The sequence below is a fragment of the Peribacillus sp. NPDC058002 genome (assembly GCF_042886655.1).
Taxonomy (GTDB): Bacteria; Bacillota; Bacilli; order Bacillales; family DSM-1321; genus Peribacillus; species Peribacillus aracenensis.
The window spans coordinates 1-57,671 of the sequence record NZ_JBHVQU010000005.1 but is presented as its reverse complement, the minus strand read 5'-3'; the positions used below and the strand labels follow the sequence as shown (position 1 = coordinate 57,671).

Annotated in this window: 48 protein-coding genes and 4 pseudogenes (1 of these 52 running past the window's edge); 13 read left to right on the top strand and 39 right to left on the bottom strand. The window is 36.5% G+C overall.

Annotation, left to right across the window (positions count from 1 at the left end; all coding sequences use genetic code 11):
• The 15 genes and pseudogenes from ACFVSH_RS02370 to ACFVSH_RS02300 form a co-directional block, all read right to left on the bottom strand.
• A protein-coding gene (locus tag ACFVSH_RS02370) for an N-acyl-D-amino-acid deacylase family protein (RefSeq protein ID WP_387704650.1) crosses the window boundary here: on the bottom strand, nt 1-704 show its start. Its footprint begins 919 nt before the window's first position; the window shows 704 of its 1,623 coding nt (coding positions 1-704); the start codon lies at nt 702-704; the stop codon falls past the left edge of the window.
• 14 nt (nt 705-718) lie between these two features.
• Nucleotides 719-1,807 carry an alanine racemase gene (locus tag ACFVSH_RS02365; RefSeq protein WP_387704648.1) on the bottom strand — a complete coding sequence of 363 codons (1,089 nt, stop codon included), beginning with the start codon at nt 1,805-1,807 and terminating at the stop codon, nt 719-721.
• Nucleotides 1,808-1,836: 29 nt separating this feature from the next.
• Nucleotides 1,837-3,180: a GntT/GntP/DsdX family permease gene (locus tag ACFVSH_RS02360; RefSeq protein WP_387704646.1), complete on the bottom strand. Its 1,344-nt coding sequence runs from the start codon at nt 3,178-3,180 to the stop codon at nt 1,837-1,839.
• A gap of 223 nt (nt 3,181-3,403) precedes the next feature.
• Entirely contained in the window at nt 3,404-4,192 is a 789-nt protein-coding gene (locus ACFVSH_RS02355) for an IclR family transcriptional regulator (protein WP_387704644.1), read from the bottom strand.
• 602 nt (nt 4,193-4,794) lie between these two features.
• Nucleotides 4,795-4,950 (bottom strand): annotated as a pseudogene (locus ACFVSH_RS02350) (Glu/Leu/Phe/Val dehydrogenase dimerization domain-containing protein); the annotation flags it as partial.
• Between the two features lie 1,031 nt (nt 4,951-5,981).
• Nucleotides 5,982-6,293: an excalibur calcium-binding domain-containing protein gene (locus ACFVSH_RS02345; RefSeq protein ID WP_387704642.1), complete on the bottom strand. Its 312-nt coding sequence runs from the start codon at nt 6,291-6,293 to the stop codon at nt 5,982-5,984.
• 243 nt (nt 6,294-6,536) lie between these two features.
• Nucleotides 6,537-6,716 (bottom strand): hypothetical protein, encoded by a 180-nt coding sequence (locus ACFVSH_RS02340; RefSeq protein ID WP_387704640.1) that lies wholly within the window; start codon nt 6,714-6,716, stop codon nt 6,537-6,539.
• A gap of 81 nt (nt 6,717-6,797) precedes the next feature.
• Complete coding sequence (locus ACFVSH_RS02335; protein WP_387704638.1) at nt 6,798-7,046, bottom strand: hypothetical protein; 249 nt, start codon at nt 7,044-7,046, stop codon at nt 6,798-6,800.
• Between the two features lie 877 nt (nt 7,047-7,923).
• On the bottom strand, nt 7,924-9,117 hold the full coding sequence (locus ACFVSH_RS02330) for a M20 family metallopeptidase (protein ID WP_387704667.1): 1,194 nt from the start codon (nt 9,115-9,117) through the stop codon (nt 7,924-7,926).
• Nucleotides 9,118-9,211: 94 nt separating this feature from the next.
• A pseudogene (locus ACFVSH_RS02325) lies at nt 9,212-10,653 on the bottom strand (MFS transporter).
• 1,079 nt (nt 10,654-11,732) lie between these two features.
• A complete protein-coding gene (locus tag ACFVSH_RS02320) occupies nt 11,733-12,965 on the bottom strand; it encodes a M20 family metallo-hydrolase (protein WP_387704636.1) in 1,233 nt (410 codons plus the stop codon).
• Nucleotides 12,966-12,981: 16 nt separating this feature from the next.
• Complete coding sequence (locus ACFVSH_RS02315; protein ID WP_387704634.1) at nt 12,982-13,740, bottom strand: IclR family transcriptional regulator; 759 nt, start codon at nt 13,738-13,740, stop codon at nt 12,982-12,984.
• Nucleotides 13,733-14,383 carry an AroM family protein gene (locus ACFVSH_RS02310; RefSeq protein ID WP_387704632.1) on the bottom strand — a complete coding sequence of 217 codons (651 nt, stop codon included), beginning with the start codon at nt 14,381-14,383 and terminating at the stop codon, nt 13,733-13,735. Before ACFVSH_RS02310 ends, ACFVSH_RS02315 begins: the two co-directional genes overlap by 8 nt.
• Before the next feature lie 685 nt (nt 14,384-15,068).
• On the bottom strand, nt 15,069-15,224 hold the full coding sequence (locus ACFVSH_RS02305) for a hypothetical protein (protein ID WP_387704630.1): 156 nt from the start codon (nt 15,222-15,224) through the stop codon (nt 15,069-15,071).
• Nucleotides 15,225-15,412: 188 nt separating this feature from the next.
• Nucleotides 15,413-15,688 (bottom strand): hypothetical protein, encoded by a 276-nt coding sequence (locus tag ACFVSH_RS02300; protein WP_387704629.1) that lies wholly within the window; start codon nt 15,686-15,688, stop codon nt 15,413-15,415.
• 645 nt (nt 15,689-16,333) lie between these two features.
• Between ACFVSH_RS02300 and ACFVSH_RS02295 the strand changes: the two genes are divergently transcribed.
• Genes ACFVSH_RS02295 through ACFVSH_RS02280 form a run of 4 tightly spaced genes read left to right on the top strand, consistent with a single transcriptional unit; the run spans nt 16,334 to nt 20,136 of the window.
• Complete coding sequence (locus tag ACFVSH_RS02295; protein ID WP_387704627.1) at nt 16,334-17,065, top strand: IclR family transcriptional regulator; 732 nt, start codon at nt 16,334-16,336, stop codon at nt 17,063-17,065.
• 15 nt (nt 17,066-17,080) lie between these two features.
• On the top strand, nt 17,081-18,442 hold the full coding sequence (locus ACFVSH_RS02290; protein WP_387704625.1) for a dihydroorotase: 1,362 nt from the start codon (nt 17,081-17,083) through the stop codon (nt 18,440-18,442).
• Between the two features lie 18 nt (nt 18,443-18,460).
• Nucleotides 18,461-18,661, top strand: coding sequence for a DUF3311 domain-containing protein (locus tag ACFVSH_RS02285; RefSeq protein ID WP_387704624.1), 201 nt, complete (start codon nt 18,461-18,463; stop codon nt 18,659-18,661).
• Nucleotides 18,658-20,136 (top strand): sodium:solute symporter family protein, encoded by a 1,479-nt coding sequence (locus ACFVSH_RS02280; RefSeq protein ID WP_387704622.1) that lies wholly within the window; start codon nt 18,658-18,660, stop codon nt 20,134-20,136. Before ACFVSH_RS02285 ends, ACFVSH_RS02280 begins: the two co-directional genes overlap by 4 nt.
• A gap of 296 nt (nt 20,137-20,432) precedes the next feature.
• Here the strand turns inward: ACFVSH_RS02280 and ACFVSH_RS02275 are convergent, their stop codons facing one another.
• The 16 genes from ACFVSH_RS02275 to ACFVSH_RS02200 form a co-directional block, all read right to left on the bottom strand.
• Nucleotides 20,433-20,921, bottom strand: coding sequence for a hypothetical protein (locus ACFVSH_RS02275; RefSeq protein WP_387704620.1), 489 nt, complete (start codon nt 20,919-20,921; stop codon nt 20,433-20,435).
• Nucleotides 20,922-21,584: 663 nt separating this feature from the next.
• Nucleotides 21,585-22,427 (bottom strand): conjugal transfer protein TrbL family protein, encoded by an 843-nt coding sequence (locus tag ACFVSH_RS02270; protein WP_387704619.1) that lies wholly within the window; start codon nt 22,425-22,427, stop codon nt 21,585-21,587.
• Nucleotides 22,428-22,440: 13 nt separating this feature from the next.
• The gene (locus ACFVSH_RS02265) at nt 22,441-22,932 is read right to left on the bottom strand and encodes a hypothetical protein (protein ID WP_387704617.1); all 492 of its coding nucleotides are present in this window, start codon (nt 22,930-22,932) and stop codon (nt 22,441-22,443) included.
• Between the two features lies 1 nt (nt 22,933).
• Nucleotides 22,934-24,508 (bottom strand): VirD4-like conjugal transfer protein, CD1115 family, encoded by a 1,575-nt coding sequence (locus ACFVSH_RS02260; RefSeq protein ID WP_387704665.1) that lies wholly within the window; start codon nt 24,506-24,508, stop codon nt 22,934-22,936.
• A 16-nt stretch (nt 24,509-24,524) separates the two neighbouring features.
• Nucleotides 24,525-24,959 (bottom strand): hypothetical protein, encoded by a 435-nt coding sequence (locus tag ACFVSH_RS02255; RefSeq protein WP_387704615.1) that lies wholly within the window; start codon nt 24,957-24,959, stop codon nt 24,525-24,527.
• A gap of 62 nt (nt 24,960-25,021) precedes the next feature.
• Complete coding sequence (locus ACFVSH_RS02250; protein WP_387704613.1) at nt 25,022-25,618, bottom strand: hypothetical protein; 597 nt, start codon at nt 25,616-25,618, stop codon at nt 25,022-25,024.
• Between the two features lie 12 nt (nt 25,619-25,630).
• The gene (locus ACFVSH_RS02245; RefSeq protein WP_387704612.1) at nt 25,631-26,683 is read right to left on the bottom strand and encodes a bifunctional lytic transglycosylase/C40 family peptidase; all 1,053 of its coding nucleotides are present in this window, start codon (nt 26,681-26,683) and stop codon (nt 25,631-25,633) included.
• The gene (locus tag ACFVSH_RS02240; protein ID WP_387704610.1) at nt 26,684-28,036 is read right to left on the bottom strand and encodes a type VII secretion protein EssB/YukC; all 1,353 of its coding nucleotides are present in this window, start codon (nt 28,034-28,036) and stop codon (nt 26,684-26,686) included. It abuts the gene before it with no gap.
• A gap of 14 nt (nt 28,037-28,050) precedes the next feature.
• Entirely contained in the window at nt 28,051-30,024 is a 1,974-nt protein-coding gene (locus tag ACFVSH_RS02235; RefSeq protein WP_387704608.1) for a VirB4 family type IV secretion system protein, read from the bottom strand.
• Between the two features lie 24 nt (nt 30,025-30,048).
• Entirely contained in the window at nt 30,049-30,708 is a 660-nt protein-coding gene (gene trsD / locus ACFVSH_RS02230; RefSeq protein WP_387704606.1) for a TrsD/TraD family conjugative transfer protein, read from the bottom strand.
• Nucleotides 30,701-31,099: a hypothetical protein gene (locus ACFVSH_RS02225; protein ID WP_387704604.1), complete on the bottom strand. Its 399-nt coding sequence runs from the start codon at nt 31,097-31,099 to the stop codon at nt 30,701-30,703. Before ACFVSH_RS02225 ends, trsD begins: the two co-directional genes overlap by 8 nt.
• A gap of 14 nt (nt 31,100-31,113) precedes the next feature.
• Nucleotides 31,114-31,443 (bottom strand): CagC family type IV secretion system protein, encoded by a 330-nt coding sequence (locus ACFVSH_RS02220; RefSeq protein ID WP_250211869.1) that lies wholly within the window; start codon nt 31,441-31,443, stop codon nt 31,114-31,116.
• An 11-nt stretch (nt 31,444-31,454) separates the two neighbouring features.
• Nucleotides 31,455-32,576, bottom strand: a complete 1,122-nt coding sequence (locus tag ACFVSH_RS02215; protein ID WP_387704602.1) for a hypothetical protein — start codon at nt 32,574-32,576, stop codon at nt 31,455-31,457.
• Nucleotides 32,577-33,010: 434 nt separating this feature from the next.
• On the bottom strand, nt 33,011-33,154 hold the full coding sequence (locus tag ACFVSH_RS02210; RefSeq protein WP_387704601.1) for a hypothetical protein: 144 nt from the start codon (nt 33,152-33,154) through the stop codon (nt 33,011-33,013).
• A gap of 440 nt (nt 33,155-33,594) precedes the next feature.
• Entirely contained in the window at nt 33,595-34,068 is a 474-nt protein-coding gene (locus tag ACFVSH_RS02205; protein WP_387704599.1) for a hypothetical protein, read from the bottom strand.
• A 57-nt stretch (nt 34,069-34,125) separates the two neighbouring features.
• The gene (locus tag ACFVSH_RS02200) at nt 34,126-35,376 is read right to left on the bottom strand and encodes a ParM/StbA family protein (protein WP_387704597.1); all 1,251 of its coding nucleotides are present in this window, start codon (nt 35,374-35,376) and stop codon (nt 34,126-34,128) included.
• Nucleotides 35,377-36,100: 724 nt separating this feature from the next.
• Here ACFVSH_RS02200 and ACFVSH_RS02195 point away from each other — a divergent pair.
• Nucleotides 36,101-37,003: a hypothetical protein gene (locus ACFVSH_RS02195; RefSeq protein ID WP_387704595.1), complete on the top strand. Its 903-nt coding sequence runs from the start codon at nt 36,101-36,103 to the stop codon at nt 37,001-37,003.
• Nucleotides 37,004-38,049: 1,046 nt separating this feature from the next.
• Here ACFVSH_RS02195 and ACFVSH_RS02190 read toward each other — a convergent pair.
• Nucleotides 38,050-39,171 (bottom strand): hypothetical protein, encoded by a 1,122-nt coding sequence (locus ACFVSH_RS02190; RefSeq protein WP_387704593.1) that lies wholly within the window; start codon nt 39,169-39,171, stop codon nt 38,050-38,052.
• Nucleotides 39,172-40,467: 1,296 nt separating this feature from the next.
• Between ACFVSH_RS02190 and ACFVSH_RS02185 the strand changes: the two genes are divergently transcribed.
• Nucleotides 40,468-40,953: a hypothetical protein gene (locus tag ACFVSH_RS02185; protein WP_387704591.1), complete on the top strand. Its 486-nt coding sequence runs from the start codon at nt 40,468-40,470 to the stop codon at nt 40,951-40,953.
• The gene (locus ACFVSH_RS02180) at nt 40,953-42,608 is read left to right on the top strand and encodes a helix-turn-helix domain-containing protein (protein WP_387704589.1); all 1,656 of its coding nucleotides are present in this window, start codon (nt 40,953-40,955) and stop codon (nt 42,606-42,608) included. The genes ACFVSH_RS02185 and ACFVSH_RS02180 overlap by 1 nt, the downstream gene beginning before the upstream one ends.
• Nucleotides 42,609-43,195: 587 nt before the next feature.
• Here the strand turns inward: ACFVSH_RS02180 and ACFVSH_RS02175 are convergent.
• The 5 genes from ACFVSH_RS02175 to ACFVSH_RS02155 form a co-directional block, all read right to left on the bottom strand.
• Nucleotides 43,196-43,786 (bottom strand): hypothetical protein, encoded by a 591-nt coding sequence (locus tag ACFVSH_RS02175; protein WP_387704587.1) that lies wholly within the window; start codon nt 43,784-43,786, stop codon nt 43,196-43,198.
• Complete coding sequence (locus ACFVSH_RS02170; protein WP_387704585.1) at nt 43,773-44,183, bottom strand: hypothetical protein; 411 nt, start codon at nt 44,181-44,183, stop codon at nt 43,773-43,775. The genes ACFVSH_RS02175 and ACFVSH_RS02170 overlap by 14 nt, the downstream gene beginning before the upstream one ends.
• Before the next feature lie 239 nt (nt 44,184-44,422).
• A complete protein-coding gene (locus tag ACFVSH_RS02165; RefSeq protein WP_387704583.1) occupies nt 44,423-44,722 on the bottom strand; it encodes a hypothetical protein in 300 nt (99 codons plus the stop codon).
• Between the two features lie 535 nt (nt 44,723-45,257).
• Complete coding sequence (locus ACFVSH_RS02160; protein ID WP_387704581.1) at nt 45,258-45,536, bottom strand: DUF3847 domain-containing protein; 279 nt, start codon at nt 45,534-45,536, stop codon at nt 45,258-45,260.
• A complete protein-coding gene (locus tag ACFVSH_RS02155; RefSeq protein WP_387704579.1) occupies nt 45,529-45,807 on the bottom strand; it encodes a hypothetical protein in 279 nt (92 codons plus the stop codon). The genes ACFVSH_RS02160 and ACFVSH_RS02155 overlap by 8 nt, the downstream gene beginning before the upstream one ends.
• Before the next feature lie 216 nt (nt 45,808-46,023).
• Between ACFVSH_RS02155 and mobQ the strand changes: the two genes are divergently transcribed.
• From mobQ to ACFVSH_RS02130, 5 genes and pseudogenes are all read left to right on the top strand, one after another.
• Complete coding sequence (mobQ, locus tag ACFVSH_RS02150) at nt 46,024-48,036, top strand: MobQ family relaxase (protein ID WP_387704577.1); 2,013 nt, start codon at nt 46,024-46,026, stop codon at nt 48,034-48,036.
• Nucleotides 48,037-48,668: 632 nt separating this feature from the next.
• Entirely contained in the window at nt 48,669-49,037 is a 369-nt protein-coding gene (locus tag ACFVSH_RS02145; protein ID WP_387704575.1) for a hypothetical protein, read from the top strand.
• 158 nt (nt 49,038-49,195) lie between these two features.
• Nucleotides 49,196-49,456, top strand: a pseudogene (locus ACFVSH_RS02140) (ATP-dependent DNA ligase); the annotation flags it as partial.
• Between the two features lie 525 nt (nt 49,457-49,981).
• A pseudogene (locus ACFVSH_RS02135) lies at nt 49,982-51,088 on the top strand (IS110 family RNA-guided transposase); the annotation flags it as partial.
• A 744-nt stretch (nt 51,089-51,832) separates the two neighbouring features.
• A complete protein-coding gene (locus ACFVSH_RS02130) occupies nt 51,833-53,125 on the top strand; it encodes a helix-turn-helix domain-containing protein (RefSeq protein WP_387704573.1) in 1,293 nt (430 codons plus the stop codon).
• 151 nt (nt 53,126-53,276) lie between these two features.
• On the opposite strand, the gene ACFVSH_RS02125 is transcribed toward ACFVSH_RS02130, so the two are convergent.
• Together ACFVSH_RS02125 and ACFVSH_RS02120 are read right to left on the bottom strand one after the other, a co-directional pair.
• The gene (locus tag ACFVSH_RS02125; RefSeq protein WP_387704571.1) at nt 53,277-54,698 is read right to left on the bottom strand and encodes a M20 family metallopeptidase; all 1,422 of its coding nucleotides are present in this window, start codon (nt 54,696-54,698) and stop codon (nt 53,277-53,279) included.
• Nucleotides 54,699-54,752: 54 nt separating this feature from the next.
• Nucleotides 54,753-55,997 carry an MFS transporter gene (locus ACFVSH_RS02120; RefSeq protein WP_387704569.1) on the bottom strand — a complete coding sequence of 415 codons (1,245 nt, stop codon included), beginning with the start codon at nt 55,995-55,997 and terminating at the stop codon, nt 54,753-54,755.
• 1,157 nt (nt 55,998-57,154) lie between these two features.
• On the opposite strand from ACFVSH_RS02120, the gene ACFVSH_RS02115 reads away from it, so the two are divergent.
• A partial coding sequence (locus tag ACFVSH_RS02115; protein WP_387704567.1) for an HAD family hydrolase occupies nt 57,155-57,671 on the top strand: 517 nt, incomplete at its 3' end.

Below are 57,671 nucleotides of genomic sequence, written 5' to 3'. Positions count from 1 at the left end.
CAAATGACTTCCTTGACTGAAGGAATTAAGTTATTCCCTTCTCCACGAATATGTGTGGACAGTAGTCCATTGTATTTAGGTAAAACACTACATAACTCTACTATCTCCTCTTTAGCAGCATATCTCCCCGGAGAATAGAGTAAACCGATCGATAAACCGATTGCACCTGCTTTCATCCCCTCCTCAAGCAAATATTTCATCGCTTCCATTTCTTTTTTTGCGGCTGGTCTGTTATCAAACCCCATGACAGCAATACGTAAGGCACCATGTGCTACATAGGTAGACACATTTTCTGAAAGATTTGCTTTTGACAATACGTCAATATATTCTTCTACTGTTTCCCATGGCCATGACCACGGAGTATCTCCAATTACCGGCTCAATATACTCTTTCAACAGCTTTTCGCGTTTTTTTATAAATGGAGCTGGAGCTAACCCACAATTTCCTACAACCTCTGTAGTTACTCCTTGTTGCAACTTAATATCGTAATTGGAATCTTTAAGCACTAGCAAGTCCGAATGAGAATGCCCATCAATGAATCCAGGGGTAACAATCTGGCCTTTCGCATCAATTACGTCCTTACTTTCTACATCTACAGTTCCAACATGTGTGATGATACCATCTTTTACACCCACACTTCCAAAAAACCATGGATTTCCGGTTCCATCTACGATACGGCCATTTTTAATCACAAGATCAAGCATTTATCTCTCTCCCTTTATTGTAATTTGCCACGTGCCAAAACAGCGTATCTTTCACAATCACCAAATTGATCTATAATTGACACTTCATTATGGAGATTGACAGTACTACAAATATGATTAGGGATAACCTGAAGCACATCACCTACGCGTAAATTCGCATCTCCTTCGATGTGAAGCATTCCGTGTTCTTCTGTCACCCTTTCAAGAGTGACATTAGGATGTCCAACAACTTTGCCAAATCCTTTTAAGAGTAAAGGAGGCTGATTAGGCTGCACATCTGTTGCAAATGTTTTACTTCCCCCATCAATAATCGCTAAATCGTGAGACGGCCTGCTTACAACCGTTACATGAACAGTTGCTGCACATTCTTCCTCGGCACAGCATCCGTACTTTTCCTGCATTGCATCATAAAAGATGTAGGTCCCCGGTCTAATTTCTGTGACACCGGTGACCTCTGCCGCAAATTCAGATGTAGGAGTAGATCCTACACTTACGTCACGAATATCGATGCCTTCATGTCTCATTTGTTTTGCTAAGTTCACCATTACTTGGCCTTCCTCTATGCCAGCTTCTTTAAGCCGAAGGGTCGTTTTTCCATTTAACACCGGTCCTCTAAACGTATAAATCCCTGTTAATTGAAGATTGGGAAGGACTATAATTTTTTTTGCAAGTTCCAGTGCCTCATTATATATAACACCAGTTCTACGTAAACCCGTATCAACCTCTAATCGAACTTCTAATTTAATATTTGACTGAGAGGCAAACTTCGATAACAAGATCGCTCCTTGTAAACTATCTATCGCTACAATAAGTCGAATACGCTTACTTAATTCAATAGCTTTTATAATCTTTTTTTCAGTTACTAAAGGATAGGCGATAAATATATCATTAATTCCATAATCAGCCATTACCTCAGCCTCTGATACTTTTGCCACCGTAATTCCTACCGCTCCGGCATTGAGTTGCTCTTTTGCTATGTAAGGAATTTTATGTGTTTTGATATGAGGCCGTAAGCTAACTTTATTACTACTCGATACATCAGCCATTTTCTTAATATTATTCATAAGTTTAGACCGATCAATAATTATTGTTGGTGTATCCACTGTAAGTCCCCCTATAATACCCGGAATTTTCAGACAAAAAAGCTAATAATAAAACATAAAACAAATCCAACACAACCAATTATAGTTTCTGTTACAGTCCATGACATTAATGTTTGCTTTTCTGTCAATCCAAAGTATTTACCCACCATCCAGAATGCTCCATCGTTGAAGTGAGATAATACTGTTGCACCAGAGGCAATTGTAACCACGATTAATGCTAACATAGGTTGAGATAAGTCTATTTGTTGAATGGCTGGCAACATTAAACTTGACGTTGTGACCATGGTAACTGTTGCAGAACCTAAAGCAACTCTAATAGCAGCAGAAATTAGAAAAGCAGTGATGATAAGCGAACCTCCACCAAAATCCGACATTACATCTCCTATAATCTTACTTGTACCTGTATCAATGAGTATCTGTTTAAAAATACCACCAGCACCGATAATTAATAATATTCCTCCGATTGGTTCAAATGCTTTTGTAGTAATCGATTGGAGATCAGTATTTGAAAATCCTCTTTTCTTTCCAAGTACATATAGTGTCAATAATACTGCAATCGTCAAGACAATAATTGGGCTTCCAAGAAATTGTAATGCGACGTATCCACCGCTATCCTCAGCAAAGAATAGATCGGCAAAGGTACCTGACAACATTAAAACAAGAGGAAGCAAAACAAGAATGATTATCAACCAAAATCCTGGCAATTCTTTATTGTTATCAAATTTAGGTATTTCAACATTTTCAGGAAGTAAAACTGGGATTTTTTTTGAAATAAACCTACCATAAAACACCCCAGCAACAATAGCAGCAGGCAACCCAGTTAGAAATCCGAATAGTATTACCCAACCTGTATCAGCTCCTAATATGGCAATCGTCGACACTGGTCCCGGATGTGGAGGGAAAAAGCTTTGAGTCACTGCTAAGCCGGATAAAAGTGGGAGTCCAAAATACAATATTGGTTTATTGGTTCGTCTAACAACCGAATACAATAAAGGAATAAGTACTACAAATCCTACCGTGAAAAAGACTGGAATCCCCACGAGAAAACCTGATAAAACGAACGCCCAATTCAGTCTTTTTTCTCCAAACTTATCAATTAACGTTGAAGCGATTCGTTCCGCTCCCCCAGATACATTCAATATTTCACCGAACATCGCACCAAGACCGATAATTATTGAGATTTGAGCCAGGGTTTCACCCATTCCTTTTTGTACAGATTCGACCACTTTAATTGGGTCAACACCTGCAAATAATCCAAGAAGTACACTAACAATCAATAGCACGAGGAAAGGCTGCATCTTTTTTACCATTACTAAATAGAGTAGAACAACAATTGCTAGGACAAATAGTAGAATAAGAGTTGATGATGACATAGTTACGTCTCCTTTATTTCATATATTTCGTCAACTTCAGATTAAGCTAGTGATAATAGGCATTGAGGTACCGGATAACGCTTTCATTTAACGATTGCACATTCTATGTATTTGATGCGAAAACATATTGACTTTGCCTTCCTCGATATGTTAATACAATATAATTCGTTCACATATGCGAACATTGTTCGGTATTATGTTTAAAAAAATCTCGACTTCTCTATTAATTATTAATGAAAAGTCGATCGTTTCTATATCCAAGTCGCTTTGAAATCCCTAAAGCTGCCTCAACTAAAAATTCGGAATATTTATCCTTTTCATCATCCTTCATCCTTGTCGCCAACCCGGCAACACTGATTGCGGCAACTGGACGGTTGGATTCATCATAAACAGGTGCAGCTATACAAAAAACATCTTCTTCGTTTTCTCTATCATCAATGGAATAGCCTCTTTGGCGAATTTGATTCAAGTTTTCAATAAGACTATTATAACTTGTAATACTATTTGATGTTCTTTGGATAAATTCCGTATTGCCCATTAATTCTCTTACTTTGTCATTAGAATATCCCGCTAAGATAGCCTTACCTAAGCCGGTTCTATACATGGGATTACGATTCCCTAACGTTGCAGTAGTTCTAATAGAGGAAGGAGCTTCCACTTTGTCTAAATAAACAACTTCACCATCAGACTCAATGGCTAAAAATGCCGTTTCACCCGTTTTGGTCATCAATGTTTCCAGGTAGGGTCTAGCCTCTTTATGCAAATCTGTATTATACAGATAGGCCGCACCCACTTCGAATAATTTCAAACCTAATTTATAGATCTTTAAGTGATCATCGACTTGAAGAAAACCTTTTTCAACCATCGTAGTTAAAATTTCAAAAGTACTGCTCTTAGGGACATTTAATTCACGACTAATTTCTGATACAGTTAATGGTTGATCCTCTCTGGACAACAAAACCAATATATCCATAACTCGTGATGCTGATTTATTTAATTTTACATTGCTCATAACTTACACCTCCCTTGTTCACATATACAAACACTGTTCGGAAATTTATTTATTTGTATTTAGGGTACACTTTTTAAAATACATTTGTCAATAAAAATTCTACAAAATTCCATTAGGATATTCAAAAGATCAGGAAAACATCGAATAGGCTCTAACCTAATTTTGCTACATGTGGAATTAAAGAACGTAAACCTCGTAAGTCCTTGTTTTCCCTCATACAAACCATGTTAAATTTATTTTGATTCACAGGGAGCTCCTGACCCTCAGTTATTTTTATTTAAGTGTACAAATGGAGAGCCAATCATAAACTTTAATTAATTAGCTCTCCTTTGTATGAAGATTTCAGTATCGGATCTTTCCGATGGCGAGTTCCTTCTTGGAAAGAGTAAGCTATTTTGATTAAAGTTGGTTCTGTAAATCCTTTGCCGAGTAGTACCTTTCCTATTGGCAGATAGTAGTCACTGAAACAGCCGGAACCGAGAAGGCGGCTTAAGCGATTAGCATTATAAGCTCCCTGATTTTCTCAATCACCTCTGGCAAAGCAGTCGAAATAGGATAGATAGGCACATCTAGCTCTTTTCTCATTCAAATGGAGAATGATTTACCTCTTCTTCGCTCACTTCCGGATGGAAAAGCACGCCCCCTTTTGTAGGGCCTACTGCATCATTATGTTGGGGACGATAGCCCGTAAAGATTTTAACAGAACCGTCATCCATTTTGACAGGGATACGAACCGTCAGCATTCGAATAGGCTCTTTTTAACTTGAATACATTGTCCTCTTAGCAGACATTATACCACCCCATTGTAGAATAAAAATTTCCAATCATACCTCTTGTTGTCGTTTCTTTATCTTTTAATACCCTCTCAATCAAAATCTTCTTATGAAATCACAAATGGCGATGCAAATCGAATCACCATATCATGCGTTTATTTACCTAACAATCCTTCTTCTTTTTATCTTTCTCTATGGTAGTGATAGATAAGGATGCCAAAAACACCCCAGAATCCGTGGAATGCAACTATATCACAGGGTGTTTGTTACATTGCAAATTCTTTATCTTAGTAGAGACGGATCTACATCTTTTGGTATTGGACAAATGTAGGCTTCTTCGCCAAGTTATTCTTTTAGCTCACGTTTACATTTCTCAAGAAGTTCTGGATTTTTCATCACTTCAAGCGCCGTACCTGCTAAAACTTTTCCTGCTCTTTCGAACCCCTTTAAATAAAGTCAACCGATATTACTTATGAACAAAAAGGAAACGCTCAAAGAAACTTTAGATACTAAACATTAATTCCTGTCCACTTATGTGTAAAACAGAGATTTTACGCAAAGATGATTTGTTTACCATCCCTCTCTCTTGAACCGAAAGCTGCGGCTTGGTACCAATCCTTATTTTCACAAGGTATTTAAAAAGAATTACGATTGAGCCCCTGGAGCTTTTTATAAAGTATAGAAACATGAAAATATATGTTTATTCAACTAATTGAATTGTGGCAAATGATGATTTTATCATTTTAAGCGACCAGTGAGCTCGTAACGTATATAACGTGAACAAGTAATAATTGTGAAAATGCAGCTATAAAAATAAACAATTGCTTTAATTAGATGAATGTACTTCCTTGCTTTGATTATAATGAATTCACTTATTTTTTAGCCTGCCACTTCGGGGTTGATTCTTCCTTCCAATTAAAGCGAAAAAGCGTCCAACTTTAATGAAATAAAGTCGGACGCTTGGGCAGAACGAAACTTCTTCTTTCCTAAGCCCACTTTGCAGCAGGCTTATTTTATTACTTTTCACATGCAATTCCATCATTATCACGATCTAAATCATCATTATTTTTCATTGCTTCCTTATAGATTGTAGATGAAATTTTAGTGCCTTTAGACAGTGGTTTATAAGTTACTTTTTTCGTTTTCTTACTAACTACCTTGTTTTTAGTTTTAGAAGACTTTGCAACACCTTTGGAATACTTCTTGTTAAACTCTGTGCAATTTTTATACGTTTTGGATGCAGCTTCTACCTCATCACCATTTCCTGTACCAACTGATATTCCTAAAACTAAACCAAATGACAATACTACACTTAATAATTTCTTCATTCACCCCTACCCCCTTAGAACTATAAATTCAACCTTTATTCTCCATCTAAAACCAAATTTCCGCAAATGTTTTTTCAAAAAAATTAGCCCCTAAAAAGGCTATATCAAACTATTACTTTTTCAAATGGTTGGAAACCTTGCGTTTAAACTTCATTTTGTGACCAAAATTAATCATCGTACCTGAACAATCAATTGCTTCAAAATTTAAGTTATCTAACACAACTTACATAATCTTGATAAATATCAAAGCATAGTATTAGACATTTCTTTAACTGAAAATTCACCGGTTTTAGTCAACGATTTAACCTGCGTAGGAATAACTTCCTTAGAATGTACATTAACTAACTTTACTTCTAAAACAGCAGAATTCTCAATAAAGATCTCGAAACCACTTCCAAATTCAAACATGTCTTCTTCTTTCACTCGGCCCACAAATGGGGACATGCTTTCCATTTACCTACATAGTATGGTATTGTCCAGGTGAATATGCATATACGCAAGGCATCAATGGTGGTACCGTTCCACACCCGTTGTTGTATGGATTGACCCTTTTCCGATTGCTTGTTGCCTTTGATTTCCCCCTACACCTGGTTTTTGAGGTGTATTCTCACCAACCGCTTTTCGGTGTTCTGACCTTCCACTGTTTGCTACGGGTGGATGGGTAAAGGTCTTTCGGCCCGTGCCTTCTTTTCTTGACTGATATTCTTCATGACGCTTTTTATTTTGGTGGCTTCTGTAAGCTTTGGCGACCATTCTTTTGGCTCCCTTGAATCCTGATTCCCCAGCATCCCCCATCTTATCAAGTGTATTAGTTGTTGCTCTCTCGACAACTTGCTGACCTTGAATGTTCAGGCTGGGACACGATATAAAAATAACGCTAGTAGCATCCTGAAGAATATATAAGGTAAAAGACTCTCTCTTTTACCTTATATAACTCACCAAAAATAAATATCAGACAGAGAAAAAGATTCTTATATGTTCAATGAAGAAAGGGGAAAAATGAATGTAAAACCTTAATCTAGCTGTTATGGATGCCCCAGTTTCTCAATATTCCTTGGAAACTTAGGGTAGTACGTATAAAAACTATCGACGAAATGGGGTTGCGGGAATGCTAAACGACGATAATTTTTGTGTAACTTTAATGGATAGCAAAGGAGTCCATTATCTGAATGCTTTCCACAATGAATCCATCCAGGAATGAAGAGCAGGTGAACAAGAGCCACAATGTTTGAAGGAAGATGTATATGTGGGGAAAGCATGCAAACAGGTTTTGCAACATCTAAAATAAAATAACTTTAAGCCGAACAAATCATCTGTGAGGTGGAGGTGATGCAAATGCTGAAAAAAGAACAACTTCAAGAAGGGGTGAAGTCTGTCCAAAGCGAGATTGAACTTATACATAAATTATTTGGAGTAGCCACATAATTCATAGATGAAAAGGATTTTTTATGATTCTATGTTTCTAACAGGTCATATTTGCACCAGAACCTTTTAATCATACCCAGAGGCCTTTTTGATACCCAAAACTCATTTTTATTCATTTCAGGAATGCTGGTCCTATAAATAAAAAAGACGCGTTCCTAAATAAACGCGCCCTATTCTGGAATAACTGAAATCTGTTCTAATGTTTCTAATTTCTACTTTCTTTTGCTGAAATTCCATCACTGTAAGAAGCTACAACAGCAGCCATCGCTTTAGCACTAATGATAAGGCTTTTTTCATTGATATCAAATTTAGGATGATGATGTGGGTATGCTTCACCTGATTCAGGAATAGCACCAACATAGAAGAAACATCCTGGTACTTTTTCAAGGTAGTAGGCAAAATCTTCTGAAGGTGGCTGTGGGGGTGTTTCCAAAACAGCTTCAACTTCTGGTATGGATGCATGTTCTAGAGCTTGACGTACATGTTCAGTTACTTCAGGATCATTATATAGAACAGGATAGTCATTGTTATATTCAAGAATAGATTTTACTCCATATGATTTTTCTAATCCTTCCGCAAAGGTACGCACTTGTGTTTGTATGATTTCTCGAGTCTCAGGAGACATTGTTCGAACATCCCCTTCAATTGTAACTGCATCTTTGATTACATTGAATGTACCTTTTCCATCAAAATTACCAATGGTAATCGAAGCTGTATCAAATGGGTTGATACGGCGGCTAACGATTGTTTGTACATTCATGACGAATGAACTTGCTGCAACAATGGCATCATTTGCTAGATGTGGAGAGGAACCATGTCCACCTTTACCTTGAATAACTAATTTAAAATAAGATCTTCCTGTTTGCGTGTTTCCACTTCTATAATAAATATTTCCTGTTTCCATGTTGCTCATTACATGAATTCCAATGACTGTATCAACACCTTCAAGGACACCTGCTTTTATCATACCGAGTGCGCCACCAGGAGGAGCTTCCTCAGCAGGCTGATGGATGACTCTAATTGTACCTTTTAATTGATTCTTCACTTCAGCTAATGACTCAGCTAATATCAACATATAGGCTGTATGTCCGTCATGACCGCAAGCATGCATAACACCTTCATTTTTTGATGCGAAGGGAAGACCTGTTTCTTCCTTGATTGGTAATGCATCAAAGTCAGCACGGATCGCGATGGTTTTTCCTGGTTTTGACCCTTTTATTGTTACAACAATTCCACGCTGACCACCGAAATTTGTTTCTACAGAATCGACTGGTACATTCTTGTAGAATTCTGCGATGTATTTAGCAGTTTCTTCTTCTTGGAATGAAAGTTCTGGATGTTCATGAAGAAAGCGGCGAATCTCAATAATACACTCTTTTTTTTCATCGATTTTCTTCATTAATTCGTTCAATAGCACTTTGTCATTCCTCCTTAATTTGATTAATGAAAAGGCTTGAGACCTATTCAATTCATCACTATACCCATTTTTTTATTTAATGACTTGGTTCTGGCTCAGTATTGTCCTTGTAATCTATTTTTGCTGCTTTTTCGTTTGTTGTTTTTCCAGTATCTTTTGGCACTAATGCTATTATAGAAATGATTGAAAGTATACCAAAGATTACGTTTGCGATAATACCCGCTGTTGCAGCAACTTCGACACTACTAACTGCTGCAATGGCACCATAAACAGTAGCAGAAATCGCAACTCCGAACGCTCCACCAAGTGAGCTTGCCATTTTGTAAACTCCTGCTGCTGCTCCAACTTTATCAGGAGGTGAATTAGATACAGAAGTATCTGTAGAAGGGGGTTGCGTATATTCCAAGTCCAAGACCGAATAAAGCAAATCCAATGAACACGGCAACAGTATAGGAAAAACCAGGTAAGAATGTTAAGCCCATTAGTGCACAACCAACTGTTGTTATTATAGCTCCCCAAATCATTGGAGATTTTGCCCCGGATTTTTGTAAAATTTTCTCCCCAACACGAATCATTGCAAGTACTGCTATTAAATACCCGATTGATAACAATCCAGACTGGAACGCCGTAAATCCGCGACCAACTTGAACATACGTATTAGCAACCACAAGTGTTCCAGCTACAGCGTTTAACAAGAAATTTGAATATGTGGCTCCTGCGTATGGTTTATTTTTAAATAAAGAGAAGTCAATTAGAGCTATGTCATTATTTCTTTCCACTTTGACGAATACGATAATCCCGATGATTGTGGATAACCGCACAGATTAATGTAATTGTACTTGTCCAACCCCAATCTTCTCCGCGAGTAATGAAAAGGTTTAATGCAAGCATCGTAATGATAAAAATAACTAATCCAGTATAGTCAAATTTAAAAGCACCAGTTGATTCTGCTTTACTTTCTGGAGTGTCTTTAATAAGCCACATCGCAAGAAGAGCGAAAATAATCGAAAAGATGAAAATCCATCTCCAGCCCATATATGTTGCTATGGCACCACCAGCAAGTGAACAAACACCTGAGCCACCCCAAGAACCAATGGACCAGTAACTGAGGGCACGTTGGCGATCAGCCCCCTCATAATAAGCTTTCACTAAAGCAATTGTTGCAGGCATAATACATGCTGCTGAAATCCCTATGAGGATACGTCCGATAATTAATAATGCTGCGCCTTGAGTCAAAACAATAAGCAGGGAACCGATAATGCTTAAAATTAACCCTAAATACGTAATTTTTTTACGTCCAATCTTATCTACAAGGCCACCAGCTGCAACGATAAACATACCTGAGAACAAGGCAGATAAACTAATTGCTATGTTTAATGTGCCAAGTGAAATGCCTAAATCTTTCTGAACGGCAGGAACAACATTGACCATAGACTGGGCAAAGAGCCAAAATGTGATGACCCCAAATACAATTCCTGTAATCATTTTATTTGTGCCTTTATAACTTGTTGTTTCCATAATTACACCTCCATTACCAGCGTGTTTGTCAAGGACGATTGCATGGCCTTCCCACCCAACAAATAGAAAAGACCCTACACGCTCAATTAGTTTTCATAGAACTTTTTGCACTTCCATTTTTATCCCACTAACAACGACGCAGTGATTGATTATTTATATGTTCCTGTTTAAATATTTGCTGATTAATTCTAAAATATTCCGCTTTGGGTTTCCTGCCCTCCGAACGTTTAACGGATATGGAAGGCAATACTTTAGCTTTTCTAGCATCCATCTTCTTTTGGACTTCCCAGTGCGTTAGGTGTTTGACTGGTTCTCTTGAAGCTGCATCTTCTTGTTTGCCTTCGATTTTTGTGGCTGTATTACGATGCGGGGAAGTTGCTTTTCTGGCTCAAGTACCCCCTCTACAGCGGCGAAACACTATCCACCGAATACCTGATGCTGGGAGCAAAAACTTCATAATAACAAACGGAACCCCATATAAACGTAACAAGTTGTTCACCTATTTGCTTATTAGGGCAAACTTTGATAGGGAATTTCATAGAAAATCTTGCTAATAAATTGAACTAATAATTTTTTCATCTGACAAAATGTATGAACGATATAAGGCTATCTGCCTTTACCTTGAAGTTAAAACGATCAGTAAGATTCTCAAAATAATTTAGCGAACTGAACTAACAGTTCTTAACTAGACGATAATGCTGGAGGCTTGAGGGCTTTTAATTTATCTTAGTCTCTTAGTAGGTAAATCTAACGGCTATCATATTACTTTCTTCTATATGAATTTGGAAATGTATACAACTCCTCCTTGATATTAGATGTATTCTATGCAAACCCCCGTTTTTCTTAGTATAGATACTTTTCTAACAGGATTAAATTAAGTACTCTCCTATGTTAAAAATGCATCTTTTAAAGTAATAAACGTTGGTTTGACTGTCGAAAATATTCAAGTGCCCTACCGGCGGGGAGGGTAACTGACCGGTTACTAACATGAATTTTTCTTGCCTCTCACAATAAATGCATTTACCTAAACAACAAAAAAACCATTAATCATTTAATAATGAAAAATGGTTTTTAAAAACCTATTTTGAAAATTCCAGAACAGCATTTAACATTGCCTTTGCTCCTAAATATAAATCTTCTTTCTCTGCCCATTCTTCTGGACAGTGACTTCTACCATCTTTACATGGTATGAATATCATCCCTACTGGTGCTAACAATGACATTTGATTTGCATCGTGACCTGCTCCACTTGGTAATTCAATCACTTTATCAGTTATAGATCTACATGATTTATTTAATAAATTTTTAATTTCATCCCTTACTACTATTGATTTAGAACGAGAAATATTTTCAGTCCTCACTTTAACATTTCTCTTATCTGCTATTGAATTAACCTTTAATAAAAATTCATTGGCTACTTTGTCAATAACGTCTTCAGAAATACTACGAATTTCAACTGCAAATTCTACTTTACCAGGGACCACATTGGAAGCGTTAGGGAAATTATTAAATACGCCAACAGTTCCAACAACAGGCTGCTCAAATTTCTCATTGGCCTCTTTTTCCAAAGAAAGTGTCATTTCAGATGCTGCTGTTAGCGCATCATTTCTCATATCCATTGGTGTTGTTCCAGAATGATTTGGTATTCCATCTACAGAAACCTTATAGCGCTGAATTCCTACAATCCCTGTCACAACTCCTAAATTGGCATTCTTTTTTAATAACACAGGTCCTTGTTCAATGTGCAATTCTAGGTATAAAGCGATTGAATCTTTCTCTTTTTTACACTTGTGTATTTCTTTCGGGTTTCCCCCCGCATATGATATAGCGTCTGCTAATGATTGCCCTTCAGAATTGGTGTAAGACAGCATTTCCTCTGTTAAATTACCAGACCACGCACGACTCCCAACTGTGGATAGCCCGTATTCAGATGGTTCTTCAGCGGTAAAATCGACAATTTCAACCGTATGTTTAATTGGAATATTTTGTTCCTTTAATGATCTTACAATCTCTAAACCTACTAGAACACCAGCGATTCCATCAAATCTTCCGCCATTTGGAACGGTATCCGTATGAGAACCAATAACAATAGGAGGCAGATTAGGTTCTGTTCCAATTAATCGCCCAATTACATTAGATGCTTCATCCACTTCTACTTCTAAACCTATATCTCTCATTTGATTTATCAACCATTCTCGACCTTCATTATACTTTGCAGTAAAGGACCTTCTTGTCCAAGGTTGCTGCTCAATAGTTATTGCCGCTAATTCATGAATTGTTCCCCATAATCTTTCTTTGTTTATTAATTCCATTTCTTCACCTCATTAATTATTTCAATAATAAAGACATCTTACTTGATGCCTCTAAAACTTTTTTTGCAAAGTCATTTATTATTTCTTCCGTGAATTTTTGACTTATTCCTAATATGCTTACAGATCCTATGATTTTTCCGGTTTTTGAGAATATAGGTGCTGCAACTGCACTGATGCCTAAATCTAATTCCCCGTGACTAACTGCAAAACCATTCTTCTTTATTTCTATTAATTCTTTTTCAAGTATTCTCACTGATACTATTGTGGAATCTGTAAACTTTTCTAATTCCTTTCCATTTATGATAGTATCTATCTTTGGTTGAGGAATAAAAGCCAAAACTACTTTCCCAGATGCTGCAGCGTGTAAAGGGGAATATCTTCCAATGATATGGGTGACATGTACGGATTCATGACTATCTATTTTATCAATACATTCCACTTTTTCATCTACTAGAACAGATAGTGTCACGGTCTCTGCACATTGTTTAGATAATTTTTCTAGTTCGGACCTTAATATACGCTGCAAAGCTTCGTTTTGATCAAAACGATCAACAATTATATTAAATTCCTCAACTCGTAAGCTATAATCACCATTGTCTTGTTGGAAAACAAAGCCTCTTTTTTGTAAGGTTTTTAATATTCTGAACATGGTTGATTTATTTATATTCATTTCCTTCGATAATTCTCCAATGGATATTGGTCTGTTTATTATCGATAGATACGTTATTACTTGTAATCCTTTATCTAAAGTTGATAGTATATCCGGACTACTCATTTGTAATATCCTTAACTTTTTTAACAACTAAATCTTGAGCGTTATAGCAAGTACAATGATGTTCTTTTTCAATTTCATCTACCAATTCATATTCATACCCATAGCAATCCAAAATTACATGGTTTGAATTATACAAATTAATCTCCCTGTTTATTTCATCCAGTACACTTTCAGATTTAGGATGAACAGCTACAAAATGTTTTTTTCCCTCCACACTGTCCCATTTAATTTTTGCTGATTCCAACTGTTCCTTAATAGGGACAAATATTATTGTTGTATCATTATGCTTTATATCTCGTACCTTTTCCTTCATTTCATTAATTGGATAAATTATTTCAGTTTGATTAGATGTACATTTAAATTCGCTCATACATAGCAGCGCAATGGCCTCAGAAGAATCCGCATATTCTTTTATTAATTTTCCAACTTTTTGTTCAATAATTTCGTGATTAATATTCGCCATTCCATTTTTCAGTACGACGTATAATTTTTCTTCACCAGACAGTTTTTCTAACATATTAATTTCATCTAGAGAAACTTTATCAAGTGCACCAATTAGTTGAACATCCATAACACCTCCTAAATTAAACGCTTTCATCAAGTCATGTCTAGGAGTCTGACCAATTGTAATTAAAGTAATCATTATATCCCACCAATTTTTATTTATTGTTTCTAATATAGAAACCTTCATTTCTATATTATGAATAGTAAGAATATTACCTAATGTAGATTACATTGTCAATTTACTGAAATAAAATAAAAATTTAAAATGCACAAAATGGCCTGTAATCGTAATTAAACATGAAAAGTGTTGCAGAATGTTTTTTCGCGTTCTGAAAGGAAGTAGGTAATGACTTAATTTAATTCATTAGGAGGTGACAGGCAGTTCAAAAAACAACACATCTATCGCGAAAAGTCGGAATAAAACGCCCAAGAATCATGGAGTCGTGACCCGCACCGCTTGGCAAAAGAATAGGTTTAATGCTGTTTGGCCTGGACAGATTTCTTTAATTTTAGCATCAATTTTTCACTAATTGGCAAGAGTTCGTTTCTGATGATTTCGTTGCACTTCAATTCTAGCCTGTGTTTTTTGGAGATGTTTTTGCCGTATTTATTACTAATACGATACAACGATGGCGACAGCAGTTTAACTCACCATCCCTGGAAGAGATTGAATGGCGTAAACAAGTTCTCCTGATGCTGCAAGAGCATCTTTTCTATGATACATCGGAGTGCTTCCTGCATGTCTAGCGGTTCCCAGATAGGTGATTTCCAGCCAGTTTGGACCAGCAATACCGTTAACAATGCCATCAGGTATACATCATCTTTCAAGTTGAAATCTCAAAATGAACTTCAATAAACGCCTCCACCTCCCCTAATTCTCGTTTAGCAGAAGCAAATTGTTCATTGGAAAGACCGACCTGATTAAGTACTTGCTCAAAACTGCTACCTTTATAATCAGTTAACGCCTTTTGTTTCTCCATATCCACGATTCCAACTATTGCACGGCTTCCGGTAAAACCGTTTAAATCTCGCTCCTTCTACGTCAGTGAAAATAACCACCTCGTTAGGAACGTTCCGGTAGATAACTTGTTTCTTTCCGCGCTTCAACCACTTCAATCGCAGCCAATACACCCAACGTACCGTCAAAATGCCCTCCATTGGGTAAGGCCTATATGCAATATGATAAAAGAATAGGGAGATTTTTATCTCTGCCTTGGAATCTTCCAAACATATTACCGGCCCCATCCTCCTTTATCTCCATCCCCGCTTCCGCCATCCATTTCATCTCAAGTAGTTTTGCTTGTTTCTCTTCTTTTGAAAAACCGATACGGTTAGCCCCCCCCGGATTCGGTACAACCAATTTCTGATAAAATGGCAATCCGACTCGCCAAGCGTTTTCCACCCCTGACCGATCAAGATAAATATCGTTATAGTTATTAATCAATTGAGCGTAGATTTCTTTGCTTTCGTTGTATTAACATTCATTCCCCATTTCTATCACATTCTTATTGAACTGCTGAAATTAACGGTTACCTCATGGTTGATGTACTTAAAGTACGGAAATATTGGAGTTTTTGTTCAGAAAGTTCAAAAAAAAGGTAATTTATTAGCATATTAAAATCAGAGCTTAAAACAATCATTTTTGAAGTACTCCCATACATTTTCCAGGTCACCTAACAGATAAACAAATGAAAAGTTAAATAATAATTGCAAATAAAATTCCACGAATCAGTGTGATTCATAAGGTCACTCTTGTCTGTATCTAAAACATCAAAATGTAACCTATCATCTACTCTTGAAACTTCCAATTTCGTTGGAGGTGTATTCTGACCGTCGTTAATAGAATTTATCAACTTATCACCAAATTCATTTGGTTCATTATGGATTTCCCTAATTGTACCGGTAGTGAGTGAAAAAGAAGATTCAATATGTACACTACACGTTCACTTTTGTTATGAAATGAAATTAATAAAGCGCTTGCAAGATCCGTTTAGATAATATATATTTATCAATATTAGATAACGCATTATCTAATATTGATAATGATTCATTAAAATTGTCTCATTATTTTGTGAAAGGAGGGATTATAGTGAGTGCAGAAAAAACTTTAGAAATTTTGGAACAGTTTGATTTTGAAACAAGAACACTTTCTGTTCCTGAACTAGCAGCTAAATTACAACAACCGCAAAGTTCAGTATATAGACATATGAGGATTCTAAAAGAAAAAGGGTATATTATTGAACATTCTCCGGGATTGTATAGTTTGGGATATGTTTTCTTAAAGTTAGCTAAAATTGTGAAAATGGATATTGATCTACCTGTAATATCACAAGAAGCAATGAGAGAATTGACAAGGTCCACAGGAGAAACATCCATTTTATTGGTACATTCGAATTTACAAGCTGTTTGTTTAGCAGCCGTTCCATCAGGGCATCCAATAAAAGTCTCTTCTGAACAAGGAAATATTGTTCCTATTTACGGTGGTGCTTCCTCTAAAGCTCTATTGGCATATATGGGTGATCAGATTGTTGAGGATATTTTCAAAAGAGGAATTGTAAAAAAACATACTAAAAAAACTATTCTAGATTTGGACGAAATGTTAAATCATTTAGAGGACATCCGTCAGAAGGGTTATTCATTTTCAGATAGTGAAATTGACGAGGGAGTTATATCTTATGGCATGCCGATATTTGACAGTGATAATAAACCAGTTGCTTCTTTAAGTATTGCAGGCCCTAAAGAAAGAATGGAGAAAAAAGAGAAGAATGAAATTGTAAGTGCAATGAAAAAAGCAGTTGAAAAAATAGAGAATCAATTATAAAAGGAGTTTTTAATTATGAATAAAGTAGATAGCATTATTAAAGGGAAAATAGTGTTGAAAGATAAAGTAATCAAAGGTGAAGTGGGAATTACAGAAGGCAAAATAGTTAGTATTCATGAAGAGTCAGGAAATCTAGATTCTGAAAATATTAAGGACTTTGGTGATTCGTATGTATTTCCTGGAACGATTGATGTACATGTTCACTGCTTTAGTAATCCCGATGAAGGTTTTGTTACCACTAGTACATCAGCAGCAGCAGGTGGTATTACAACATTTTTAGATATGCCGTATGACCTACCTAATCCAATTAATAATGTTGATCAATTCAAAAAGAAAGTTGAACAGTTAGAAGAAGAAGCAGTTGTAGATATTTGTTTATGGGGAACGATTTCAAAAACGGGTGGAACAGATCAGATTATTCCTTTAGCAGAAGCAGGTGCTGTTGCATTTAAGATGTCTACCTTTGAAACTGATGAGTATCGTTTTCCTAGAATTTCGGATCCTGAAATATTAAGGGCAATGAAACTAATTGAGGAGACAGGTCTTCGAGCAGCTTTTCATTCGGAAAACGATGAAATAATCGTAGATATGATTGATCAATATCAGAAAGATGGAAAGGTTTACCCCAAAGCACATAACGAGACTCGTCCCCCTGTTACGGAAACAAGTGCAGTATTGAAGTTATTGGAATTTGCGTATTGGACTAATGTAAAACTTCATATTGTTCATGTTAGTCATCCGAGAACAATAGATATGATTAATGTATTCAAAGCTCAAGGAGTAAAAGTGTCTTGTGAAACATGTTATCCATATCTATTAATGGATGTAGATGATTTAGATAAATATGGGCCTATTGCTAAAAATAATCCTCCTTTAAGAGAAAAAGAAGAAGTTCGAGGTTTGTGGAAACATATCAAAGAAGGAAACATAGATTTAATTTCCTCTGATCATGCTCCATGGGGAGCAGAACAAAAAACTAAAGGAAACGATAATATTTTCCTTGCTTCGTCGGGGTTGCCTGGTGTTGAGATTATGACACCTTTAATGTTTAATAGTACAGTTTCAAATGGTGACTTATCCCCCAATGACTTTGCAAATTTAATGTCTACTCATCCAGCAGAAGTATTCTCTATACCTGGAAAAGGCCAAATCAGTATTGGATATGATGCTGACTTCACTGTAATTGATCCAAATCAAAAAACTGTTATTGATCAACATTCATTTAAATCTTACTCGAAATTAACGCCATTTGATGGACAAGAGTTAAATTGTAAAATTATTTCTACAATTGTACGTGGAGAAGAAGTTTTCGATGGGGTAAATGTAACTAAAAGCCCTGGATACGGTAAATTTATTGCCGGTGCAGCAGCAACATAATTTGAAGGGGGATGTAATATGAAAGTATATTACTATTTAGCCATATTACCATTTATAGCAATTTTGGGCGGGGCTGCTTTTGTAAATAAAGTTGAACCATATGTATTAGGTATACCATTTTTCTTGTTTTGGATAATACTTTGGGCAATTCTGTGTTCAATGATCATGTTCGTTATTTATCGTTTGGATCCTATAAATAAGGAGAATGAAGAAGAATGAATACAGCGCTGTTAATTATCACCTTATTTTTAATTATTAGTATAGTATTAGGACTTTTAGCCAAACGTGGGAAAGATATGAGTATGGAACAATGGGCTATAGGTGGTCGTGGCTTCGGAGGGATATTTGTATTCCTACTATTAGCCGGCGAAACCTATTCAGTTTTTACATTACTAGGAACGAGTGGTTTAGCATTTAATAACGGTGCAGCAGCTTTTTATTTATTAGCTTTTACTGCTCTAGGAACCATAACGTCATATTGGATATTACCTCCTATTTGGAAATATGCCAAAGAAAACAACGTAGTATCTCAATCCCAATTCTTCTCAAAAAAATATAATAGTACAGGACTTGGAGTATTTGTTGCGTTGGTAGGTGTAGTTGCTCTTATCCCGTATATCACGTTACTCTTTAAATCAATGGGAATACTAGTCGAAGCAACGTCGTACGGAGCTATCTCTTCGAATGTAGCCGTATGGGTGGGAATGTTTGCATTGTTAGTATACGTTATGGTTTCAGGAATACATGGATCGGCATGGACTTCTGTAGTTAAAGATTTCTTAATATTCTTTGTTATCTTATTTTTGGGAATATATTTACCAATTCATTACCACGGAAGTTTTGGGGGATTATTTCAAGCGGTTAGTGAAGTTAAGCCTCAAGCATTAAACCTGCCAGAGAAAGGATTAAGTGTTCCATGGTTTGTCTCAACTGTTGCAATAAGTGCATTTGCGTACTTTATGTGGCCACATAATGCACCTACAATATTTGCCTCTAAAAACGCAAAAGCTTTTCGATTAAATGCAGTATTGCTTCCGATATACGCTATTATGGTGTTATTTGTTTACTTTGTTGGATATACAGCAATTGTTGAGCTTCCTGATTTAAAAAATGGAGACTTTGCCATGTTAGAACTTTCAATGAAAACTTTTGATCCATGGTTTGTCGGTATTATAGGTGCAACAGGATTGTTAGCAACGCTAGTTCCAGGATCGATGATGTTAATGTCAGCGGCAACAATGATTACGACCAACGTGATAGAACCTCTAAAGCCAAATATTTCTGATAAAAATAAAGCTGTCTATGCAAAAGGCTTTGTCGTTTTGTTATCATTAGTTTGTGCATTTTTCTCAATGAGTGAAAATAATACTTTGGCTACTTTATATTTGACTTCATTCAGTTTAATTACTCAAATGGCTCCATCATTGTATTTGAGCTTAAGTAAGAACAATCCGATTACAAAATATGGTTCTGGCTTTGGAATGTTTATAGGTGTAGCGATCGTTATTTACGTAACATTTACTAAAACAACAATGGCAATATTATTTCCTTCACTTCCAGTTATGATTCAAGATTTAAATATTGGAATAATAGCACTAGCTGCCAATATTGTTATTATGTTTATAGTAAGTTTATTCACAAAAAAACAATCATTTGATTCGTCTGTGATGAAGGAAAGTTTTAAACAGGTCTAGTTACGATCATATCCCTAATTGTAAAAGGATACTTGCTTTTTTCACCTCTTAATTTCTCTCCCAAAATAGATGTATATAAATCTATAAAGTTGGTGAAACTAGTAAAGTGTTCCCCCGATAATTGAAAATCCTTTGCTCCTGATGAGTAAAGGATTACTTTTTTTTTGACGAGTTTCTTCTATTGTGTCAATCATTAGAACACCGTCTTTGGAAATGTGTATTAATTATTTGATTGCTCATTCTAGGAATAAACTCCCTTCATCCTTATATATTATTGTTAATCCAAAATTATATCTTCATTTAGATTCACTTTCAGCTTTTTTCACCTGGATCATTTCTTTGATTTTCTCTCTAAATTTCTCATTCGTGAAAATATCCTGTGTGGTTGTTAAGTGTCGCTTGGCATGTCTGGAGAAGTTCGTCGCTGCCAGCCACTGACCACAATATGGACATGGAAGCTGTGCGTCTACTTGCCATTGTGTCGTTACGAATCTATTTGCATTTGATTGATTTCTTTTTACAACCTTTTTGACTACCTCTGTATTCACATTGACTACATCATCATTCATTTTGTATTCGTCTGTGATTGTTAGTTCTCCAGATACCCTTTTATTCCCTGCCATTTCACGTTCTACCAGCAGACAAACCGCTTCACTGATAGATAAATTCAGTTCTTCACAGTAACCTTTGAAATCACCGTACAAACTTTCTGGAATGCGTGCGGTTAATACCTCGGTCTTTTCTCTTCTTCTCCGATTACGTGCAAATTGTTCCAAGTATGTCATGCAATTCCCTCCTAAATCCTCTTATTGACTTATTCTGTATTCATCACCATACTTCCTTCAACTCATCCTGTATACAATTCGAATCATAATCAAATCACTTTGAAGCACTTGTTTTGAATCACCTTGTATACTTGCATATTAAATTGAAATATATATTCTACCGAGGTTATTTCTGAAATAATTTACAAGCAAACCTCTCTAGAGTAACTAGATAAATTTGTCTCCTGGTTCTATGAGAATTGTTCTTTTACACGCTCATACCGAGCAGTTTTTTTGTTAAAATAACTTATGTATTCCAGAATTAGAATGATCGCACGTTGAATAAGAGAATATGTAATTCAACACCTTTATTCTGAGTGCAAAATAAAAACGACAATTAAGTCGCCTTTTCTCTATCTTTTTAATAAGAATCTCCTAGCAGCAAGTTTTGTTGTCCCACTCTTAGCCCCCATGGTTCATCCCCTTGAACCAGATGAATACCACATGTTTCTTAGAACCGATTGTGAATTCTGTATTATTTAAAAATACAAGATTAGATTGAGTTTCCCCAATACTTAAATCCTCGCCTTTGTTAAGTGGAAAACTAGATTTGAAAACTAATCTAAACTCTTTGCCACGTCCAAGGAAGTTTCCTTAAATACGTTTTATGGAGTTGCCCTTCCATTAACGTTTTAATAAAAATCTTCTAGCAGCTAGTTTGGTTGTCCCACCCATAGCGCCCATCATGCCTCTGCCCGACCCAGATGAATACCACATGTTTCTAAGGACCGAAGGGCTCTTAATCAAGAGAATACAGCATCCCATGAGTAATAGAAAATTAAGAAATGTAAGATTTTCATTGATTAATATACTTAAAGCTATAACGAATAAAAAGATTTTGGAAAGGATCGTGACGATCAGACTTAGTAATTCACGCCACCAAACTCCTAAATATTCATTATCATCCGCAATAACCGACACACATGCCAAAGGGCTTAATAAATATAGGAACATGACGTCCGCATGGAATATCGCTACTGAAAACAAGAATGCAATAAACGCTAAGGCAAAGACAGCTAATAATATAAGAAGTGCTGCCCCTTGGAAATGAAGTGTTTCAAAGTTTCTGGGTTCTAACATAGCTGCTATTTTTTCCTTACTAACCCTACTACCTTCTCCAATCATCCAGTTCCCCATATTATAAGCAACTTCTTCTAATAAGATTTTCTGAACAAAAGGCATCGCTGGAATCAGTAGGGCGCTTTTTAACGAATTTACAATCACAGGTCCGTACGCAACGGCATCTCCTGCCGCATTTCTAGACATAACCTCTATAATCTTATATAAAATGATCGTTACAGCTATCGTTGAGGTTAGGGCAAGCAATAGATTATTGACGGATGAAAGGAACTCGACTTCAGCATTTTGCTTCAGTAAAAGATCATTACACATTAACAGAGCCCATTCAATAAAATCCTCTAGCATCCCCTGAATGGCTTCTACGATCTTTTCCTTAAAATCAAACAAATTGATTCACCTCTTATTCAGAATCCTGAACGGTTACGATTTTCCAAACGTCTTCCTGTTTATCTAAGGTAATCAATTTGTGATCAAATCCGCTGCGCTCTATATCAAAAGTAAATATCTTCTTTTCTTGGTCAAGTGAAACATCTTTAATTTCTGTATTATGCGTAAATAAAATATTAGATTTTGTTTCTCCATTACTAAGATCTTCAGCTTTATTAAGCGTCAAAAGATAAAGTAACCTCTTTTGATCCTCTACTTCTAAATCTTCTGAGAGAGCAGCAATATTTTTTTCTTTTAACTTCTTCCAAGCGGTTACATTTGCTTCATCACTTGTTTTTGCTTCAGCCACCTTCTCTTGATCCTCAAATGAAGTTAACACACTGTTTATCACTGATGTCGCCTTTTCTTGCTCAACCTTCGGATCAAAGCCTTCACCGCCCCCATTACATGCGGCCAGTAATAGAAGTAAAATGAATGATGGTATAAACAACGTTACTTTTTTCAACTTATGATCCCCCTTTTTTTGATGGATTGGCACTAGAAGTAGCATTCATCTGAGAAAAGAAGCTCATGGCCAGTTCCTCTTGTCTTTCAGCCTCTTTTTCAGCTTTTACGACCTGTTTCTCATGCATTTCAACGTCCGCTTTTTCTAATGTTTCTTGCCGTTCCGTTGATCTAAAATACTCCTTATATCCCTCTCTTTTCCCTTCAAGCCAATCCAACACCTCTTGTGATGGTTTATTCTGATAACTTAATTGGCTTACACGTAATGAGCTCGTTACATTTGGAAACAGGACATATTGGTAGGCTTTTTTAACCCTTATTGGGTGTTTTCCAGTGATGATTACGATAGCGTCATCTTTATGCATCGTTAAAATTTCATCAACATTCATCAAGTTGCGTGCTGAATAAGAAAAGCTTGAGGAAGAAGACGAACTGGATGATTGTCCTTTTGATTTTGAAATTGAACCAGTTTCCATTTTTGCGGTGGTTTTCCCCATTAACCCTGAAAAGTATTTAGCGGTCGTTTCATTGACATTCCCTAAACAGATTTTTGTTCCACAGTTCCCTAAAATGGATTCTGCTTGTTCCCGGCCATACTTCTCTTGCAATTGAGTGATGCTTTGAACGATGGTAAGTACGCCAATGCCGTAGCCCCGGCAGGTTGCCAAGAATTTTTCATAGTCGGGGAACTTTCCTAAGTTTGGAAATTCATCCAAAATAAAAATCACTGGTTGAGGCAGCTTTGCTCTATGTTGAGCTCCTACTTTGTATAACTCCTGAAACATTTGGTTAAAAAACAAATTAATTAACCCTTCCCATGTAGAATCCATAACGGGAATAATCACATATAAGGCCATTTTCCTTTTTCCCACATCGCCTAAAAAGAAGTCGGAAAAGCTTGTAAATCGAGAGACCGAACTTGAAGTAAAGTCACCTATCGTCGTAAGTAAAGAAATAATAATATTCGCTCGCGTTTTTTCTTGGGATTTTTTAAATCCTAACTCATAAGCCCTTCTAGCTGGATGTGATTTGTCCATTCTTAAAAACTGTCCATCTAGCTCACTTGCTCCGTCTTTACTTTCTTCTGGGTCAAATTCCTGTAAGAAATCTAACAAACCCATCATGTTACGTTGTTCAGGTGGTAATTCATGAACGGCGTATAAGATAAGTGCTTTTAACAAACTAAATTGGGCATTGTACCAAAAATCTTTTCGTTTCGGGTCATTTTTAGAAGCTATTATGGCATTCGCTACCGTGGAAGCCTGTATTTCCTCTCTAACGTAATCGAAGGGATTATATCGATCTGAGTATCCCATTTCTGAAAAATTTACCACATGGACTTCATAGCCCTGTCTACGTTTGACTTCGGAAGTTAGTTCATAGACCTCGCCTTTGGGATCCGTTACCACTAAGGAACATTCTTTTTCATGTAACACATTGGGCACAACATACCCTTGAGTTTTGGATGAACCAGGGCCCCCGACTACAAAGTGGTTTCGGTTTGGAAGGTTTGAATCCGTTGGCTGTACAATCACTGAATGGTTTAAAACGCCTGCTATGATCCCATTATTTTTCATATAATCGGAAGCCACGTCATTTCTCCCCTTTCGAATCTAGCATACTTGCATCAAGATCCTGCATAAGCTGTTTGGCTGGAACCTCAACCATCTCACCATGCATAAATATTTCGTGCTTTTGAGCAAATCTACTTGAACCATGAACACTGTATTTATCGGCCAATTCATATTTACCCTTGTCGCCCTTCGTAAAAAAGACCATACAGACGGCTAATACGATTACAGCTGCACTACCCATAAAGAAAAGTGGATTCTTCTTTTCAATCATGCTGGTGGATGTTCCAATAGGGTTCATGAGGTTTTCCATGATAAAGGCCATTAACGGGGCACCGGATATGTTGGCTTGATGTGCCGCAAGAAACGGAAGAATCCCAGCTATGTTGATGACAATCAGTTCAAATATGGCTAATAAAAAGGCCATTAACAACAGGCGTATTCCCATCACTTTCAAAAGGATCCACTCCTTTTTGATTACTTTCAATCTCTGCAAATCCGACAAAGCATTCGATGCACTCAGTTCTCTTCAAAAGGTTCGAAGGACCCCATTAACTCTAATTTATCAACGAGCCTTTTCTCTCCATTCAAAGCGATCGTGACCTCATACAGTTGATTTTTCCTTGGGAATTCACTGCCACCCACCGAGTATTGTGTTTCCATCTTTACAAGCGCTTTTGCTTGGTCTTTTTCAACAGCACTTAGATAAACATGTAAAGACTTCACTTCATTTTTGAATTCAATTTCCATACTTCCCATTTCTCCTGAAGCTTTCAATTTTGAAATAACGGACTCCGCTAACCGATCTTTGACCTGATCAAAACGTGAAGCATAATTTTTGTTATCGTAATTAAATAGTCCCCTAAACGTGTCGTCTACAAAGCTTTTAACCTCTTCACTATGTTCAATTTCATAATAGGCTGCATTCCGTTGAAAGGTATTCAGTTCCTTGTCTTTTGCATTCACTTTACTTTTCAACTGAACCATCTGTTTTTTTGTTTCGATATTTTGATCTTCTGCTTGAGTCATCATGGTCTTTTGACCAACATACATAAGTCCTAAAATCATGTTCGCTAGGATGGATAGTCCTAACAACATAGCGAAAAATTTATTCATGGTGTTTTCCTCCTAATGGGACACTCTACCAAAACCAGCTAAATGAGATTTCCAGTAAGACGAATGTATGTCATGGATTCCAATGCCCGAACCGTTAGAATCAAACATTTTGCCATCTCCTATGTAAATCCCGATATGTGTGATATATTTGTTGGTCTCATAAGTTCCAGTAAAATAGATAAAATCACCTGGTCTTGCTTCAGATGGCGGGATTTTCGACGACGCATCATATTGTTCTTGAGCAGTTCGTGGTAGCTTTATCCCCACTTTAGCAAATAGCCATTGTGTAAATCCCGAACAATCAAATCCTCTATGGGGATCTGAACCTCCCCATACATATGGCCAGCCTACATATTTATTCGCTTCTGTGATAATCGCATTAAATGCATGTTCCCCCAATGGGGAAACATCTTCACCACCGACAGCAATTCCCGTCGGCATTAGATTTCCCATCACTTTCTCCACATACGTATAGTCTCCATAGCAGTAAGGTGCCCGCCAATCCGAACAACTCCATCCTTGTTTTTCCGTTTGGGCCAATGAGAATTGTTGGGCTAATTCAATAGAATGTTTTTTTCCGTTTGCAGAAATAAAGCTCAGGTAACCAGAACCGAAATTGTATGACTGAACAATAGCTGGAAAATCCACCCCGTTTTTTTGTCCATCCTCTAACACCGATTTAAAATGTTGAACCCCTAAATTCACGGACATCACCGGGTTTTGAATGGCGTTTGGCGGTAACCCGACAGATTCAGAACTTTGCATAATATCCAAGGTTTGTGAGTTTCCTATTTCCTGATACATGAGGGCCAGTAAAAAATCTGTGTATTCCGGTATTCCGTACTTCGTCGTATATTCTTGAAGCAGGCCCTTCCATTGTTCAATATGAGGTGGAACATTAGCCGTTCCAAATGGCGAGTTAATATATCCCTTTGGCTCCTCTTGAGATTGAGTTCCGAGTAATAAGCCCGCCATTAATAGTAAGGAGAATACGACGCCTATCGTAATTTCCTTCCAGTACCGGACGACAAAAACGGTTCCCTTCACAGCAACTGTTGCGGACACTTAATTAAAACCCGATTTCTTATCAAGTTTATCAAGTTCCGTTTTATAGGTTGTGAGCTCCTTATTCTTTGGATAGAGCTGTTCCTTAATATCTTTTGATTTCACGCCTTTCTTTTTCTTGAGATGCTTTATTTGTTGTTCTAATTGAGCCACTTGGTTTTGCAATTCTTTTTTTCTGATCGTAACCGTTAATTCTTTGTTTTTTAACCTCTTATTGAGATCGTTGGCATCTGTTAGATCCCCGTGTTCAGCAAAGGCTTGTCCGATTCGAAGTTGTTGGTCTTCATCCTTTGTAAAAGCCTGCATCGATAACAAAACACTGTAATCATAGCTTACTATTTTCTTTTCGATGTCCAGATAGTCACTTTCGGCTTCTAATCCTAGTATTTCTTCCTTTTTATCCGCTTTATATAAGGCTTCCACACTAGGCTTTATCAAGTTATCGTCTGCCTCTATTGCCTTTTGATATTCACCATTTTCAAAGTGAAGATTCCCAAACTCTTTTTTTGTACCACCCGTTTTCTTCAACAAGGAAAGGGCATCATCATATTTGTCTTCACTTAATAGTTTATAAAATGTCGATTTTTGTTCAGCTTTTTCAAGTTCTGTTGCATAAGCCGTTTCAGCTTCCTTGACTGCCATTTGTTGAAGAAAAAGAGCCAAAGTAAAGACTGCAGCAGAGATTCCGATAGAAATTCCTGTCAGGAACCTCTTTTGCTTTTTGATTTTTTGTTTTTCCGCTTCTAATCCGAAAAAATGCAACGTTTCCTCCTCCTGAAGTTTACTCGCAATCAGCTCTTTCAAATCCTCAACGGAGCTAGCATTTTCAATCCGGAAGAAAAATTCATCTTTTTCCTTTTTTAGCAGATTTTCTTTTTCCCGTTTATACTTTTCATAGGAGAAACGGGAAAACATAGATAGGGTTAGAATTTTGTATTGTTCTAGTTTTTCAATATGGCCTTCAAAGGGCAACCATTGATTGCTTCTGTATAGAAACTTTAGTTTTTTCATATCTTTAAAGAAAATGTTTCTTGGGTGGATCAGCACTTTCCCCTTAAAATTGTGTAAAGGATCCAATTCTAGCAACTGATTTAATAACGCAAGCCGTAATACGGTTGAATATGATTTGGCTATTTGTAAAGGTTGGTAACCTTCTTCCATTTCATAATCAAGAATCAAGCGATCGTTTTCTTTTTTTATATCTTTCAGTGTAAAGAAATACGGATGTTCTTCCTGAAGTTCTGTAAGGTCCTCTACCCGTTCAGCCAACACCTTAGTTGTCGCAATTTCTAAACGATAGTGCCTATTTTTAAGGATGAATAACGTTCCGAGTTCAAATAATTGGATTTTCACTGTTGCCTCCCCCTTTACAGAACAAAATTTCGAACTTCTTCTTTTTCAATGGGAGTCATTTCATTCCTTCCTTCATAATCAGGGATTTCATCAGGATCTAAACCATATTTTTCAAGGTACCGTTTTTTATTCCAAAGACGCAGCTCTTCTTGCGTGAGCTCAACCCGAATAAATGCACGTTGAGACCCGTAAACAAGTAATGCCTCTCCCTGACGCTTCGCTCGTAATAAGGAAATCTCTTCATCAGAGAATGATAGATTGATTTTTTTAACCACATCTTCAACACCCTTATTGTCCAGTCCAAAAAATATTTTTGTGTGACTATTTTCAATCATAGCTGCCCCTAGGTTATCCTCGGTATCCAGTACGTCGATAATTTGTTGCGTACCTGCGATAGCACCGGCATTATACTTCCTAAATCGTTTATAAGCTTGATAAAAGAATCTCATCGAATCCGGGTTCTTTGATAAGAAGTGGAATTCATCAATAAATAGGTACACCAATTCCTCTTTTGTTCTCGTCACTTCGTCCCAAAGGAAACCAAAGATATTAAAGTAACAAGCAGCCTGCACATCCACTTCATTTTGTAGTGATTTTAGATTAAAAGAGAATAGAGAGTTATTGATATTCACGTTCGTATGGCCATTAAATAACGAGTTAGACCCATGAACATAACTTTCCAGGATAAAATAAAAATCCTGTATTTTTTCATAGCGTTCTAAATCATTTGTCTTCAATGTACCTAAATCTTCATAAAAGTCCTCGAGAATCGGGAAATCCTTTGCCATTAAACTTGTAAAATTGCTCTCTTCATTAATGGAAAAACGATTGTAAAGGTTGATCAGTGTCTTATCTAAAATACTAGATTCAACCTGGGATAAGTCAGCTTTTAGGACTTTGAAAAAGGCCTTAAGACGTTGAACCTTTTGTTTAACAAGGTCCCTTATGAATTCCGCATCGTCATTAAAATCTTCGGTGTCCGTAATTTCTGAGGAGAATATCTCCAAAGGGTTGATTTTCGTTGAACTATTACTACTGAGATGAACAACTTCACCTCCAAGGATTTTCACAATATGCGAATACTCATTTTCTGGATCAATGATATATATCTTGATTCCCATGGCGTAGCAGCGAAGAATCTTTTGGACCATAAAGGTAGATTTTCCAACACCTGATGTCCCAATGACCACCATATTTTGATTTAATGTACGCTGTGTATCCAAATAGTCTATGGCAACCAACGAATTGGTCGTCTTATTGATCCCTTCCACCTGAGCCGTCAGGGATAAATAGCAAATCTCTGAATCATCGAACGGAAAGAAAGATGAGGCCGCTTCACTGTTGCACATCTGATAGGTATAATCCTTTAATTGGTTATCCCCTAAAGGCAGAGCCGACCAGAATGCCATCGGTGTTGCGTAATGGGGGTTTAAAGCTTTCATTCTTAGTTTTGTTAAAATCCTCTGGACATTGTCTTCTAAGGTCTTCAGCTCTTCTAAGGATGCAGCTTGAATGAAGATGTATGTATACAGATACATAAAGGTGGAACGGTTTGATAATACCTGATTTAGTTGATATTTTGCGCTTTCCAGTTCGGATTGCAACCTGATGCGTGTGGCTGGATCTCTTGTTTTTAATAGTTCCGCATCTTTATTTTTAATAGAGTCATTGTAATAGCTAATCATGCCTTCTGAATTGGACGGTTCTAGGTACTGGACAAAGGATATGTTTCCTTTTAATCGCTTCAGATCCGATAGCCAGTTCCCTTTTTGTTCTTTAGGATAAGCAACGACCGCCAGAACCTTAATAAAGTTGCCACCACTTTCGATATAATTCTTATTTTCCTTCCAGACAAAAGGATAAATGGAATTAAGTTCTTCGGTCTCTAACATCCCATGTAAAACATCTACGGGATATTGTTTCACCTGTTCGTCCTGCTTATTTTCACGTTTTATTAAAGAAAATAAAGTAGCTAAAGAAAAAGGCATTTGACTTGCTCCTTTCCGAACCGGTTATCCGTATAGTTTTGACATTTCAAAATCAAAATATCTATATAGCAACGATAACGTATTTTTCTCAGACAATTTTCTAATCGTGATATCGTACGATTCAAAAGTGGATCGCAGGGAGTTTGTCATTTCCTCCACCTTTTTTGTTAGAATAGTTTCAGCACGTTCTAAATCTTGGAACGTACGTTTATTCATTTTCTCCCTAATGACAACAAAATGTTGTTTTGTCGACATTTCATCTTTCATCCTTATCCTTTGGAAATGATCGATGTAAGATGTGATTAGGATTCGCTTGTATTCATTACCTGTGTTATCCTTATTCTCCAGTTCGTGCAAATAGCGTTTTTTCCAACCTAAGTTATAGGAACGGAAATCCACGGGAACCGTCATCGATATGGTTTGTAATTGATCATGGACTTGACTCATTAAGAATGAACCGTAATCTTCAAATAAACGATTCTGTTCATACTCCGCCAACAAATCTAGGTTGATACCACTCACTTGCAGGATGGACGTCAGATAACCATTTTTCAAAAGAACATAGTCTTTGTATATCCCTTCTATAATACTTATGTCTTGAATTGTCGATTTTCCTTTTTTTATAAGGGTTTCTACTTCATAGTCAAAGTCTTCCTTATCCATTTTCTTATTATGATTAACCACGGAAATCATCCCTTTTATTCGATTTCATAAAGAACATCTTCTGTCTATTGTTGTAATGAATAATTCGTTTTAAATAGCTACTATATGTGATATTTGGCCGAGCAGATATGGGACGTAAAACAGCAAAGGTTAAGGATCCTAACAGCAAAAGGGCCATAAAGAACAATTTAACCATCATAAATCCTAATGAATAAGGGGGAATGAACAGGATAGTGGCGGAAATAACGACCGCCGGTAATATATATCTAAAGAAATTCATTAATGATAAGCCCTTAACAATGTTATATGATCGATCGACATTATCAGGGAAAACAAACGTTTTCCCCTTGCGACTGTCTTTTTCTCCAAGTAACGTTTTGAGAGCGTCTCTAAGCTCTTCTTTTTCCGTCATCTAGTTCACCTCAATTAAGCGAATAACGCGTACATCCACGGAACAAGCCATACGATTGCGGCTGCTAACCCTACCCCTGCCAAAGCCATTCCTACTCCACGAAACATTTCGTTTTTGGTATGAGGATCATCCACGCCTGGTAATTTTTTAATGATGATCCATATGGATACACAAATGCCCACTGTAACAACAAGCCCTGTTAACAATGTTTGAACTTGTTTCAGTCCCTCTTTGATTTTTGCTGATACATTGGCGGCTGCAGATGCTTGCTCTGGTGCGATATGTAAAAGTAAAAGAATTGCAGCAAACATCAGTAAGATTTGTAATTTTTTTAACGAAGTCATATGTTTCCTCCTTAGTCGTTTTCCCTAATTTCTTTGAATGGAATATCGGTTTCCACCTCTTTTACCTGACTATCTTTCTGCTTTTCTAGTTGAATGTGATTATTTAAATTTCCCAACTGTTTCTCGGCCTCTTTCTCAGAGAAGTAAGGGGAAACTTTTTTCACTTTGCCATTGCCACTCAATTTCCCAATATACGAGCCAACTTGATTTGAAATCACCTCAAAATCATGTTGCTTCGCTTGGCTTTCTTTCTTTATTTCCATGCCATAAAAAGCAAGGAAACCTTCTGCAATGGAACGACTATCCATGAAAACTTCATCAAACAAAACCTTCATTCCGGGGCTATCCCTTACTTTTTCCACCCACTTTTCTGCAATGTCAGGCAACCAGACGTCCCGTTCTTTCTGATTCTCCACTAATGCCAGCCTTGTCCCTTGACCATCCATTGAAATATTTTGGATTGTAACGGTCTTTCCTAAAAGATCTGAAGGGATAAAATGCTCTTCTAAAGCCCTACGAAGAGATTGTTTTCTAAGTTTAGGATCATTTTTTAGTTCCTCTTTTACAACAGAGGAGCGTGCTTGTTCGATATTTTCATAGGTTTTTAGGGTTGTATAAGATTTTGCTAAATTTAGCCGAAGTTGTTTATTGTCATGGAGGGAGAAAGCTTTTCCATCTCCCATAAGGAAGAATGAGTGCATTCTAAACTTTTCGAATTGAGAAGTGCCGAGTGTTTTTTGAAGCAGGTCCTCTTTGGTTGGAAATCCTGGTGTGACGATGTGCGCTTCCTTAGATTCTTGTTTATAGACCCCGAAGTATGCATCTTTATCCTTCAGGATGAAAAAAACACTTTTTTCTTTATCGACTGGGAATGTTTCAATGTAATCCCCTTTTATTTCAAATAACTGAGGGTGATGGTCCTTTAACATAGCGTAATATAGCTCATATTCAGCCTCTGTCTTTTCTTTGGTAGACCAAGAGGTGGAATCTTGTTTCAAACTCATCTTTTCCTGGTTCATGAGACTTTTCCTATCTAAACTTTTTTGTTTAGTCTGTTCAATCATTTGTAGAATAGAGTCAGCAATCGTAAGCATGGAATCGTTGACCGATCTTTCAATCGAATCATTTCTCATAACAAGATCCTCTCCTTACTGGGTCGAAATGATTTTACAGAATGCAACAACTTAGAGTTCATCTGTATCTCATACACAAACAATTTTCCCTCTCCACTAAAAAGGATGCTATGGCAATACCTTTGACGTTTCTCTTGCTTGTATTTTACCAGTGATATTCCTTTTATTGATTAAATAAGCCAAAAAATTACAAAAAATGAACCTATTGATGGGATTCGTAGTCATATAACCCTAACTTTTCTGGTTAGTATTCTAGAGACTTTAGTCTTGTTATTATCCTTTTTACTAATCCTTGATCTATTTTTTTCTGGCTAGATCTAATTGCAATTAAGATTTTTAAGTTCATAACGGTAAAAACCTTCTTTTAACAAAATACGCGGCTGTATTATTCTCAAGGAATAATACAGCCGCGTATTTTTGTTTTTATATTATTGCTATTGTCCCATCATCTTAACGTCTTCCATATGCTTTGGAACATTTTCATTAAATTGGTTAAATAAATAATTAAGGTAGGAGTTTAGTTCGAATCGATCTTCCTGAATAAAATGGACAAATGGGGTTTTATTTTCTGCTTCCATCTTTTCCTCCCCTTTACTTTATCTTTAATATCATCCAGAACGATAAGCACACCCCAATTTGAAGTACATTACATTTTCCGTTTGGAAATAGTAATTTTTTAATGGATCATCATTTTTATAAATGTAGTATTGGCCCTGCCTACGTCAAGATACCATCGCCTGTTTTCATTATAAAAGAAAACGCTTACATTTTCTAGTGCTAACGTAATACAAATTTTGACAAAACTTTTAAATATAAAATGTGGGTCCTACTTTGTGAACCTTGTATAAGGATCCATCCACTCAATGGAACCCCCTATATATAACATTTCTACAAGGGCTCTTTCATTTGAATTGGATGTAAGGTTAACAAAAAAAGAGACTGAATCAAATTAGTCGTTATTCAACGACCTTTTGATTCAGCCTCTTACATATAACTGAGCTCTATTTTTAAAAGTGTTTTATCCCTTTAAATTGGTCATCTTCCCCAACTTCAATAGTTTAGAAAGGGCTTCGTTTGATTGACCCTTACCTTCCTTAGCATCTTCTTCATGATTCACAGGCGCTTCAGATGGGACGATTGGTGAGGAAGCTGGCTCACTTTTCTGGGATACCGGCTGCACCATTTGCTGGGCAAGCGCCGTCCCTTCGGGATTCCCTACAATTAAAGAAACAATATTATAAAGAATCCTTTGCCCTTCCTCCGTTTTCAAAAGTGCTAATTGATCATTCGCAAAGGTGTCTAGTGGAAGGTAAATACCTTGTTCTTTATAAGATCCATTCCGAACCTTTAATCCATCTTCTATAAGCGCGCTAATAAGTTCATTTCTGCTTTTAAAGCTGTCTACCAACTCATTAAATTCATTAGCCCATTTTATCGAGGTTTTTGGGGTATATTGAATCCCCCTACCTGGAGTGATTTTTCTATTGGACAACGTTACCACCACCTTGTATCACAACTAAAAGAAGATGCTGCTCCTACTCTTGCAATTTTATGCTTCAATTGATTGCTTTTCAATTTCAGCAATAATATTTTTCAAGAGATATGCTTTACTTGTAAAGAAACTGGCTTGATCGATATTCGGAGGAAATAAACAATCTTCTTCTTTAAGTTCCGCTAGGTATTGATAAGCGAAGAGAAGCCCTCCCCCGACGATAATCATTTGCCCAACGTTTGTATCAACAAAATACCGGATGACTTTATCTTTCACTTCTTCGGCATATTGTTTTGTATATTTTTCTACAATCTTGGTGATATCTGCTGTTTTGGACTGCCATGTCGCTTTAAAGACAGGAGAATATTTAGGTTTTTTAACCATTTTATCGATTTCCGGCTTGATGAACTTCCTCATGAATTCTTCACGTGTAAACGAGATCTTAGGAGTTTTATTCACCCTTTCAAAACGGGCCCTTATGCTGTCGAATTCCTTTAGTTCAGCTGCTTCTTTCATGATTAAATCAATATATTTATTTGTACCTATCAGATGGTTTGTAGATTTAGTTGAATTTAAACCATTTTCATCATAAAGAGCTAAATCCAATGTTCCAGCTCCCAAATCAGCAATGGCAAACTCATCATGGATCTGTGATGAAAATTCAGTTTCCACCACTTCCCCATCCACTAAATCAAAGGCCAATGCTAAGTAGCTCGTTACGCCTTCCACATTAAGCTGAACATCTGTAATGTTAATGGTTATGGTTTTGCCTTTATAAGGCCCTTTTATTGCTGTAATTTCATGCTCACCCATATATAAGTTGATTTTTTCCGATGACGCCTGTTTGGCCTCTTCTATTGGAAGCCCAAAACTCAATGGAACGTCTACCTTATTGGTCTTACCCGATTTCCAAGCAGCTAAGGCTAATCCAGCTAAAGTTGTTACAACATGGATTTCATTCCCTAATTTATCTCTTGCATCACTGCTGGTTTCTCTTAAATTATTTTTGTCATTTGTTGAAATTTGAGCATATTCCCCTACTGTATAATAAGCATTTGTTCGATTCTTTGGTAAGGCTTTACTTTTAATATGTACATGAAGGATCATATCATCAGGAAAAGATTTATCTGCGCTTTCATCTGGCATATCTTCGGCAGTGGTTTCCGCGTTTTCCCCGATAATACTCGCGATATTTAATGAAACGACATTTCCATTTTGATCGATATACGTAATTTTATTAGAAATGTTCCCGCTATCTACTCCTGCAATTAAATAATCCTCTTTAAATAAAAAATCAAGTTTTGTCATGGTCTTCCTCCTTCGGACTAATCTAGTTTAGTCTACTTACTATCCAATATATAGAGATCCCCTGTTAAAGTCAATGAAAAACTAGCGATAAATTGACGTTAACGATACTTCAGCGCCGATTTAATATCGATAAACTATCGATACCCCGACACTAACCATCAACCTTTGTGATCAGTCGGTTCATATTAACTATATATTTGACGGTGAATTGACGTTATCGCTTTTTTAACTACTTTTATCGCGAGAAAATTAATGGCAACTTATCGCTAAAATATTCGACATTATTGTTACTTATCGTCAAATTAACGTTATCGGTTCTTTAACGTTGGAGGTTCTAGGAGGAATCACTTCATATAAATCGCACTAAACTAGATTAGACTAGTTTAGTAATGAGATAATCATCCGCAAATTAACGCTAATACTTTCATATTAATTGTATTCTACCGCTAAATTAATGTTATCGGTTCTTTAACGCGCGAAATGTGGAAGAAACGTACAATAATAACCAAACTAGATTAGATTAGATTATTTATTATTGTACTTATAGATTAAACTAGACTAGATTGAAATTGGTCAAATATGTCCATTATTTCTATTAAAGCAAACAAACCTAGTTGATTAGTCTTTATCTAGTAGGTAAACTATAGATAAAGATAAATTGACGCTTAGCGATAGGTAGATAAAAATAAGCTATAGTTAAACTAGCGTTAAGAGGAGGGTTATCGTGACAAACAGAGTCCAGGCTAATAAGGATTTCATTACAGAAGCACTTCGTGACGATGCTTTATTCACTTCGTTGGTGCTTGATAAGGAATACAGTGCCAAACTATTTAAAGAAGATATACTAGAGTTGGATCCGAATGCCATGTATTCAACCACCGATTGTTCTGATAAGATCTTTAATATCGCTAATTCGACGTTAAGGTATTACGTTAGGATGCTAGAGGGATACTTAGAGATTTATGTAGAAGGTAGAAAGAAGCGATTGCCATTTCTCACCGTTTTTAAAATCCACATGACTTTACTGTCAATTGAGAGGGGAGAAACGATTTCCGATATTCAAGTTAAGTTATCGCTAAAGTCGATTCCTCAACAAAATGGCGGAAAAGCAAAAGGGAGTAAATATAATGAGGATACCTTAGATCAATTATTCTCGGAATTTGATAGAAGGCAGAATGTAATGATGAGAACCTTCACGCTACAAAACACAATCAATCTAATTGAAGTGGAGTTGTTGAGAAGGAGAACTGGAATAGCTGATAGAAAAAGACAAATTGAAGTTATAGAAGAAAAGATTAAAAATCATAGGTTAAATCGAAAAATGGATCGACAAGCTGCGAATGTGTTAAGAAAGAGTTTGGAGCAAAAGAAAAATACAGGTTTTTTCTCTTTCTTTGCAAAAAAAAGTACAGAAGATACTTTGAATATAGAATCTGACATACTAGTGGATGAAAGGGATATCAAAGCAGACCATATAGAAGTGGAATACATTGAAGAAATAGATACAATAAGGCAGAAGATTAGTCAAATGGAAGAAGAATCACTTGCTTTAGAAAAAAGGTTAAAATCAGAAACAGCACTTCTAACAAATGAAAGGGAAGTATTAGAACAAACTATGGAAGATTAATAGTTCTTTTTTATTTATTTTTGATTTTTGGGATAAGGTGGAAAATTGGAACCTCCCAAAATTTTTATATGTAAGCTTTCTAGAAGATGGATATTTAACCTTCATTTTGTAGATTCAAATTAGGAATAAGAGTATCCTTTTGCTTTATAGAGATCAATGATGGTTTAAAGCTTCTCAATGAGCTCTCTAGAGCTTTATAGCAAGTAAAAGGGGCCTTGCCCCTTAATTAAATACGTTGAATGCAGGAAAAGGATATAAGTTTAGGCCACCGTCTTGGGTGGTCTAATTTTTTTACAAAGTAGTTTCTTTTTTAAGGTATTACTTGCAGAATTTTTGGTGAAAAGCGATTTTCTGAAAGGTGTTATAGAATGCTGCTCACTTGGGCTGAATTTTCATAGCTGCCGTTTTAAGCTCGTCCCAACTAATTGAAGGTTTCTTCTGGTGATTGTATAAAATTTACAATAAATGAACCTTAATCTAACTAATATGGTTATTAATCTTTTCATTAGTTTTCAATATGTAATTGTTGAAAGGCTCATTGTTTTACAGTGAGTACATTAATCCTAATAATCCAATATTTTAAATTCTGTTTGATGTGATCTATTTCGTAAATAAACAAATTTAATAAAAAGGCATATTTAATAAGAAAATACAGATTTAATAAAAGAAACAGAAGTAATAGGCATTTTTCTATTGTTAGATATATCCCTTGAGCGACAAGGGTTCTAGTCATTTCTAAGAGTCATTTTAACAGAGTTTCCACTTTCCCACATATAGAATGTAAATGAAGTCACATATACACAGGGCTTTTTTTTAACTATTTACATATTCACAGGAGTGTATTTTTAATATCCACTATTTCACAAGGTAACATTCGGAATCTATTAAGCGTAAAAAAATAATCCTTCTTGAAAATTCTGCCAAAATTCGTGACAGAGGAGGGAAGGAAAGACTTTTGTTTTAAGGGAATACTTTTAATATAGTTTTTGCGTATATTCGAATAGCCCTGTGAATGTCTTATTTTTTCACAAGGCTGGGTTAAGCTATTAAATTACACCGTGTAGCTCTGGTGCTTGGCCGGTTTGGGTGTACTCTCTGATTTTGGCTTCATGAATTAATTCATAAGGAATATTTTTTAAGGCCCCAGGAAGATACTTTCTAAAGGCCATTCTGAAAAAGGCCCCAATCGAGTAGAAATGGAAAGAACCTTTTCGTTGTTTTTCTGTATGTATATGAATACCAATCTGATCCATTGTTTGTAAAAAGAAGTTTTTCATGAATCGATCACGTATGGTGAAGCTTTCATCGTCCTCATCCATAAGATAGTTCAGTTTATTCATTACTTCCTGCTTAAAGGAAATCATGACATCGATTTGGTCTCTTGGTTTAAATTTAATTTGATGTCCATCAAAGAAATAGGTGAGCTCTTTTGATAGTTTCGCCATGAGTGAGTTGACATTGAATTCATCCGTGTTTTCTTCCACACATTCCGGCTTTAAGGAAAAGGAGGCTTTTTTAATCCATATTTGCTTCCCACGAATCTCTATCCCTGTGAATTCGATGGAAAAAAGAGCTTCTAAAACGCTTAAAGTTTTACGAACCCCTTTTGCATTTTTGTTTAGTTGAAGTTTAAGTGTCTTCATTGTCCGTTCTTGTTTTATTTTCTCCATTTCACCTGTCTTGCTGAAAGACAGACCAGTCCGGAACTGGTTAAGTAAGGATAAGAGAAGTTCGATACCTTCAGGGTTCGAGGTACGTACGAATTCTGCTAAAATATTCGTTTCAAAAAGGGCGTGCGGTATGATTAGGTAGTTGAGGGATACACCATTAAGTTCAGGTGTATTATACTTATCAACATCTTTTAACATGATAACAGGTAACCCTTCGTGGATTTCCTCTTTTACAAAATGATGATCTTCTAAAAATTTTTTTCCTCCCCAAAGGGTAGAATAAGAGATCCCAAGTTTCTTTGCCCAGTAAGAAAGATTATATTCCTTAAGCATGCCTCGTTGGTTTTGTTCTACTTGTAATTGGTTTAACATGGTCATATATACGACATAGGCAGAGGCAGGAGGGCGCTCAAATGACTGATCACGAAGAAAATGGAATTCTTTTAAGATGGCATGATGCATTCTAAAACCATCGATTCTTATTCTGGATTCTTTCATTTTAAGCCCTCCTCTCGTCTATTTTTCTAGTTTGAATTATAGCAGAATGGTAAAACAGGAAATGGTGTCCTTTATTAAGGGATTTTCAAAGTTGCACAACGTGTGCTCATCCCTTGGGGGGCAAGGGATTGAAAAAAAATCTAAATATTTTTGTGTGAAAGGAAACGTCATTTTTTCACACTGTTTGTGCATATTGTGAAAGGAAACGTCATGCTTTCATGGATAAGCAAATTAGGATAAACGTTGATATATCAATGTTTTCATAAAATTGTCCATCCATAAATGGACAAGAATAAAAAAACTTGCACAGAAATGTGTGCAAGTTTGTGTGAGAGCAAACGTCATAATTCTTCATTTTAGAACAAAAAGAGATAAATTTATGCACTATTTTGTGTGGGCTCCTAATGTTTTCTGAGATTTTGTTGGTGATGTAGGGGTGTAAAAGGTTGGTTGATTAAAAATGTTTTAAAAAATCCCAGATCAAAAGAGGGAATTGTGCACATTGTGAAAGGAAACGTCAAAATATAAAAAGTTGCACAGTTAATTATGGATGAGTGAGATGTGCAAGAAGGCGTCAAGCTAATGTGATGTTATTAATGGAAGATAAACTTGCATATCCATATCTTTGTGCACATTGTGAGAGCAAACGTCAAATGAAGGAAAAGTTGCAATCCCATATAATAGTGTGCTTGTTGTGAAAGGAAACGTCATTCTTTAATCATTAAGAGGGCTGAGATAAAAACTGGTATATCAACATTCTAATGAAAAAAGCCATTTATAATCGAACTAAAAGCGTAAAACTTGCACAAAAACGTGTGAAAGGAAACGTCATTTCCCCATTTATTTGACCTTGAAGGACATTACTTTATGCAAGGCTTTTGGTATAGAATCTATATTTTAATAGAAGTTTTATAAACAGGCTTGTGCACATTGTGAGAGGAAACGTCAAAGGGAGGATAAGTTGCAATTTTATGGAAAGTAGCCAATAGACCAACGGGCAACAAACTTTATAATTATGGACGCTAGCGCAATTTAAAAAACTAAGTGCCCAGCTTGCCCTGAACTGATTGTTTATACGTTTTTTTCGTTCTACCTACTTGCAAATGGCTAAAAGCATCCCCTTTGCAAGTTTAGATGGAAAATATTGAAAGTGAACAGAGAAGACAAGAAGTGTTTTGTGCACATTGTGAAAGGAAACGTCAAAATATAAAAAGTTGCACGTTTAACTCATGTGTTGACAAAAGCAACAATACTCACTCATAATTACCATATTACTAGATTAGAAGGGGAACACATATGGATTTTTTAGTAGGAGTTAAAGAGGTGGGGGAAATTCTCGGCTGGGATCGGAGAAAGGTTTCCACCTATCAACTGCGTGGCGTGCTTCCTAAACCAGTGGTCCACTTATACAGTGGTCCCATATGGTTTCGAAAACAAATCGAAATTTATAAGGTTGGGAAAGATTCTGGTGTCAGGACTTATTATATAAAAGATGATATGGTCTATGAATGTATGCATAATCAACCCTTCAAAGATACGATCTATTCCCCTAACGACATCAAAGAACAGATGGGAAATTATATCCTTTATCAGGAAAAGGACATCCAACAGTTGAAAAAAGCCATCCTAGAAAAAAATCCGATTGTTCAGTTCCTTTCTTTTGAGTCCGTTAGCTTTCTGCACGATTTGGGTATTTTGGAAACCGCTGTTTTTCAAGATTACATCCAACAGTACTCATTTGAGGACATAGAGTCGACAAAAGAAGGGCGGTTTAAAGAATAATGTTACTACCCCTGCAAACGAAATTTTTGAATGTCATGAAAACGATTTTTCCAGATTATCCTCAACTCTTTGTCGATTGGAATATGGATATCAACCATCTTATGTCCGGTCAAGATGATTACCAGCCTAGCCAAACATTAAAAGCATTTTTTGTGATTTTGGATAGCTTGGTGAAAGATTATGGATTGAAATTCGAGGATATGGAACAATGGGTTGATGATTACATAGAAGAAATTAGAAATTTTGTCCTTCCACACATACAGATTATAGGAGAAGAGAATTCAGCACCTTCCCCAAAGTCTAACAACAGGGAAGTGATAAATGCCTTGTTGAATCAAAATTTTGCCGAGTCCGGTTCAGCCTTATTATTTCATAAATTAAGGGAGACCATCAGTAAAAATGAATTCGACATTGCAACTGAGATTCCTACTGCAAGGATTGCGGAGAGGGCTTTAGAAGCGACGGCTCAAGTGAGGGCAGAAAATGATTATCTGATGATGAAATCCAATGTAGCCATCGAACAATGGAAAAATCTCACCTCTCAAGCCATCACGTCGATGGATGACTTAACCGCAGATATTTTTGATATTGTCTCGATTCTTTGGATGCAACAGGCTACTCATAAGGACCAAATGATTCATTTCCATACGGATGATGCTTTGAATCTAAGGAGATTGCAAGGTCGGAAAGAAGATTTAGACGGCTATCAAATGTCTTATAGAAAAAAAGAACGGGACGATATCATGAAAAGGTTGGCCGCTCTCACAACGATATGGATAAGAATTGAAAAAGAGAATTTGAGGTTCATTAATGAGGACCAGGGAGATTTTGAGGAAATTGGACAAGTCCAGTTTAATCCCTTGTTTTTGGTGGATAGTGTGACGGTAGCCTATCGGGGGGATAACCCGATTGGTATTTATGAATGCAGCATTCGTCCAGGGGAATTGCTCGCAAACTTCTTATACGGTTCCCAAAGGAGCAGTGGGCTGCTTGCATTAAAGACTCTAGAATACCATCCAATTAAGCAAAAGTACCATAAACGGTTATCCAGGTACCTGTCCTGGCAGTGGAGGATTCGCCAGAAGAGTGCAGACTATCTCAGGGCTTATCATATTGGGGGAGACAAAGGGCTTTTAAAAGTCATGGATTTGGACGTGAATCCGCGATATGGTTCAAGGATCAGGGAACAATTTGAGGAAATATTGGACACTTTGCAGCAGGATGGAATCATCAAAGGTTGGAGCTATAAGGAAACAACCCTTGAGAAGCAAATTGAGCAGGAGAGAAATTGGTTCGCAAACACCTGGTTGAAGGCACGTGTCCAAATCATCCCACCTACTGAAATCACGGGAATGGGAGATGACCAGGACTTATTATTGATTGAGGATCAGGACTATGACACAGAGAATTTTCTAACTATGTTGAAGGGTATGACAGACAGGGAGACTAGTGCAACCAAGGAGATGGTTGAAGAAAAGCAGGTTTCTCCTGAAACGATAAATAAGGAAAGAACGGATCGGGGATTAAGCATTTTAGAGGCAGCTAAGGAAATGGGAATCTCCCATAGTACCTTGTCCAGGTATGAAAGGAATATAATTAAACGCCCGTATACAGTCAGCTTAGAAAAGATGAAAGAGTGGTTAAATGCAAAATAAGCATCTAAACGGTGCTTATTTTTTTTGAAGATTTTCCTAACATATCATGCGGAGCATTTAAGATAAATTCATATTTGCACTGAAATAAATATTGAGGGGATTAAAATTTCTGTGATTGAAATGAAGCATAGAGCAAGGGTTGCTGGTGGAAGTGCTATTGGTGACTAAGTTGCCTTGCTCGAAATATAATATTCCCTCAAAGGGCGAATGTTACATATCAAACTAAAACGGTGATTGTTACAGTCTGAAAAAAGTAACTAGCCACCGGCCAGGTCAAATGTTGCTACAAATACTAACAATAGATAGGACTTGTCTCCCTGTGTAAGCCAGTATGCCAATTCGATATCCGATAATATTGGGGTGATTATTGATGAAAATATTGTTGGATCAATAGTCCGTTGATATGAAATAGAAGAGAAGTTATTGGTTAACGATGGGGGCTAGTGCTGAACAGCGAAAAGCAAAGGTAATGAGCTTGGAGAACTTATACAAGTTCATTACCTATGTAAGTTGCATTGTGAATGCATAGGTTCATATTTTGAAATTTTGTCTGAGATTAATGGTTTTTCCCTAGAGTTTCGTATATTCTATTCGGTTTCATCATCAAGCAGGCGCAGGATATTTTCTATGACACCCGCATGATCACCTTTTCGAAATTTATCAATAAAGTCTATATAAAGTAGCTCAAATACCTTTTCTAGTGTGTAGCCATGTCCTGGCTGAACTTCCTCCATATCGGCAAGCAAAATCTCTCCACGTAAGGCGTATTTCCTTCTCATGCGTAAATTCAACGTTTTTATTTCTTGGTTCTTTTCTTTATGGATTAATTTAAAAGCAGATTCCCCATATTTTTCAAGTCTTGAATCTTTACCAGCATACTGATCCAATGAGGTGAGCAATCGGAATATGGCATTTGAGTCTGGATTCTTTTTTGCAAATAGTAAAAAGTCATTATATAAAAGATTCATCAAGTCGTTTTGTTCGAAATGCAGGTCTGATAGCTCTTGAATATCTTCACAGAAAACTTCTGCTCTTAGAAATAGATTCAAGGGGACATCTATACTCAGTAAGATGGTTGAAGATTTATTTACTTTATGGAGTAGCTTTCCGATAAAGGTTGTTGATCTGATTAAAGATAGTTCTTCATCTATAAGATTGGCTTGGCTATATTTCCCCATCGGTTACGCCCCCTAGTTGCCTTTTTTTGTATGCTTCTATAAATATCCGATGAGCTGCTTTTCGAACGCTACATTTCCAACCGGCCGCATAATCGCCTATCCTTTGATACGTTTCATGATCTACTTTGCAATGAACCGTGTAAGGCTGGTCAGTATAGGTGACGTCAGGGTATACGAGAACCTGTTCAAGACCAAACAACAGTATTTCCGTGCCAAAAGCTGTTTTGGAGCCATTCCAGTATCGTCGGGATTCCCTTCTTAATATCATGTCCATGGGTTCGTCCACGGGAATTTTTATGTCATGAAGCTTATCCGAACGAACTTTTCTTTTTTGTGGTTCAATCGCTTTTTTATTAGAAGAAGAGAGAACCGGATTCAAATGTTTAACCTTTCCCATTTGGTTTTCCCCTTTCAGAATCGTCTTTTTCTTTGGGTTGGTTGGTCAGTTGGTTACATCGTTACGCTATGCCAAGAGTGGAGGGAGGTATATTTGCTAGGGATTATGGCAAGGCTTTTTTTTAAGTGAGGTGATACGAAATGAGTAAAGATATTTCAAAAGAACTGGCTGAAAAGCTTGCTAATAAGGCATCCACGCTACATTACGTAAAAAGCACAAATGAATCTAAAAAGAAATAATTAGCCTAAAATAATCTTAATTCCACCCTGTTCAGTGAGTTTGTATGGGGCTTGATTCTGTTTGGTAATATAGTTTTGATCTGTCCAGCAACCATCTTCATCCCGCCCCCAATCCGGGCAGGGGAGAGGGACGTCAGCAATTTTATGTTTTTGAAGGATACTTTTATACTCGTTTGAATGTGCGGCAACAAATAAGGCCAAACGGATAATTTGATTACGGTCTAGATCGGTCGCTTTGTACACATTCTCTATATAATTTTTATAAATGTCCGGGTATCTTACGGTAGGTCTATACACCATTTTCCTTCCTCCTTTTTAAATAGTATATGGACGTCTACTGGTTAAAATGCCATTTGGTCAAATATGGTTTAGTGCAAAAATTCTGAGATTGATTAAGGGATAATTAAACTAGATTAGTCTGGTCTGGTTTTTAAAAAACCCAAACTAGTCTAATCTAAATTAGACTAGTTTGGTGTGGTTTAGTTTATTTTGTTATTTGAAGCCAAGGAACTTTCAATAAAGAGGGATAGTGAAAAAAAGAAAGAAAATTCGTCTGTTTGTTTTACTACTACACCGTTGGATCGAGTAAGTAAGATAAGGCATCTATCATCATGTCCACTTTACCTGATTCAATTTTGGTTTTTTCTTTCATGATATTAATTATTTAAAAGACAAAATAATACCATTACTGATAAGAACTAAATAATTCATACTAAGTATAAAAAACTAAAAGGATAAAAAATGGTACCTCTATCATGAAAATTGAAATGAAGAAAATAGCGAAATTGTTTAAGTGTGGTTAATTTATGGGGCTTTCAAGAATGGCTTAATCTTATTATTTTAAATGGACTTCTTCATCTAAACTTTTTATCAGTCGTATTACATATTCTTTATTTTTATTTTTAAAATTAGCTAATACTTTTAGTAAGTTTTCCGTGTCCTTGAGGGACATACTTTCTGCTTCTAAGTACTTTTCCAAAAGTGCTCCTTTTTGAATCAGTCTGCGCGTTCGTTCTTTTCTGGATTCGTTTGAAACTTTATGTTCTAGAGCCCTCTTCTTTTGCTCCAGAACCTTTATTCTGTCCTTCATTTTTTGTAATTCTTCGTTAGGCATATGAATTACCTTTAGGTGGTTTTTGTGAAAAACTCTTCTCTTCCTCATTATCCTCTTTTGAAGAAGAGGCTTCACTTAATGATTTCACTTGATTATTAAATGAATCAATTAATTCCTTTGCTTCATTCAGGTCTTCCACTTCCCATGAATCCATTAGATATTTCCCTATTTCCCTTTGAGTGGTGTTCAATATCCTTTTCTGCTTTTCTTTCAATTTTTTGATTTGTTCTTCAATACTTAAAATTTGTTCTTTTGTATTCCGCTTTACCAACACCAGCACCCCTTATGGATATTTTTCCTAATTGTAACACTTGTCCTAAAATATGGATAGTGATAGAATGATCCCGAAGATATCGATCAAGGGCGCACTTATATACCACTATCGTGATATTGTGCTTTGGCTTCTCCTTCGGAGAAACCAATTTCGTGAAGCGTCTGAAAAATTCGCTTCGCTCATGTTAGGAAAAGAAAGGGAGGTGCATGAACCGTGGCCATCTATCATTTCTCCAATCAGATTATCTCAAGAAAAAAGCAACAAAATGCCATTGCTGCAGCTGCATATCGGTCTGGTGAGAGATTGGTAGATGAAAGAACCAATGAGTCCAAGTTCTATAAAAGACAAGTGGAACCGATCACTCATATTCTTGCGCCTAGTCATGCACCTAAATGGGTATATGATCGTCAGCAATTGTGGAATGAAGTGGAGAAAGTAGAAAGACAATGGAATGCCCAACTGGCCCGTGAAATGAATGTAGCCTTACCTAAGGAGCTATCTCATGAAGTGCAAGAACAATTAGCCATTGAATTTTGTAAGGAGGTTTTCGTGAAGGATGGCATGGTTGCAGATTTAGCGATCCATAGGGATGATGAAGAAAATCCACACTTCCATATCATGTTAACCATTCGGCCTTTTAATGAAGAGGGGACATGGGGAAATAAACAAGTGAAGGTCAAAGAAGTCATTAATGGAAAACAACAAATAAAAGCCACACATACAACGGATTGGAATACCAAAGAAAAGCTTGTTTACTGGAGAGAGCAGTGGGCGACTTTTGCTAATCAATACTTAGAGAAAAATGGTTTTCCTGAAAGGATCACACATTTATCGAATAAAGATCAAGGGCTTGAAACACTCCCGACCATTCATGAAGGAGTTGTTGCAAGGCAGCTGCAAAATGAAGGAAAAGAATCTGAGAGAATACGGATAAATATGGAGCGTAAAGAGTACAACAAAATCATCATCGAACTGTCAGAAGTGAAGAAAGAAAAACAGAGAAAAGAAAGAACAGAAAAGTTTGTTCGCCGCTTCACTCCTTTAGAGAAAAAACAACTACGTGAGTCAGCCAAATCCTTACGACTTTTTGTCAATTTCGAAAACATTAACACTAGAAGGAACCAGTTGGACAAATGGCATGCGCGACTAGAGTTTAGTCAGGATTCCATTGATGCATTAAAAAAAATGAACCGGATTGAAAGAGAAAGGGATGTGTTAGATCAAGTTGAAAATATTTTGGGAAATGAAGCCTGTAGGTTTTTAGAAAAGTATTATCCGAATTTTAATATGGAGGATCTATCTAAAGAACAAAAGATTGAAGTGGTAGAAACGACGGTCACGCAGAATAAAAAGTTAAGTAGCCAGGAAATTGAAAAAGTCATACTTGATTTAGAGAAAAAACAAATCGAAAAGGACTTGTACGTCTTACTGAATAATAGACCAAAGTTTGTTCTTTCCATACAAAAAGAAATAGAACGTGCAGAAAAGCAGTTCGAGAATTTGCGTTTGAAAAATGGGGTTAATTTTGCTGATGGATCAACCATCCAAAATGCTTCTGAAAAAGAGCTACGTAAAATGCAGTTTATATTAAAACAAAAAGAGGATTTGAACAAATTATTAGGCCTGTTGGGAATGCTTTATGACCACCAACTTCAAGCTATGTATCCCAATTGGGATGGAAGTAATTATTTATCGATTGAACAAAAGGAATTCTTTGTCATGGCAGAAGAGTATTATGGGAAAAACATTACGCCTGTGGATTTTTCAAACCCACCAAGAAAATACTCTAAAGATGAACAAGCCGAAATTATTTCCTCTATTTATCAAATAAGTAAAGGTCATAGGAATTCATCCAGACGACATCAATCTATTGAGCTCTTAAATAAGAAGTATCCAGATTTCCAAACGGATAATCAATCTTATAAACATATGTTCTATTATGAGTGCATGAGATATTCAGATGAAATTGGCCAAGAACGAATGAATCAACTTCAACGTGCCTTTGATGTCCAGTCTGTTGGTAAAGAAGAGGACTCCCAACTTGGGCATCCCACCACTTTTGATTCGAAATCTAATCATCATTCAAATTCCTTGCCTTATGATGGTTCCGATTTCTTTTCTATTCTTGAAAGCGCCATCCGTGAAGCTGATCGAAAATGGAGGGAAGATGAACTTGAACAGAAGAATAAAAACAAGAGAAAAAGACAAAAGGGGATGGAACGCTAGGTTATTTGATGGATGTCGAACCCATTCGAGCGTTCGGGTCGGTGGCTTGCTATCTCACCCTTTTTCGTAGGTGGACAACAAAGCAGATAAAATCAGCAGGATCACTACCTCGAAGCATTTTTGAGGGTCCTCTACCGATTTGGAAGCTATAACCTATGGTCCAATGATTATGTAGACCCAATCTGTTTTTGTTGAAGTTAGAAATCTGAGTCATATAGCTAGAGAAGGCTTTTATTGTTCATCCCCTGTGCATGCGATTAAGAAAGTAGGATTAGAATAACTTCCATTATCTTCTACATATTGGAGACTTTATTTGTAACTGGAAAAGGTGCACATCAATAAATGGAAATTAAAGGGGGTTATATTTTTGACCATTAGGAAGAGAGCATATTAAAATAATAGTGATTGAATAAAATAAAAAAAAACCAACAATCTCAGAATCATTGAATGAGTGTTGTCATGATTTAAGCTGTGTTTTAAACATGCCAGTGAAAGATGTGGGGGAGCATTTTATCATGGCAGCGATAAACAGCAGGGAATGCATTGAAAGCTTGTCCATGTATTTCAAAAGAGACTACAGGCATAGTAACACGATATTTCGAGGGGATCTTGAAGCAGAGGTAATCTAGAAGATGAATATCATTCAGAAGGAAAGGCTTCATTTAAGATTCAAGGCATCCGATTATGAAAGAATCAGTTCGTTGGCCTACTCAATGGATTGCAGTATCAGCTTGGCGACAACAATGCTGCTGACGTCAGGCATTCGTAATGCAGAAATCTTCAATGAAGTGGTGGATTCCGAACTTGTCCGTCTGCTCGATCCAGAAAGGCTTAAAAGGTTGCGGATCATCCAGAAGTACATAAACAAATTAAATGGTGATTCTAAGATATCGATCTTTCAAATTGTTTCTTATGTAGCACATGAAGTAGTGGACACGACAAAAACCATGCACGAAAAAGTGAATAATTGGATAGATGCCAATATAAAAAATATTGAGTGAAAAAAACCAATTAAATTATACCATTATAAAAATAAGTCCCTCAGTCAATCTTCAAAGTCATGCATAAGACCTTTAGTAGTATAAAGGTTTATAATTAACATAATCTACCTCACAGATTACTCAACAATCAATGCTACAATTATTATGAGGTGGTAACTTTGTTTATTTCTCCAATGCTTTTGCACAAAACAGAGCAACCCTTCGATGATGGGGATATTATAAATGAGCTGAAGCTTGATGGTATCAGATTAATACTTTCTAAGTTTGATGATCGAGTAAAGTTGTACACTCGTCATAACAATGAGGTTAGTTCTAAATTTCCTGAATTGCTTCAGGTAAATATTCCGGAAGGAACTATACTTGACGGTGAAATTATCGTAACTGACCAACAAGGAAAGCCTGATTTTGAAGCAATTATCTTTACTAACTCTTTCATTACCCTATTATAATAGGGTTTTTTGCATTGTTTATATATAAACAAAGAAGATAGGTTGGTGATTTATTAATCAATAAGTGGTATCTTTTATTTTGTTCAAAGATCCACATTAATGTTCTGCTGCACTCTTTTGGTCTTATTAGGTGGAGGAAATTTAGAGAGTTGATTACTTTTTCTCTAGGTACTGTGAAGAATATGGGATATGGTTATTTGGAGGTTTGTTATTGTTGTATTCGATTTATACAACAATTAAAGGATTTTAAAAAAAGACCGCTAACTCTCTTCGTTAATTATCTTTAGGTTGCGATTATTTAATAAGGGATGGAATTAAGGTTTGAAACCAAATTTCATCCTGGAGGGACCAATGATAAACAAGTTTGAAACCAGATATTTTTATATTATCAGCACAAGTGACGATAAATTTATTAAGTGGAATACAGTCAAGGGAATTCTTAACGAAGATATAGAAGATGATTATGAAATAATTTCTGATTTAATGGCTCAAGATGAAAAGATCCGTCAAACGATGAAGGAAGCTAAGAAAACAGAAGTAATTGTTGGAATTGAGCCAACTGGTCACTACTGGATGAACTTAGCTAATTACTTAGATCATTACGGCATACCACTAGTCATGGTGAATCCAATGCATGTCAAACGATCGAAGGAACTGGACGATAATTTACCAACAAAAAACGATAAAAAAGATGCATTAGTCATCGCTCGTTTATTGAAAGATGGGCGTTTTAGCTATCCACGTTTATTAAAAGAAGTAGAAGCAGAACTTCGTATCGGATCTACTCTTCGTTCAAAGTTAACGGAAGATTTAGCGAGTATTAAAAACCGAATCATTCGTTTGGCTTGATCGTTATTTTCCCGAGTTTACTCAAGTCTTTCCGGCTTTCGGAAAGATGGCTCTAGCTACATTGGAAATGACTCCGTTGCCACAGGATATCGATGAAAAAAGTGCTGAGGAACTTGTCTTTCTTTACCGTAAGGTAAAGGGAATGAGAGCCCCACAGCTACCAAAAGCCAAGCTACTCATTGAAGCAGCGACGAACTCAATTGGACTGACAGAAGGGACACAGATGGCCCGACATGAAATTGCCACGCTCCTGCGTCAGTATCGCTTACTAGAAAACGAAATTGAATCTGTGAATAGTCAATTATCCGAAATGGCCCAAACAACTATGGAATATGAGCTGCTGGCTTCAGTTCCTGGATTAGGAGATGCGACCATTGTTGATTTGCTTTCAGAAGTTGGTAGCTTTTCACTTTATGAAAATCCACGCCAATTGATTAAACTAGCGGGATTAACATTACGGGAAAACTCATCTGGTCAACATAAGGGACAAAAACATATCTCCAAACGAGGAAGAAAGCGACTTAGATATATTCTTTTCAAAGTAATAGTTCCACTCATTCGTCACAACGAGGGGTTTAAACAGCTTCATAAATATTACACAACACGCCAACAAATTCCTTACGCGGAAAGCAATCGATGGTGGTACTCTGTGGTAAATTGTTGAAAGTATTGCATGGTATTTGTAAAAAGAAAGTCCATTTTAATGAGCAGAATATGATGAAGGATCTCTACTGCCTCTCAGAGGCAGCGTAAGCATTTCTAACTATCGATTTATAACAAGAAGGATGACACGGAGAAGCCAGCAACATTACTAAACTAAGACCAAGAGTCCCCGGGGCAGCTTAGCAGGCCTCTGCCTTATGAATAGACCGAACGAAGGAATGTAAGCGCAAATGACGCTAAGAGACATGGGAGGGTACGTCATCATAAGTTTCGCAGAGATCTATTGTGCATCACATAGTGGAGAAAATAGCTAATGATTTCCATTAGTTTTAGCGAAGCGTACGCTCAATTTAGTAATAAAAACCAGAATTTCAATACTCTGTTTAAAAGTAGAATGAAAAAATAATTCCCATAATACACCGAGTGGTGCAAACCGTTGATACATCAATGTTTATAGAGGGAGTTTTCTTGTAATAGATAAAATTAAAATTGAATAACGTAAATCTCAAGTTTGTGAATAATTGTATTTAAACTAACAGGTGCGTTCAATAAGGGAGTTGCTTAGGCAGGGTGATTCATCATTAAGTAAAACAACTAAACCAAGCCTATTCAAGCCTTGGTTTAGTTGTTTTTTTATATGAATGGTGAAACTTAATTAGCTTTATTTATTTTAATTTACCTGCGAGGATGAATAGGGTTAGTACGGTTAGATAAGGGGCAGCTTAAAAGAGGTTTTTCTGCTATATACTTTTGATATAATTAAATTAGAATAAAGAATTGGAAATTGAATTTCAAAAGCAACTTAGGGTTTAACATGAAAAGGGAGGGGCATTCTTGAAAATTCGTCTAGGACTGTTAGGTGTAGCAGACTCCTTTGAAATTATCCAGTCCGTTATCATTAAATATCCGGAAATCATTTGTATACCCATTGAGTGTCTATCAGAAGAGGACTTAATTAAGAAGGTATCTCCTATTTTAGAAGAAGTCGATATGTGGCTTTGTTCGGGTCCGATCACTTATAAAATAGTACAGGACTGGAAAAGGATTGAAGCCCCTGTATTTCACGTGAAATATACAGGTTCTACTCTGTACAAAACTGTTTTGAAAGTACTATATGAACAAAAAATCGAGGTTGATGAAATCAGTTTTGATTCAAGCAATGTATCTACATGGGAACAAGCCTTACAGGAGGCAGGGATAAAAAATAAGCCAAGATTTGTAGAATCTGAAATGATTTCTTTAGAAGGATTAGTGCAATATCATTTTGATCTTTGGAAAAGTGGCCAAACTAAAGCTGCTATCACTGGCCATCCTATACATGATGAACTTCTCCGTCTCGGTGTTCCTGCTTATCGTACTCTTCCATCATCAATGGCCGTTGAGGCAGTGGTAACCAATATACTTCGCACTTATGAAATGTTACATTTTAGGTCTACCCAGATTGCTGTACAGATAATTGAAATTGATTCTTTTGTTGGACTGATAAAGGATACATTTTCTACTGATGAGATTTTTAGAATTGAGATTAAGTATATGGAAAAGTTGCTCTCATATACAAAAAAAGTACATGGTTCGATTAAATCTTCAGGATTTGGACGTTATGTTATTTTTACCACCAGAGGACTCTTGCAGGATATAACGGGTAATTTTAGGCAGATACCAGATATCCATGATTTTGATCAGGCGAGTAAAGAAGCAGTTACTTGTGGAATCGGGATAGGACAAACTGTATATGATGCTGAAATTAATGCAGGAAATGCCTTATTACACGCGAAAGAATGTGGAAAAGGCACATGGATGGTTTGCTTTGATGATAAAAAGATAGCAGGCCCGTTAGGAAAGCCGGAGCAACTTACTTATTCCTATATTTCAGAACATTTAGAGTCGATAAGTCAACAAACATCACTTAGTGTTATAACATTAAATAAACTGAAATCTTCTCTAAAGAAATTATCAAATGATGAGCTTAATGCAAATGAACTTGCAAACTATATGCAGATTACTCCAAGGAGTGCTCGTAGAATTTTAACAGCACTGGAGGAAAAAGGGTTTGCGCAGGTTGTTGCCGAGGAGAAGCCGCATACACGAGGACGACCACGAAAGATATATAAGATTTCACATTTTTAACTCAGTTAACAGATTACAAAAATTGATAAAATAATAAACCTAGCCATCTCCATTTTGTATTTTTTGTCCAGATGATAGTCTGCATGGGAAAGAGGGTTTATATCACCCGAAAAGAGAGCACATAACTACTTGTGCTCTCCATTCTCCTACATTATGTGTTTTGTAAAATACGAACTTTATATTTCTTAACTTCGGCTGGTAATGGTGAAACGTATTCTTCACCATCACGAAGCTCAACTAACTCTGCTTTTGCCTTTTCAATTATCTCTGGGTGATTGAGTACTTCCACTGCTGTTGCCGCCATCACTTTTCCGGCGTGAAGCATTCCTTTATGAGCGATAGAAGTTGTTCCAGTTGCAACGAATTGCCATGTATGGAATGGTGTTCCTAGTGCTTCACAAACTGTCATACATTGTACGGTTGGAACGACCCAGCTTACATCCCCAACATCTGTAGAACCTGTCATTGATCCATTTGCAGGTATAAATGAGTCAATGACGTCAGATAAGGCCTTTCCAGCTAATTCTTTATTCATTTGCACTTCTAACTTTTTGTCCGCTTCTGAAAGCGATTCACGAATAGTTCTTGCAAATTGGAGATCAGCTTCATCATGTTCAGGCACACCTAATGCAACGAAGTTATCATACATTATTTTTTCTAATGTTGTATTCGGTATTACGTTAGAGAGAGCTGATGCAAAATCTATTTCCACTTCTGTTTCCGTCATTAGAGCTGCACCTTTGGCAATAGCACAAACACGTTGGTAAACTTCTTCTGTTTGCGAGACGCGAGGAGCTCTTACAAAATATAAGACTTCTGCATCTGCTTGGACGACATTTGGTGAAAAACCACCAGTATTCGTAATCGCATAGTGTACTCTTGCTTCTGGAATGATATGTTCACGTAAATAGTTCACGCCAACGTTCATGAGTTCAACTGCATCAAGGGCACTTCTTCCTAAATGCGGACTGGCTGCTGCATGGGCACTCTTTCCTTTGAACTTGAAGTAAACTTCGTAACAAGCGAGGGATGCCATCGACATAACGTTATTGCGTGTTCCAGGATGCCAACATAATGCAAGGTCTACATCATCGAACAATCCTTCTCTTACCATGAACGTCTTACCGCCACCAATTTCCTCTCCAGGGCAACCGTAATAACGAACTGTACCTTTAATTTTGTTTTCTTCCATATAGTAACGGAGTGCTAAGGCTGAAGCTAGTGCACCTGTTCCTAGTAAGTTATGACCACATCCATGTCCATTACCGCCAATTATCTCAGGATTGAATTGTGGAACACCACCAGTCTGACTTAACCCTGAAAGGGCATCAAACTCTCCTAAAAATCCAATAATTGGTTTTCCACTTCCGAAACTACCAATAAAAGCAGTTTCGATATTTCCCACACCTTTTTCAACAGTGAATCCTTCTTCTACTAACGTTTGACATAATAATTCTGCTGATTTAAACTCTTCGAATCCTGTTTCCGCATAACTCCAGATTTTATCACTCACTTGAATAAGCTTTTCACGCTTTTCTTCTATTATTTCTGATAATCGATTGCGATAATCCATTTCTTTCACCCCTAGATAGCATTATATTATGAAATTTTTTACATTTAATAGGACTTATGCTTTTACTTCTAGTGAAGCGCTTTCATAAATGCTGGTCTTATTTTTCGGTAATTTAAACAATATAGTACAAATTAATACTACAACTAATGCGCCTATCAGGAAGATGAACGCCGCTTGGAACGATCCTTCAAATGCATCTATAAGTATGCCCATTGCTGTTGGGGCAATAAATCCTGCCAATCCTCCAGTAAAATACATCGTTCCCATAAATGATCCAATTACATTTTGCGATACGTATTTAAGCGGAATAGATATAATCGCCATGGCAATCGCTGAATCTCCGAAAGAGAAAATACTTTGATAGATAATGGCTAATTGAATAGAAGGTGCCTTAAACATTAAAAATAAAAAAATGCCTGATATAACTGCACCAATTAATACGATGAACTTTTCTTTACCTGCCAACGATTTATCAATTAAATAGCCTGTTAAAATAGCAGATAACAATCCAAATGCTTGTGGAATCATAGCGAGAGAGCCAACTGTCTTTAAATTTAAACCACGTGTTTGCTCCAAATAAGACGGTAGCCATGAAGAGAAGCCCCAATGCACAATGCTTGAACAAAAGTACATAATGACAAGGATCCATAGTAGCTTACTTTTATATAAGTCTTTCATCGGGATTTTTGGATGGATTTTACCATCTTGTGTTGTTTTAACAACCTTCGGAGGATGGTAATATTTAACTAATAACAGTGTTACGACAAGACCGACGCCACCAATAAGGTAAAACATGGCTCGCCAGCCCCAAGTGTCTGCGATTAACCCAGAAATATATAAAGCGAGCACCCCACCAATTAACTGAGCAGCAAGTAACATTGACTTCACTCTTGCACGAACTTCTCTTTTGTAAATTTCCGTAATAGCAACACTGCTCCCTGTGGGCAATCCCCCATCACCTAATCCAAGAATCAATCGAATAGCTAAAATCGCTATAAATGACCCAACCATTCCTGTTAACAATGAAAATAGAGATATGATGAATACTGCTATTACAATAACTTTTCTCGAACCAAACTTGTCTGCAAACCACCCTGCAATAAGTGTCATACACGCACTACTTAACCAGAAGCTACTAATTACCATACCACTCTGCGTTTGCGATAAGTGCAATTCTTTACTAATAGGTATGATGGCTACATTCATACCAAACAACGTTAATGAATCAACAATCCATCCAAGAAATAGCAACGAAAAAATGAAATGACGTTTACCATTGCTCATCTGTATATTCTCCATGATTGCCCCCTTTTTTTAATATTGAGATAATTCAGTTGATGATAAGCCGAATTATACTCCTATTTATTTACGGATAATAAAGGTCCTGTCCGTAATTATATATTTATTTCGAACGTTTCGCAATAAACAAATTACTAATTTATTTAATATTTCTTTGATCTGTTTTTAGCGATTCAAAGATAATTTAGCAAAAACGTAAATGACCCGATGATAAATATGAATTAATCAATCAATGGGGTCCAATTAGTTGACCTATGGATAAAAGGATTAGAGTATGGAGAACAGGAGAATAAGCATCTAATACCTGAAGTTGTATATGCTGCACCGACATTAGGCATTATGGGTGCCATATTTATCATTTCCTTGAGCCTTTTATACTTAAATCATGCTCGACATAAGGCAGCTAGAAATGGTCAAAGTTCTGTAGAAATTGAAGTTCTTGATTTTCGTAATCTTGGATTTCTTACATTGTTTATTGGAGTTACAAGTTTTGTCGTTCTTTTTATTATATGGTCAAATAAACCTGCCCGTATTCATTTTGGTGATAAAGAAATAGGGAGAAAGGCAATATCTGAGAAGTAGTATTTTTAGGTCTTAACGATGCTTTAACCAGGCATCGTCTTTTTGCAGTTTGTGAAGTATTGTACTTAAACCCCCATGAAAATTAAAAACGCTCAAAATCAAGAAAAAACCACAACAAAATAGACCCAGTAAAAACGCTTTTTAAAAAAGGCGGAGCCTTATGAGTGATCTATTTAAGTTTGGTAAATCGTTAAACAATTACCTCAAATCATAGCAAATTACCTAACCAGGAGCTTTGTTTAATGATGAACTGAAAAGAGTGATATGTTTGAATAAAAAGAACTTTTCACTTTATCTTTAATAGATTTGCCTTTACTTTCCCCTCTTTACGGTCAGTTATTGAGGCTTTTTCTAGTTGATAATGAAAATAAGAGCAGGTGAATTGGACAAATTAAGACCTGATTTACAAAATCTTAACATTGGATTGATGTGGGGTTTACATTGAATGATTATGATTTAACCGTAATAAACAGTAATGAACAGTAAAGATACCACATTAAGATTGGCTTTTTATTGAGAGCAGGTATCAAAGCTAGATAGAGAATTTAATAGAATGAGAAAAGGGGCTATATAGCATGAGTTTCATCGCGATAGATTTAGACGGAACATTATTAAACGACCAGAACGAAATTAGTGAAGAAAATATAAAGGCGATTCAATATGCCCAAGATAGAGGCTTTGAAGTAGTTATTTCAACAGGGCGGGCTTATTTTGACGTTCAAACAATTTGTGAAAAAGCCGGGATTTCCCCATTTGTAATCGGGACAAATGGTGCAACCACTCATTCCAAAAGCGGAAAGTGCATTTCTTCTATTACGATAACTAAAGATCGTGTCGAATCTATTCTCCAATGGTTAGATGAACGGAATTATTATTACGAAGTGTTTACGGATAAAGCCATTTATACGCATAAAAAGGGAAGAGAACATTTCCATAATGAGATTAAAAGTTTGAAAAGTGCCGATTTGAATACGGATATGAAAGAATTAGTTGAAGTAGCGGAAAGGCAATTTGACCAGTTCGGATATGTTTTAGTCGAAAACTATCATGATATCTTAAAACAGGAGGAAGAATTCTATAACATATTGGCAT

What these genes read in the sequence shown, in the direction of transcription:
- ACFVSH_RS02360 (WP_387704646.1), bottom strand. Translation starts at nt 3,180, where the DNA reads ATGTCATCATCAACTCTTATTCTACTATTTGTCCTAGCAATTGTTGTT.
- ACFVSH_RS02355 (WP_387704644.1), bottom strand. Translation starts at nt 4,192, where the DNA reads ATGAGCAATGTAAAATTAAATAAATCAGCATCACGAGTTATGGATATA.
- ACFVSH_RS02345 (WP_387704642.1), bottom strand. Translation starts at nt 6,293, where the DNA reads ATGAAGAAATTATTAAGTGTAGTATTGTCATTTGGTTTAGTTTTAGGA.
- ACFVSH_RS02335 (WP_387704638.1), bottom strand. Translation starts at nt 7,046, where the DNA reads ATGGTCGCCAAAGCTTACAGAAGCCACCAAAATAAAAAGCGTCATGAA.
- ACFVSH_RS02330 (WP_387704667.1), bottom strand. Translation starts at nt 9,117, where the DNA reads ATGAAGAAAATCGATGAAAAAAAAGAGTGTATTATTGAGATTCGCCGC.
- ACFVSH_RS02320 (WP_387704636.1), bottom strand. Translation starts at nt 12,965, where the DNA reads ATGGAATTAATAAACAAAGAAAGATTATGGGGAACAATTCATGAATTA.
- ACFVSH_RS02315 (WP_387704634.1), bottom strand. Translation starts at nt 13,740, where the DNA reads ATGAGTAGTCCGGATATACTATCAACTTTAGATAAAGGATTACAAGTA.
- ACFVSH_RS02310 (WP_387704632.1), bottom strand. Translation starts at nt 14,383, where the DNA reads ATGATTACTTTAATTACAATTGGTCAGACTCCTAGACATGACTTGATG.
- ACFVSH_RS02305 (WP_387704630.1), bottom strand. Translation starts at nt 15,224, where the DNA reads ATGGAGAAACAAAAGGCGTTAACTGATTATAAAGGTAGCAGTTTTGAG.
- ACFVSH_RS02290 (WP_387704625.1), top strand. Translation starts at nt 17,081, where the DNA reads ATGAATAAAGTAGATAGCATTATTAAAGGGAAAATAGTGTTGAAAGAT.
- ACFVSH_RS02285 (WP_387704624.1), top strand. Translation starts at nt 18,461, where the DNA reads ATGAAAGTATATTACTATTTAGCCATATTACCATTTATAGCAATTTTG.
- ACFVSH_RS02280 (WP_387704622.1), top strand. Translation starts at nt 18,658, where the DNA reads ATGAATACAGCGCTGTTAATTATCACCTTATTTTTAATTATTAGTATA.
- ACFVSH_RS02275 (WP_387704620.1), bottom strand. Translation starts at nt 20,921, where the DNA reads ATGACATACTTGGAACAATTTGCACGTAATCGGAGAAGAAGAGAAAAG.
- ACFVSH_RS02260 (WP_387704665.1), bottom strand. Translation starts at nt 24,508, where the DNA reads ATGAAAAATAATGGGATCATAGCAGGCGTTTTAAACCATTCAGTGATT.
- ACFVSH_RS02250 (WP_387704613.1), bottom strand. Translation starts at nt 25,618, where the DNA reads ATGAATAAATTTTTCGCTATGTTGTTAGGACTATCCATCCTAGCGAAC.
- ACFVSH_RS02235 (WP_387704608.1), bottom strand. Translation starts at nt 30,024, where the DNA reads ATGCCTTTTTCTTTAGCTACTTTATTTTCTTTAATAAAACGTGAAAAT.
- ACFVSH_RS02225 (WP_387704604.1), bottom strand. Translation starts at nt 31,099, where the DNA reads ATGACGGAAAAAGAAGAGCTTAGAGACGCTCTCAAAACGTTACTTGGA.
- ACFVSH_RS02220 (WP_250211869.1), bottom strand. Translation starts at nt 31,443, where the DNA reads ATGACTTCGTTAAAAAAATTACAAATCTTACTGATGTTTGCTGCAATT.
- ACFVSH_RS02215 (WP_387704602.1), bottom strand. Translation starts at nt 32,576, where the DNA reads ATGAGAAATGATTCGATTGAAAGATCGGTCAACGATTCCATGCTTACG.
- ACFVSH_RS02210 (WP_387704601.1), bottom strand. Translation starts at nt 33,154, where the DNA reads ATGGAAGCAGAAAATAAAACCCCATTTGTCCATTTTATTCAGGAAGAT.
- ACFVSH_RS02200 (WP_387704597.1), bottom strand. Translation starts at nt 35,376, where the DNA reads ATGACAAAACTTGATTTTTTATTTAAAGAGGATTATTTAATTGCAGGA.
- ACFVSH_RS02190 (WP_387704593.1), bottom strand. Translation starts at nt 39,171, where the DNA reads ATGAAAGAATCCAGAATAAGAATCGATGGTTTTAGAATGCATCATGCC.
- ACFVSH_RS02185 (WP_387704591.1), top strand. Translation starts at nt 40,468, where the DNA reads ATGGATTTTTTAGTAGGAGTTAAAGAGGTGGGGGAAATTCTCGGCTGG.
- ACFVSH_RS02180 (WP_387704589.1), top strand. Translation starts at nt 40,953, where the DNA reads ATGTTACTACCCCTGCAAACGAAATTTTTGAATGTCATGAAAACGATT.
- ACFVSH_RS02175 (WP_387704587.1), bottom strand. Translation starts at nt 43,786, where the DNA reads ATGGGGAAATATAGCCAAGCCAATCTTATAGATGAAGAACTATCTTTA.
- ACFVSH_RS02170 (WP_387704585.1), bottom strand. Translation starts at nt 44,183, where the DNA reads ATGGGAAAGGTTAAACATTTGAATCCGGTTCTCTCTTCTTCTAATAAA.
- ACFVSH_RS02165 (WP_387704583.1), bottom strand. Translation starts at nt 44,722, where the DNA reads ATGGTGTATAGACCTACCGTAAGATACCCGGACATTTATAAAAATTAT.
- ACFVSH_RS02160 (WP_387704581.1), bottom strand. Translation starts at nt 45,536, where the DNA reads ATGCCTAACGAAGAATTACAAAAAATGAAGGACAGAATAAAGGTTCTG.
- ACFVSH_RS02145 (WP_387704575.1), top strand. Translation starts at nt 48,669, where the DNA reads ATGAATATCATTCAGAAGGAAAGGCTTCATTTAAGATTCAAGGCATCC.
- ACFVSH_RS02125 (WP_387704571.1), bottom strand. Translation starts at nt 54,698, where the DNA reads ATGGATTATCGCAATCGATTATCAGAAATAATAGAAGAAAAGCGTGAA.
- ACFVSH_RS02120 (WP_387704569.1), bottom strand. Translation starts at nt 55,997, where the DNA reads ATGGAGAATATACAGATGAGCAATGGTAAACGTCATTTCATTTTTTCG.